The organism is Bacillus sp. 0909A, from assembly GCF_036765115.1.
Taxonomy (GTDB): Bacteria; Bacillota; Bacilli; order Bacillales; family Bacillaceae; genus Bacillus; species Bacillus mojavensis.
This window is the reverse complement of the sequence record NZ_JBAIZU010000007.1, coordinates 115344-158134: the sequence shown is the minus strand read 5'-3', so window position 1 is coordinate 158134 and position 42791 is coordinate 115344. Positions and strand designations below refer to the sequence as shown.

40 protein-coding genes, 1 tRNA gene and 2 riboswitches (1 of these 43 only partly in view) are annotated in these 42791 nt (G+C 43.3%); of the genes, 11 read left to right on the top strand and 30 right to left on the bottom strand.

Annotation, left to right across the window (positions count from 1 at the left end):
• Window positions 1-461: 461 nt before the first annotated feature.
• Window positions 462-563: riboswitch (TPP riboswitch) on the top strand.
• Between the two features lie 100 nt (window positions 564-663).
• Window positions 664-1242, top strand: a complete 579-nt coding sequence (gene thiT, locus V6D42_RS19350; protein ID WP_333514310.1) for an energy-coupled thiamine transporter ThiT — start codon at window positions 664-666, stop codon at window positions 1240-1242.
• 40 nt (window positions 1243-1282) lie between these two features.
• Here thiT and V6D42_RS19345 read toward each other — a convergent pair whose 3' ends face one another.
• Genes V6D42_RS19345 through V6D42_RS19335 form a run of 3 tightly spaced genes read right to left on the bottom strand, consistent with a single transcriptional unit; the run spans window position 1283 to window position 3906 of the window.
• Window positions 1283-1807: a GNAT family N-acetyltransferase gene (locus tag V6D42_RS19345; RefSeq protein ID WP_333514309.1), complete on the bottom strand. Its 525-nt coding sequence runs from the start codon at window positions 1805-1807 to the stop codon at window positions 1283-1285.
• Window positions 1808-1833: 26 nt separating this feature from the next.
• Window positions 1834-3363 (bottom strand): flotillin lipid rafts scaffold protein FloT, encoded by a 1530-nt coding sequence (floT, locus tag V6D42_RS19340; RefSeq protein ID WP_101864225.1) that lies wholly within the window; start codon window positions 3361-3363, stop codon window positions 1834-1836.
• Between the two features lie 18 nt (window positions 3364-3381).
• Window positions 3382-3906: a hypothetical protein gene (locus V6D42_RS19335; RefSeq protein WP_333514308.1), complete on the bottom strand. Its 525-nt coding sequence runs from the start codon at window positions 3904-3906 to the stop codon at window positions 3382-3384.
• 167 nt (window positions 3907-4073) lie between these two features.
• On the opposite strand from V6D42_RS19335, the gene V6D42_RS19330 reads away from it, so the two are divergent.
• The gene (locus tag V6D42_RS19330; protein ID WP_333514307.1) at window positions 4074-4562 is read left to right on the top strand and encodes a DinB family protein; all 489 of its coding nucleotides are present in this window, start codon (window positions 4074-4076) and stop codon (window positions 4560-4562) included.
• A 5-nt stretch (window positions 4563-4567) separates the two neighbouring features.
• Here the strand turns inward: V6D42_RS19330 and V6D42_RS19325 are convergent, their stop codons facing one another.
• The 3 genes from V6D42_RS19325 to betB all read right to left on the bottom strand — a co-directional run bounded on the left by V6D42_RS19325 (window position 4568) and on the right by betB (window position 7934).
• The gene (locus V6D42_RS19325; RefSeq protein WP_010331619.1) at window positions 4568-5146 is read right to left on the bottom strand and encodes an MOSC domain-containing protein; all 579 of its coding nucleotides are present in this window, start codon (window positions 5144-5146) and stop codon (window positions 4568-4570) included.
• Between the two features lie 90 nt (window positions 5147-5236).
• Window positions 5237-6445, bottom strand: a complete 1209-nt coding sequence (gene gbsB, locus V6D42_RS19320; protein ID WP_010331620.1) for a choline dehydrogenase — start codon at window positions 6443-6445, stop codon at window positions 5237-5239.
• 16 nt (window positions 6446-6461) lie between these two features.
• Entirely contained in the window at window positions 6462-7934 is a 1473-nt protein-coding gene (gene betB / locus V6D42_RS19315) for a betaine-aldehyde dehydrogenase (protein ID WP_333514306.1), read from the bottom strand.
• A 199-nt stretch (window positions 7935-8133) separates the two neighbouring features.
• Here betB and cudC point away from each other — a divergent pair, with 199 nt between their 5' ends.
• From cudC to V6D42_RS19295, 4 genes are all read left to right on the top strand, one after another.
• Window positions 8134-8676 carry a choline uptake/conversion transcriptional regulator CudC gene (gene cudC, locus V6D42_RS19310; RefSeq protein WP_010331622.1) on the top strand — a complete coding sequence of 181 codons (543 nt, stop codon included), beginning with the start codon at window positions 8134-8136 and terminating at the stop codon, window positions 8674-8676.
• A 208-nt stretch (window positions 8677-8884) separates the two neighbouring features.
• The gene (gene bslA / locus V6D42_RS19305) at window positions 8885-9430 is read left to right on the top strand and encodes a biofilm surface layer hydrophobin BslA (protein ID WP_268447305.1); all 546 of its coding nucleotides are present in this window, start codon (window positions 8885-8887) and stop codon (window positions 9428-9430) included.
• A gap of 156 nt (window positions 9431-9586) precedes the next feature.
• A riboswitch (cyclic di-AMP (ydaO/yuaA leader) is annotated at window positions 9587-9736 on the top strand.
• A gap of 71 nt (window positions 9737-9807) precedes the next feature.
• On the top strand, window positions 9808-10476 hold the full coding sequence (locus tag V6D42_RS19300; protein WP_010331625.1) for a potassium channel family protein: 669 nt from the start codon (window positions 9808-9810) through the stop codon (window positions 10474-10476).
• Between the two features lie 6 nt (window positions 10477-10482).
• Window positions 10483-11820, top strand: a complete 1338-nt coding sequence (locus V6D42_RS19295) for a TrkH family potassium uptake protein (protein WP_333514305.1) — start codon at window positions 10483-10485, stop codon at window positions 11818-11820.
• 37 nt (window positions 11821-11857) lie between these two features.
• On the opposite strand, the gene V6D42_RS19290 is transcribed toward V6D42_RS19295, so the two are convergent.
• From V6D42_RS19290 to V6D42_RS19280, 3 genes are all read right to left on the bottom strand, one after another.
• Window positions 11858-12121, bottom strand: a complete 264-nt coding sequence (locus V6D42_RS19290) for a YiaA/YiaB family inner membrane protein (protein ID WP_010331626.1) — start codon at window positions 12119-12121, stop codon at window positions 11858-11860.
• Between the two features lie 107 nt (window positions 12122-12228).
• Window positions 12229-13077, bottom strand: coding sequence for a glucosaminidase domain-containing protein (locus V6D42_RS19285; RefSeq protein ID WP_333514304.1), 849 nt, complete (start codon window positions 13075-13077; stop codon window positions 12229-12231).
• Between the two features lie 149 nt (window positions 13078-13226).
• Entirely contained in the window at window positions 13227-14789 is a 1563-nt protein-coding gene (locus V6D42_RS19280; RefSeq protein WP_333514303.1) for an MFS transporter, read from the bottom strand.
• Window positions 14790-15338: 549 nt separating this feature from the next.
• Between V6D42_RS19280 and V6D42_RS19275 the strand changes: the two genes are divergently transcribed.
• Complete coding sequence (locus tag V6D42_RS19275) at window positions 15339-15824, top strand: cysteine dioxygenase (RefSeq protein ID WP_333514302.1); 486 nt, start codon at window positions 15339-15341, stop codon at window positions 15822-15824.
• A 229-nt stretch (window positions 15825-16053) separates the two neighbouring features.
• Here the strand turns inward: V6D42_RS19275 and V6D42_RS19270 are convergent.
• From V6D42_RS19270 to V6D42_RS19260, 3 genes are all read right to left on the bottom strand, one after another.
• Window positions 16054-16126: transfer RNA gene (locus tag V6D42_RS19270), tRNA-Ala, on the bottom strand.
• A 107-nt stretch (window positions 16127-16233) separates the two neighbouring features.
• Complete coding sequence (locus V6D42_RS19265; protein ID WP_010331630.1) at window positions 16234-17064, bottom strand: undecaprenyl-diphosphate phosphatase; 831 nt, start codon at window positions 17062-17064, stop codon at window positions 16234-16236.
• Between the two features lie 91 nt (window positions 17065-17155).
• Window positions 17156-18322, bottom strand: coding sequence for an AI-2E family transporter (locus V6D42_RS19260; protein ID WP_010331631.1), 1167 nt, complete (start codon window positions 18320-18322; stop codon window positions 17156-17158).
• A gap of 181 nt (window positions 18323-18503) precedes the next feature.
• Between V6D42_RS19260 and V6D42_RS19255 the strand changes: the two genes are divergently transcribed.
• On the top strand, window positions 18504-19490 hold the full coding sequence (locus V6D42_RS19255) for a Gfo/Idh/MocA family protein (protein WP_333514301.1): 987 nt from the start codon (window positions 18504-18506) through the stop codon (window positions 19488-19490).
• A 38-nt stretch (window positions 19491-19528) separates the two neighbouring features.
• On the opposite strand, the gene rhaA is transcribed toward V6D42_RS19255, so the two are convergent.
• The 9 genes from rhaA to tlpB (V6D42_RS19210) form a co-directional block, all read right to left on the bottom strand.
• Window positions 19529-20803 carry an L-rhamnose isomerase gene (gene rhaA, locus V6D42_RS19250; RefSeq protein WP_333514300.1) on the bottom strand — a complete coding sequence of 425 codons (1275 nt, stop codon included), beginning with the start codon at window positions 20801-20803 and terminating at the stop codon, window positions 19529-19531.
• 15 nt (window positions 20804-20818) lie between these two features.
• Window positions 20819-21133, bottom strand: coding sequence for an L-rhamnose mutarotase (gene rhaM, locus V6D42_RS19245; protein ID WP_168748615.1), 315 nt, complete (start codon window positions 21131-21133; stop codon window positions 20819-20821).
• Between the two features lie 14 nt (window positions 21134-21147).
• Window positions 21148-22605, bottom strand: a complete 1458-nt coding sequence (gene rhaB / locus V6D42_RS19240) for a rhamnulokinase (protein WP_333514299.1) — start codon at window positions 22603-22605, stop codon at window positions 21148-21150.
• Entirely contained in the window at window positions 22602-23387 is a 786-nt protein-coding gene (locus tag V6D42_RS19235; RefSeq protein WP_333514298.1) for a DeoR/GlpR family DNA-binding transcription regulator, read from the bottom strand. The genes rhaB and V6D42_RS19235 overlap by 4 nt, the downstream gene beginning before the upstream one ends.
• A 57-nt stretch (window positions 23388-23444) precedes the next feature.
• Window positions 23445-25514 (bottom strand): bifunctional aldolase/short-chain dehydrogenase, encoded by a 2070-nt coding sequence (locus V6D42_RS19230; RefSeq protein ID WP_333514297.1) that lies wholly within the window; start codon window positions 25512-25514, stop codon window positions 23445-23447.
• A 142-nt stretch (window positions 25515-25656) separates the two neighbouring features.
• Window positions 25657-27645 (bottom strand): methyl-accepting chemotaxis protein TlpB, encoded by a 1989-nt coding sequence (gene tlpB, locus V6D42_RS19225; RefSeq protein ID WP_333514296.1) that lies wholly within the window; start codon window positions 27643-27645, stop codon window positions 25657-25659.
• A gap of 112 nt (window positions 27646-27757) precedes the next feature.
• Entirely contained in the window at window positions 27758-29743 is a 1986-nt protein-coding gene (gene mcpA / locus V6D42_RS19220; protein WP_333514295.1) for a methyl-accepting chemotaxis protein, read from the bottom strand.
• Between the two features lie 126 nt (window positions 29744-29869).
• Window positions 29870-31849: a methyl-accepting chemotaxis protein TlpB gene (tlpB, locus tag V6D42_RS19215; RefSeq protein ID WP_333514294.1), complete on the bottom strand. Its 1980-nt coding sequence runs from the start codon at window positions 31847-31849 to the stop codon at window positions 29870-29872.
• Window positions 31850-32024: 175 nt separating this feature from the next.
• A complete protein-coding gene (tlpB, locus tag V6D42_RS19210) occupies window positions 32025-34013 on the bottom strand; it encodes a methyl-accepting chemotaxis protein TlpB (protein ID WP_333514293.1) in 1989 nt (662 codons plus the stop codon).
• Window positions 34014-34173: 160 nt separating this feature from the next.
• Between tlpB (V6D42_RS19210) and V6D42_RS19205 the strand changes: the two genes are divergently transcribed.
• Window positions 34174-34911 carry a protein-glutamine gamma-glutamyltransferase gene (locus V6D42_RS19205; protein ID WP_333514292.1) on the top strand — a complete coding sequence of 246 codons (738 nt, stop codon included), beginning with the start codon at window positions 34174-34176 and terminating at the stop codon, window positions 34909-34911.
• Between the two features lie 12 nt (window positions 34912-34923).
• Here V6D42_RS19205 and V6D42_RS19200 read toward each other — a convergent pair whose 3' ends face one another.
• The 7 genes from V6D42_RS19200 to V6D42_RS19170 all read right to left on the bottom strand — a co-directional run bounded on the left by V6D42_RS19200 (window position 34924) and on the right by V6D42_RS19170 (window position 40927).
• Entirely contained in the window at window positions 34924-35178 is a 255-nt protein-coding gene (locus V6D42_RS19200) for a hypothetical protein (protein WP_333514291.1), read from the bottom strand.
• A gap of 24 nt (window positions 35179-35202) precedes the next feature.
• Window positions 35203-36234: a nitronate monooxygenase gene (locus tag V6D42_RS19195; RefSeq protein WP_333514290.1), complete on the bottom strand. Its 1032-nt coding sequence runs from the start codon at window positions 36232-36234 to the stop codon at window positions 35203-35205.
• 14 nt (window positions 36235-36248) lie between these two features.
• Window positions 36249-36647 carry a secondary thiamine-phosphate synthase enzyme YjbQ gene (locus V6D42_RS19190; RefSeq protein WP_229149053.1) on the bottom strand — a complete coding sequence of 133 codons (399 nt, stop codon included), beginning with the start codon at window positions 36645-36647 and terminating at the stop codon, window positions 36249-36251.
• A 117-nt stretch (window positions 36648-36764) separates the two neighbouring features.
• Window positions 36765-38429 (bottom strand): glycoside hydrolase family 13 protein, encoded by a 1665-nt coding sequence (locus V6D42_RS19185; protein WP_333514289.1) that lies wholly within the window; start codon window positions 38427-38429, stop codon window positions 36765-36767.
• Between the two features lie 179 nt (window positions 38430-38608).
• The gene (locus V6D42_RS19180; RefSeq protein ID WP_333514288.1) at window positions 38609-39898 is read right to left on the bottom strand and encodes a hemolysin family protein; all 1290 of its coding nucleotides are present in this window, start codon (window positions 39896-39898) and stop codon (window positions 38609-38611) included.
• 43 nt (window positions 39899-39941) lie between these two features.
• Window positions 39942-40619: a zinc metallopeptidase gene (locus V6D42_RS19175; RefSeq protein WP_333514287.1), complete on the bottom strand. Its 678-nt coding sequence runs from the start codon at window positions 40617-40619 to the stop codon at window positions 39942-39944.
• Window positions 40620-40663: 44 nt separating this feature from the next.
• Complete coding sequence (locus V6D42_RS19170; protein WP_123373899.1) at window positions 40664-40927, bottom strand: hypothetical protein; 264 nt, start codon at window positions 40925-40927, stop codon at window positions 40664-40666.
• A 130-nt stretch (window positions 40928-41057) separates the two neighbouring features.
• Here V6D42_RS19170 and V6D42_RS19165 point away from each other — a divergent pair, with 130 nt between their 5' ends.
• Both V6D42_RS19165 and V6D42_RS19160 read left to right on the top strand, forming a co-directional pair.
• Window positions 41058-41312 (top strand): protein mistic, encoded by a 255-nt coding sequence (locus tag V6D42_RS19165; RefSeq protein WP_024122645.1) that lies wholly within the window; start codon window positions 41058-41060, stop codon window positions 41310-41312.
• On the top strand, window positions 41309-42295 hold the full coding sequence (locus tag V6D42_RS19160; protein ID WP_333514286.1) for a potassium channel family protein: 987 nt from the start codon (window positions 41309-41311) through the stop codon (window positions 42293-42295). The genes V6D42_RS19165 and V6D42_RS19160 overlap by 4 nt, the downstream gene beginning before the upstream one ends.
• On the opposite strand, the gene V6D42_RS19155 is transcribed toward V6D42_RS19160, so the two are convergent.
• Window positions 42292-42696, bottom strand: a complete 405-nt coding sequence (locus V6D42_RS19155) for a YugN-like family protein (protein ID WP_101864151.1) — start codon at window positions 42694-42696, stop codon at window positions 42292-42294. The genes V6D42_RS19160 and V6D42_RS19155 overlap by 4 nt on opposite strands.
• Before the next feature lie 60 nt (window positions 42697-42756).
• Window positions 42757-42791 carry the final stretch of a hypothetical protein gene (locus V6D42_RS19150; protein ID WP_333514318.1) on the bottom strand. Its footprint extends 337 nt past the window's final position, so 35 of the gene's 372 nt are visible here — the last part of the coding sequence; its start codon lies beyond the right edge, outside the window; its stop codon occupies window positions 42757-42759.

Here is a 42791-nt window from a genome sequence, read left to right as displayed (position 1 = left end):
GCAGATTAAGTTCGCCACATCCTGTGGCAACATCTGCGTGACCTGCATCATGCAGGCCTTAGTTTGACTGACTACGCACATCGCTGTGCGATTTTATAATAAAACTTGAATTAACAGGTACGTTTTGTCTTGTTTAGTTTTCAAAGATCATCACTGCTCTCGATGAAGCAGCTTTAATAATATAACATTCAGCTTTCTGATTGTCAACAACTTTTTTTCAAAGTCGTTTGAAGCTTCTTGTTTTGTCTGTTGTTCATCAGCGACGTTTAATAATATAACACCTATAATTATTTATTGCAATACTTTTTTTAAAAAAATCTATAAAACAATAAAACTGTAATCTTTTTTCATTCTATCTAACTTGTAATGCTTTTTATATCTATTAATGACCATTTACCACAGGCAATATCATCTTGTTGTTTTAACCGTTTTCTTGTATAGTAGAAACGAACTAAATATCCGATAACCACAAGGGGAGCATAAAAGCTGAGAGTGAGCGGTATCGTTCTGACCCTTTGAACCTGTTAGTTAACGCTGGCGTAGGGATGTGGCAAAGTCAAATGAATTGCAGATTGTAAAGCAGTGCGTGGAACTTTCCTCATCCTTCCGCGTGCTGCTTTTTTGTTGTCCTTTTGGATTGTCTATCGATGGAAGGGGATTTTTATGGCTCAATCAAGACAACTGGTTCGTCTTATTGAAATTGCAATCATGACTGCTGCTGCTGTCATTTTAGACATCGTTTCCGGAATGTTCCTCCGTATGCCTCAAGGAGGATCGGTATCCATCATGATGATTCCGATTTTTTTGATTTCATTTCGCTGGGGAGTTAAAGCAGGGCTTACCACCGGTCTATTGACAGGTCTTGTTCAAATTGCGATTGGAAATCTATTTCTTCAGCACCCTGTTCAGCTATTGCTTGATTACATTGCAGCGTTCGCCGCTATTGGAATAAGCGGCTTTTTCGCTTCCGCTGTCCGCAAATCAGCTTTATCAAAAGCAAAAGGAAAATTGATTGTATCAGTGATTTGCGCAGTTTTTATCGGCAGTTTTCTGCGTTATGCTGCACATGTGATTTCAGGGGCGGTATTTTTCGGCAGCTTTGCACCAAAAGGAACGCCGGTATGGATTTACTCATTAACTTATAATGCTACTTATATGGTTCCATCATTCATCATCTGTGCGATTGTCCTTTGTTTATTGTTCATGACAGCTCCGCGCTTGCTGAAAACTGAAAAAGCTTAATCTAACAACCCCCAGCGGCCGTTCCGCTGGGGGTTGTTTTCTATCTTCTGTTAAGCAGATTTTTTAATGAAGCAAGATCCGGCCAACCGAATCCTATTTCTTTCAAGCTTTCTCCTGCGATTTCAAACCTATCCTCGGCTGCTCTTTCAGGTGAAAACGACTGATAAAATGTAATCGAAGGATTCTCTTCTACGACCCAAACAAACATGCTCGTAAAGCCATGATCAAGCAAAAAATCTGTTCCCTTTGTCAAAAGTGCTCTGCCTGCACCTTGCCGCTGTTTTTCTTCTAAAAGGTAAATGGCATATAACTCACCGTCATAGTTTTTCTGCTCTGTACGAATAGGACCAAAAGATGCAAAGCCGAATACTGAACCTTTATCATCTTCTGCCACAAAAACCCCCTTTAATGAACGGGTTTTCCATTTGGCTTCAAAATCCTTGTAGTTTAAACCATTTAAATATTCAGCCGAGACAATGCCGCTGTATGTTGTCACCCAGCTGTCAACGTGCACTTTTGCGATGGCCTTTATATCATCTATTCGTGCTTCTCTTATAGTCACCATTCATTCTCTATTCCTTTCCGCAATGGTTATTCAGATTTTTGAACAGGTTTTGTTTCTTTTAATTCATTTGTCAGTTCGTTGATGCTCTGTTTGATGTTGCCTTTTCCTGAAAAGTTCTCAATCATTTCCTTTACGTCGATTCCCGAAGACGCTTTTAAGCTTTCTTGTAAGCTGGACATTAAGTTTGTCGCATAGCTTGTGACTTTGTTGGCGCCGCTTGAATCACCGTTGCCTCCTGTATCCACGACGGTGATCTTATCAATATTTGAAAGCGGTGCTGATACCTGTTTCGCGTATTCCGGAAGCATTTTGACAATCATATCGAAAATCGCAGCCTGACCGTACTGTTCAAAGGCAGCGGCAATTTTTTCTTTCGCTTCCGCTTCAGCCAGACCTTTTAAGCGAATAACCTCGGCCTCTGTCTCACCTTTTGCTTTTTCCGCTTCTGCTTTTGCAAGACCGTCAATTCTGACCCTTTCAGCTTCAGCCTTCGCCATCGCTTCTATGCTGTATTTCTTGGCATCGGCTTGGGCGAGCTGTTTGGCTTTTTCAGCAGCGGCAGATTGCTCAACTGAATAGCGGTCTGCATCGGCTTTTTTCTTCACTTCAGAATCATACTGGCGTTCACGGCGAAGTATTTCTTTTTCTTCTAATTCAATTTGTTTTTGCCGTTCTATAATCTTGACCTGCATTTCCTGCTCTGTGACCTGCTGGCGTGCTTTAGCTGTTTCCAAATCGTATGCCTGGTCAGCGTTGGCTTTTGCTGTATCTTGATCTCGCCGGTATTCAGCCATTTTAAGCTGATTGATTTTTTCAGCTTCCGCAATTTCCGTCGCTCGTTCAAGCTCTGATTTTTTGGCTTCTTTATCGGCTTCCGCCCGCTTAATTCTTGTTTCTTTATCAGCCTCTGCGGTTGCAATGTCAGCATCACGTTTTACCTGCGCAATTCTAGGTTTACCTAGTGATTCAAGATAGCCGTTTTTATCACGGACATCTTTAATAGTAAAGGAGACAATCACAAGACCCATCTTAGCGAGATCCTGTGAAGCGACACGCTGCACTTCTTGGGAGAATTTTTCGCGGTTTTTATAAATTTCTTCTACTGTCATAGACCCGAGAATGGAGCGAAGGTGGCCCTCCAGTACCTCACGCGCCTCCTGCTCTCGGTCTTCTTTTGACTTTCCTAAAAATTGTTCGGCTGCTGTGGCGATTTCTCCGATCGATCCGCCGATTTTAATAATTGCAGTTCCGTCCGCCATTACAGGCACACCTTGCTCTGTATAAACTTCAGGAGTCGATACATCGAGTTTGCTTGATAACAGACTTAACGGCTCAGCCTGCTGAAAAACCGGAAGAACAAAGGTTCCTCCTCCGCGAACAATCTTCAGGCGGTTGCCTCCCTCATCAACATGAACATTTTTATTTCCAAGATAGCTTCCTGTAACAATTAACGCTTCATCAGGCCCTGCCGTACGATATTTTGTAATAAATACCGCTATAAGTGCAATGAGTAAAAAGAATACAACTCCGATGACGATGATAATCGGCATTGTCATATGACATTCCTCCTTGTTTTATAAAGGTTCATGCGGAGTGACTGAAAGAACTCCGTTTTTGACATCCACAACTAAGACGACTGTTCCGTAACTGATCTGTTCATTTTCAAAGCTGATCGCTGATTTTGAGATCGTACCGCCTATCCCTTCAATCAGCACTTCTCCAAATCCATCAACAGGAATAGCGGTTATGACTTTTCCGAGTCTTCCTCTAAGATCATCTTCCCGATAGGTCAATGATTCTTCTGCCGATGATAAAGGGACAAGCACAAATAAATGGAGCAATATCACCAGCAGCACTGAAAGAAGACAGGATAATAGAGCAATAATCAGGCTGGAGAGGGGGAAAACTGTTTCGCCTATATATCCAGATGCGGAGAAAAATGTGAAAAATGAGAGCACCAATGTCGGGTTTAAAAATGGAATACCTTCTAACAGCCCTTCAAACACATCTCCGAAAAATAAAAATAGCAGCGTAAGGCTTCCGGCTATAATAAGGGTGTAAAGGTAAATCGTTTGGACAGGAACACCGTATAACTCCAATTTTCTCATCCTTTCTAAGCTGCTACTTTAACCGACGGCCGTGGTTACCTTTTATACGAGACACATAAGAAAAGGTTTCAAAATGTTTCGATAAATGCTCCCGACACAGTGCTTTATACATGATAAATGTTCTTATATATGGTAATGTTTTTTCAGGAGGAGATATGATGAGTATCTTTAATGAAGCCAGATTAGAAACATGGAATGAAGTCAAAGGACTTTCCGATGAAAAGCTGAATCAAAAGCCTTCTGCTGATGAATGGAGTATACGGGAAGTTCTTGATCATTTGAAGAAAATTGATATGACTGCCCAAAACATGCTGAAAGAACGAGTAAAGGAAGCGCCTATTAAGGAAATTGAGGAAAAACCGCTTACGGCTGCACAGGATAGAAGCAATAAACGGAAAGCGCCAGCCCATCTTGAACCGGATCATGATTTTATTTCAGGCAGCCAAATGAAACGGGAGCTTGATGTTGTAAGGGAGCAGTTAACAGCTGTTATTGCATCTCTTAAAGAAGAAGATTTCGAAAGAGTATTGCCGCATCCCGTGTTTCAAGAGCTGACCGTCAGACAATGGATCGATTTTATCGGCCATCATGAAAAACGCCACCTTAGCCAGATCAAAGAAATTAAAGAGAAAATAGAAAGAGTCTGATTTAATCAGACTCTTTCTGCTTTTTGTTTGATGTTCCGCTGATAGGAATGAACGATTATTTCGTCACCTGCATACACGGCACCGGGTCTCTCGACAATACATACAATACCTCTTATCCCCAACGCATGGCGGACAAAAGCCGGTGCAAGCTTTGGCTTGTCCGGATAATAAGACTGGATGACTTCACCCGGCTGGATACACGGATCATTTTCTCCCTCACACAGTAAAGCGGCGCCGCTCGGAAATATAAGCCGGCTTCCTTCTTTTAATGTTGTGAAGTCAGGTATACCGCTAATTGCAACATTTGCACCGAGCCATTCTGGAAAAATACTCGGGACGCCCATTTTCAAAGCAATTTCGTCACATTCTTCTGTTGAAACAATTGAGATTTGTCTGCGATTAAAAATCTCTGTTCCTCTTGAAAACATCGGCTCTCGGGCCCCAGCTTTTTTTGTCAGGCCGAAATGCAAGTCGCCGGGAATGCCGCCATAATCAAAATCGAGCTTGTCCATTTGTTTTGTTACAAAGCTTTCTGTATCTGCAACATATAAGCCTTCCGTTTTTGCAGTCATTCGTTTCCACATAAGCTTGCACCGTCCTTTGTCTTTAGGATTGTTCACTTATGTTCAATTATCCAAAAAAATCCCGCTCTGTAAAGGAGCGGGATTATCGCATTATACAGTTTTTGGCGTAAGATTAAAGCAGCGTTTGTAGATCCAGTTATATGCTTTCTCATTTAAATCTCTAGGATTTCCGAAAGTTTGCGGATCTTTCATTGCTTCTTTTGACAAGCGCTCGATCATGTCAGGTGATACCCCTTGTTCTTCTAAAGTCGGTACTTCTAACTCTTTCACAAGATCGTACATCCAGTTGACAGATGCTTTTGCAGCTTCTTCTGTTGTCATCTGGCTTGTATCAATACCGAACGCTTTTGCGATGCGGGCAAATTTCTCCGGATAGCCCTTCCAGTTGTATTCCATAACAGGGCCCATCATTGCCGCCACACATTGTCCGTGAGCGACCGGGATAATACCGCCGAGTGTTTGGCTCATGGCGTGAGCTGCACCCGCTGATTCACTGCCGTAAGAAAGACCGGCAAGCATAGCAGCCTGTGCCATTCCGTATCTGGCTTCGAGATCTTCTCCGTCAGCAAATGCTCTCTTAATGTAGTGAGCGGCATATTCAATCGCCATCAAAGCCACTGCGTCTGTAATCGGCTGCGCAAATTTCATTGTGTAGCACTCAATGGCGTGAGCAAGAGCATCAATCCCCGTCATCGCTGTTACGTGCGGCGGCATTGAGACGTGAAGCTCTGGGTCAATCACAGTCAAATGCGCGGCAATCAGCGGACCGCCTGTGTTAAATTTGAATTCTCTTTCTTCATCTGTAATAACCGCCCATTGCGTTACCTCTGAGCCAGTTCCAGCGGTTGTCGGAATTGTCGTAAGCGGAGGAATGCGGTTTTCCAGCGGTTTTTTTCCTTCAGCTGCTTCATAATCAAGTACGCTTCCCTCGTGAGTCGCTTCTACTCCAATGGCCTTCGCTGTGTCCATGGAGCTTCCGCCTCCGACTGCCACCAAGCCGTTGCAGTTCTCTTTTTTGTAAAGCTCGGAACCTTCATTTACAAGCCGTACAGGAGGGTTTGGCTCAACTTTATTAAAGAGCACCACTTCAATGCCTGCCTCTTTTAATGACTCGATCACAGGATCTACAACGCCCGCTTTATAAATTCCCGGGTCTGTAACAAGCAATGCTTTTGAAACACCCAGTCCAGCTACTTCTTTTCCTGCGTGATTGATGGCGCCAATTCCGTGCTTAATCACAGTCGGAATTTCAAATGTGTGAAATTTATGCATGCTTTCTACTTTCATATTTAATGTCATAATCAATCTCCCCCTCTTATGAATTGAACCAATTAACCGCTGCCGGTTTTGTGTTGCGATATACATGTTTGATTTCTGTATACTCTTCAAGCCCTATTTTTCCAAGTTCCCGTCCGAATCCGGATTGCTTATAGCCGCCCCATGGCGCCTGTGCAAAGTACGGATGGAAATCGTTAATCCAAACCGTCCCCATTCTTAAACGGGCTGCTACACGTTCGCACTTTTCAATATCTTTCGACCATACAGCCCCGGCCAATCCGTAAATCGTATCATTCGCCAGTGAGATTACTTCTTCTTCAGAACTGAATGTCTCGACTGTTAATACTGGCCCGAATACTTCTTCCTGAACAATTCTCATGTCAGATGTACAGTTTGAGAAAATGGTAGGTTCATAGAAAAAACCATTTTGAAGTGCTGGATCTTCCGGACGTTTGCCGCCAGTCTCCAGTTTTGCACCTTCTTGCAGTCCGATCTCTACATATTTTTCAACCTTTGCTCTGTGCTCCGCGGAAATGAGCGGACCGCTTTCTGTCTCTTCGTGAAAACCGTTTCCGAGTTTAATGCGTTTCGCCCGTTTGACAAGCTCTGCTAAAAATTGATCATGAATGTCTTCTTCTACAAGCAATCGGGACCCGGCGGAGCATACTTGGCCGGCGTGGAAAAATACGGCATTTAGCGCCTGATCAACCGCGACTTCCAGGTCTGCGTCTTTGAAAACGATATTTGGATTTTTCCCTCCAAGCTCAAGCGCGATTTTTTTGACGTTGCCGCTTGCCGCCCGCATGATTTTTTTGCCTGTTTCAATTCCGCCTGTAAACGAAATTAAGTCAACGTCTTTGTTTACAGCAAGCTCATCACCCACTGTGGCGCCCGGTCCCAACACAAGGTTTGCAACACCTTTTGGAACTCCGGCTTCCTCCATCAGCTTAAAGACTTTCATTGTCGTCAGCGGTGTGATCTCACTCGGCTTCATGACAATTGTATTGCCTGCCGCTAAAGCCGGGGCGATTTTCCAGCTTGCTTGCAGAAGCGGATAATTCCATGGCGTGATTTGTCCGCATACGCCAATTGGCTCCCTGATGATTTTGCTTTCTGAATCAGGGATTGGAGATGAGATGATCTCTCCTCCATCTTTATCTGCCAGACCAGCATAATACTGAAAAACATTAGCGATATCGTCCATATCGGCTTTGCTTTCCTCAAGTGTTTTTCCCGTATCAAGGGATTCGAGCTCGGCCAGCTCGTCTAGATCGCGTCTGATTAATTCCGCAATTTTCAGAACTATTTTTCCGCGTTCAAGCCCTGAAAGAGAAGGCCACTCTCCTGCGTCAAAAGCTTTTCGTGCAGCAGCAATTGCTTTAACAGCATCCTCACGTCCGCCCTCGCTAACTGTTGCAATTTCTTCTTGATTAAATGGATTAATAATACTGCGGACCTGCCCTTTTTCGGCACTGATCCATTCACCGTCAATGTATAATGTTTGACTCATCTAAGTCCTCCTTGACGAAAATAAAGTTTGTTAAATAAAAATTTAATGTTTTTAACAACCTTAATCTAACATATGGTTTTTAAACTGTCAAAGCCCTAATTGTGATTTTCGTTTTGACTTTTCTCTAGGTTTCGTTAAGATAAAGAACATAAAGAAATGACTTAACAAATTTAATTTTCTAAAGGAAAAGAGGGTCAGTATGGATGAAAATCCAGAATTTGCAGCTATAGAACAGGCACGGGATCTTGTTATTGACTCCATTGCTGAAACAATGGATCTTTACGGAATTACCCGAAGTGTCGGGATATTATATGGAACGATGTACATGCGGGACGAGATGACGCTTGACGAAATGCGGGAGGAGCTGCAAATGAGCAAGCCCAGCATGAGCACAGGTGTCAAAAAGCTGCAGGATTTAAATGTCGTGAAAAAGACATTTCACCGAGGCATCCGCAAGCACACTTTTGTAGCCGAAAAAGATTTCTTTAAATTTTTCACAAATTTCTTTCCGCCAAAATGGGAACGGGAAGTTCAGGTGAATGTATCAGCGATTGAAGAAGCTCAGGCTGATTTACAAGAGGTATTGCAAAAGGAAACGCTCAGTGAGGAGATGAAGAATGAAGCGCAGCGTTTATACGAGCAGCTGGAAAGTTCTAAAGCCTACTACGATTGGCTGAAACGTCTTGCTGAATCGGTGCAGAGCGGAGAGATTTTTAAATTTATACCAATTGAAACAAAATAATCAAGAAACGTCTGGAAATCCGGACGTTTTTTTGTTTTTTCACTTTAATTACTACAAATTTTAAAAATACGGGAAAAACACCCCATTTACTTCCATTTTATTTGATGGTAATTTTATGTAGGTAAAATTTGTATTTGGCCTTTTAAGAGGAGGTGGAAAGCAGAGGCAGGCCTTTAATCTTTATCACTTATTAGGGGGAATTTTTGTTATGAAACGCAAGTTATTATCTTCTTTGGCCATCAGTGTATTAAGTCTCGGTTTACTCGTTTCTGCACCTTCAGCTTCATTTGCAGCTGAATCTAAATCATCTTCTGCTCATACTGAGTCTACGATGAGAACTCAATCAACAGCTTCATTGTTTGCAACAATTACAGGAACGAGCAAAACAGAATGGTCTTTCTCTGATATCGAATTGACATACCGTCCAAACACGCTTCTCAGCCTTGGCGTAATGGAATTTACATTGCCAAGCGGATTTACAGCAAATACAAAAGATACGATGAACGGAAATGCATTGCGCGAAACACAGATCCTCAATAACGGTAAAACAGTAAGAGTACCTCTGGCTCTTGATTTATTAGGCGCTGGTGAATTTAAGTTAAAACTGAATAACAAAACACTTCCTGCCGCTGGTACATATACTTTCCGTGCAGAAAACAAATCACTGAGCATCGGAAATAAATTTTACGCGGAAGCCAGCATCGATGTGGCTAAGCGCAGCACACCTCCGACTCAGCCATGCGGCTGTAAGTAATCCCAGAGGGCCGGCTTTATGCCGGTCTTTTTTACGTTTATTGACGTCTTTCTCCCACTTTTCCCTCTATTTCCAGCTATCTTTTCACTTGTTTTAAATTTAAATTGACAAACACTAGAAACAGGAGTAAATTCTTGAGTGTTCAATTTCATAAAGTCTCTTTTACCGCTTAATCAAAAATGAACGGGGAAACCAATGATTGGCTGTTTCACAAAACGGCCTTGGGGTGAATCTTACTTAGTAAGAAGGGGTACTCTGAATCCCTAATCCGACAGCTAACCTCGTAGGCGTATGCAGAGAGGAGGTCTATTGTGACCATTCTTTGTAATGGTCTTTTTTACTTCAAAACGCTAATTTTATTAAGGGAGTCTTGAACATTGGGAAGAATAAAAAACAAGCAATTTGCCGTAATCGGGCTTGGACGGTTCGGGGGAAGCATTTGCAAAGAGCTGCACAGAATGGGACATGAGGTCCTTGCCATTGATATTAATGAAGAAAAGGTCAATGCCTTCGCTTCCTACGCAACCCATGCGGTCATTGCCAATGCCACAGAAGAAAACGAATTGCTTTCACTGGGAATCCGTAATTTCGAATATGTCGTTGTTGCTATTGGGGCGAATATTCAAGCGAGCACACTGACCACTTTGCTATTGAAAGAGCTTCACATTCCAAATATTTGGGTGAAGGCTCAAAATTATTATCACCATAAGGTGTTGGAAAAAATCGGCGCCGACCGCATTATTCATCCGGAAAAGGATATGGGCGTTAAAATCGCACAAAGTCTCTCTGATGAAAATGTCTTGAATTATATTGACTTATCCGATGATTACAGTATTGTTGAGCTGCTGGCAACACGAAAACTGAATTCCAAATCCATTCATGATCTGAATGTTAGAGCTAAATACGGATGTACCATCCTGGCAATTAAACATAATGGAGATGTTCGCCTTTCTCCTGCACCGGAAGAGATGATTTACGAACAAGACTGCCTGGTGATGATGGGTCATAAAAAGGATATTAAGCGCTTCGAAAACGAAGGGATGTAGACAAAGGTGAGACTTCATAAGGAAACTGTAATCAAGTGGGTTCGTTTTTCTCCCCCGCAAGTGCTTGCGATTGGTTTTTTTCTTACTATTATTATCGGCTCTCTTTTGTTAAAGCTCCCGATTTCTACTGCGAAGCCGTTGTCATGGATAGATGCCCTTTTTACAGCGGCTTCTGCCACAACTGTTACCGGGCTTGCAGTTGTTGACACTGGGACAGAATTTACGGTGTTCGGGCAAGCTGTCATCATGGGTCTGATTCAAGTCGGCGGGCTTGGCTTTATGACATTTGCTGTTCTAATCGTCATGATTTTAGGAAAAAAAATCGGATTGAAAGAACGAATGCTGGTCCGGGAGGCCTTAAACCAACCGACAATCGGCGGCGTGATAGGCCTTGTCAAGGTCCTGTTTCTGTTTTCAATCAGTATCGAATTGATCGCCGCACTGATCTTATCCATCCGGCTTGTGCCCCAGTATGGCTGGGCGTCGGGATTGTTTGCCAGTCTGTTTCACGCGATATCCGCTTTTAACAATGCTGGTTTTTCTTTGTGGCCGGATAATTTAATGAGCTACGTTGGTGATCCTACAGTCAACCTTGTCATTACTTTCTTATTTATCACAGGGGGAATCGGGTTTACGGTGCTTTTTGACATCCTGAAAAATCGGCGTTTCAAAGCCTTTTCATTACATACGAAACTGATGCTTGCGGGAACGTTCATTTTAAATATTGCTGCCACGCTGATCATCTTTATTTTAGAGTACAGCAACCCCGGCACGCTTGGTTCCTTGCATTTACCAGATAAACTGTGGGCTTCGTATTTTCAGGCAGTGACGCCGAGAACCGCGGGCTTCAACTCTGTGGACTTTGGCAGCATGAGAGAAGGCACCATTGTATTTGTCCTGTTGTTGATGTTTATAGGAGCAGGAAGCGCCTCAACGGCGAGCGGTATTAAGCTGACTACTTTCATTGTGATTTTAATGTCTGTCATCGCTTATTTAAGAGGGCAGAAAGAAACAGTTATTTTCCGCCGGACCATAAAATATCCGATCATCATTAAGGCCTTAGCAGTCAGTGTTATCAGCTTGTTCATCGTCTTTATAGGCATTTTTATCCTGACCATTACAGAACAAGCGCCGTTTATCCAGATTGTTTTTGAAGCCTTTTCCGCCTTCGGAACGGTCGGACTGACAATGGGGCTGACTCCCGAACTGACAACAGCGGGGAAATGCATCATTATTGCGATTATGTTCATCGGAAGAATCGGTCCGTTGACGTTTGTTTTTTCATTTGCGAAAACAGAAAAATCAAATATTCGTTACCCTGACGGTGAGGTATTTACTGGGTGATATTAAAAAAAATCCGGCATATTACATGCCGGATTTTTTATGATTCAATATGAGATTGATTTTGTCTTTTTTCCTGCTCCGCGATGATATCATTATCTTCCGCGTTATCACGCGTCACTTTTTGTGTAAGGATCGCGCCGACCGCTACAAGGATCATCACTGCAATGTAGTAGCCTTTTTCATTGAGTTCGAGATTATCAGCGTTATAGAGTCCGATACAAAACAAAAATACTCCCGCAAAAAAAGTAAAATAAGCTAATACAGTAAAGGCAACCGTGTTTCTCCGTCTATATTTCTGCACCTTTGTTCCCTCCTGAAGCATAGTTATTAAGTGATAACTTCCGTGGAATATTATACCTCAAATTCCCCTGAATGGAACAAAAAAATAAAAATACCAGGAAAAACGGCTTAGGTTGCTTCCTTAATTTCAACTGCTGAGTCATCAATCCAGCCGACCAGTTTATTATTGACTTGGAATTGGTACCATACGGACTGGCCTTTCTGTTTTTTAGATACAACCTTTATATCCTTGCCAACGTAAGATTGCGCAGAGGTCAGTTTAATGGATTGTTCATCAGTAGAAGGCTTAGACCATACATCTTGAACGGCGCTGTCTTTGATGGACCCTTTTAAATCCACAGCTTTCAGAGATGGATTCACTTCATCGTATTTATCTAAATCATACTTTTCCACAATGGCGCTGATTTTGCCAGCATAGTCCGGGTCTGTGGCATAGCCTGATGTTTGTAGAGCGCCTGCCGCTTCTTTATAATCCTCAGCTTCAAGCACCGGCTTATACTTCTTTTTATTCCACGATGTGCCTTTGACAAATAATTTGGCGTGATCATCCATTGATTCAAAAAACGTGCTGTATTTGCGGAATTTCGCGCGGATCGTTTTTCTTTCCCCTTTTTCAAATTCATCTGTTTCCATGGTGACGTGATGTCCTTTATAATTTCCTTTTACACCAAACAGGTTGTTGGCTTTAGAGGCAAGCTCGCTGTTTCCCCAGTCAGATTCGAGTATGGCCTGAGCAATCGTTATGCTGGGAAGGACATGATATTTTTCATATAAAATTTGAGCATGTCCGGAAAGGCTGTCAATAAATACTTGCTGTTCATCAATTTCTTCAGGTTCTTTGGATGTTTCAATTGGCTTTGAAAGAGTTGTCGCTAAAACAAACAAGGCTAGCGGAATCGATACAACGAAAAATAGAGAGATGAAGAGTCTACGTTTTTTCAGTTTTTTACGGGCCATGAAAACCTTCCTTCGATTTAAAAGATTACGAGTGTAAAGAATCTACCTTTAAGAATTTTACTTGTACTTCTAATATTTTTCAATTCTTTAGGGATAAAGTTTGAGAGAGAATACACAAAAAGCCTTCCCCCTCAAGGGAAAGGCAGTGATCAAGTATCTATTTTTGTAAGACCGTGCTGTTTAAAATGTCTGAGCGCATCACGATATTCTTGATCATGTATGACTTTATGAGATTTTACGTCAGCCTTTGTCAGCCCATGTGCGGAAACGGCCGGTTTTTCCGGAGCGGGTTTTCCTTTATCATGAGGCTTATGAGCCAGCTTGTGTCCCATCCCTGTGGCGTTCATACAAAACGATAAACAAACGAGCAGCACGCTCAGGATAAAAGAAATCAAAAAGAGATCATGATAGGCAGTCATCATGGCATCTTGCATTGATCCGTTTTGTCTGGCAGCATCCTTTTTCGTGAAATATCCGATCAGGATAGGCACGCCCATATAGATAAACAATCTTAAAAACTGAACAGCTGTCATTCTTTTGACCAGATCAGGAAGCGGGCCGCCCATTGCGGCTCCCATTAGTCCTGCTGCAACCGTCAGGCCGGTTCCTGCTGCCAGCATAATGAACAGCCCGGCAAACACATACAGAGACGATTGATACTGCATATGAAGCCACTGAACATTCACAAAAACGAGAATGAGAGAACCTATAATCCCCAGTACCCCTGGTCCGACTTTATCATAAAACAGAGCACTCGCAATAGCTGCGATGGCCACTCCGATTAATAGAGTCATGTTTAAAAGAATGAGATGATCTCGGGGAATATCATACATTTGACGAAGCAAGCCTTGAAAAGCTGCCAGGCTGACAGCTACCGTAATCGTTCCTGCCGCTATGATAAATAAACCGAGCACAGGTTTAGGCAGCAGCATCTGTTTAATAGAGATGAAAGGGTTTTTCACCTTATACTCTACATATAACAGAATGAGGAGCAAACATAAAGCAACCCCAAAACCAGCCCGTACATAACCTGATGAGAAGCCCCATTTTTGCAGAAAAATAAATGTAAACGCTGAGGCTGCTGCCACACATACAGATAAAATGATCCCTGCTCTGTCGAGTGATGACTGCTCCTTTTCTACTCCCCCATGATGCTCATCATAGAGAAAGAAATAACTCACTGCGATGCCGATCAAAGACAGTGTGCCAAAGGTAAAAAACAGCCATCTCCAGTGGCCGTAGCTCAACGCGATCGTTCCTAAAATCGAACCGATAATAACAGAGCCATAGAACCCGCCGATAAGCACCAGTAATGCGTAATTCCGCCGTTCAATCGGAAATGACAGAACAAGCATCGGAATCATAATCATCAGCATGACACCTGTAGCCGCTCCCTGTAAAAAGCGTCCTGCCGCCATCCATGCAATATCGCTTGAAAATGCGAAGAGCAGTGAGCCAATTATAAAAACGGGTAATGAAGCCAGATAGATCGGACGGGCGCCGAATTTTTTCCTTAGCAGCGGTCCTGCCGGAACTAATAAAGCGAAGGCCATATTGCCGATCAATATTGGATTTACTGATGTGAAGTCACTTGTTCCAACCGTCTTCTGAACAAGGCCTTGAACTGACGACAATGCCGTGTTAGACATCAATCCCGGCCCGACCGCTAAAACAGCGAGCAAAGAAATCACCCAATAGTGTTTTGTCTTCATGTTGTCATTCCTTCCTGTATGAATACATAAGAACACTTCTTTTTTTGAAAACAAAAGAAGCTAATAGATTTTGAATGCCATTAGCTTTTACCCTGGTTCTCTCCCCATCACGGGAAATAATATGATTTTATGATAATATGTGAAAAAATGAGCATATACTCAAACATTATTCCAAATCGATTGTGTTTTGTCAATGGCGCATATTTCAAGCACAAAACAAAGTCTGAACACCTTTTGCACGGTATCTTGACTTATGAGTCCCTGCTTGCTCCCTCAAGCAATTCAAAGTAGGCTGTTTTAAAAGTTCAACAGAAAATCCTTCCAGTCTTCATCTTAGGTCATGAAGGCACCTTTCAATTCACTGTTTCCATCAAAATTCCAACTAATAAACTCGAATAAGATGGTAATAAGAGCAACATTTTGACCGCACAATTTTTTTGTGTTCACTAGGCGTTTGCCGCCTCTAAATTGCATATGGGTAAATACCATGAACTAATCTGCGAAATACCAATGCTAGTCAATTCCAAATGATCCGGGAGGTAAAAACGAATGGAACTGTATGAGTGTATCGAAGAAATGTTTAGCGGCTTGAAAAATCCGTCGGTTAAAGATTTGGCAACTTCTTTAAAACAAATTCCAAACGCGTCAGAATTAAGCCAACGATATATCAAGGAACCAGACCAGTACGCTTACGGCCGAAATGCCATTTATAGAAACCATGAATTGGAAATGATCTTGATTCATATTCCCTCAGGCAAGGAGACAGCAGTCCACGATCATGGCCAATCCATTGGTTGTGCAATGGTGTTAGAAGGAAAACTTCTCAATTCTATTTATCGCTCCACCGGCGATCATGCAGAACTCTCCAATTCATATTTTGTCCAAAAAGGAGAATGTCTTTTTTCAACCAAAGGGTTAATTCACAAAATGTCCAATCCTACTTCCGAACGGACGGTGTCTCTTCATGTGTACTCACCCCCTTTGGAAGGCATGACGGTCTTTAAAGAACAAAGTGGTGTATTGGAAAACTCATGATTTACAGGTGAACTGCTTTACTTGATTAGTTGTTATTAGTCATTTTTCAAAACAAACCCAGGAGCCTAACGAAGGCAATACCTGACTTTATCATTAGAGATGTATACGCCCCTTATATATTAAAATGAAATGCTTGTAGGGATATTGAATTTGGATCAACAGAAGAGTTCAGCATGAAACCTTTCCATTAAAAACAAAAAAACCCTTATAGAATAAGGGTTTACAGGTATGGAGCCAAGGGGGCTCGAACCCCTGACCTCTACGCTGCCAGCGTAGCGCTCTCCCAGCTGAGCTATGGCCCCGTATGTAACGTCATGTTTATTATAGATGATTTTTTTTTGAAAAACAAGCTGTTCCTTTCTAATTGACAGAAAAAAATAAGGCCCTTTCCAGAGCCTTATTTTTCAATTCACATCATAAACAAAAGCAAAATGACGCCGAGAATGATTCGGTAGATTGCAAATGGAACAAGTTTGATTTTGTTAATCAGTCTTAGGAAGAAACGGACCACAAACAGCGCGACAACAAAGGCACAGATAAAGCCGACAATAAAAAATGGCATCAAATCTGAGCTTAAGCTGTCCCAATGCTTCACTAGGCTTAAGGTGCTGGCTCCCATCATAATCGGCATTGCCATAATAAATGTGAAATCGGCTGCCGCACGGTGATTCAATCCGAGAATAACGCCGCCGGAAATGGTTGAGCCGGAGCGTGAGAAACCCGGCCAAAGGGCAAGACATTGGAATAAACCGACGCCGATTGCCTGCTTATATGAAATACGGTCTAGGGTGTCTGTCGTTTCTTTCCGTTTATTAATCCAATCGGCTGCAAGCATTAAAACGGCCCCGGCAATTAGGCCGATGGCCACAGTGCGGACTGAAAATAAGTATTCATCAATATAATCCTCAAACAAAAAGCCGAGAACCGCGGCCGGCACAAGCCCTACTGCGATTTGGGCAATGCTTAACTTGTGACCATGCTCTTGGTCACTCGTGATATTTTTTTTCAAGCCAAGCAAATTTAAAATCCTGTCTTTAAACACGATGGCAACCGCTAAAATAGAGCCAAGCTGAATGACAACTTTAAATGAGTTGGCAGCTTCCTCAGACATGAGACTGCCTGATTTAAGCCAGATATCGTCCACTATAATCATATGTCCTGTCGAAGAAACCGGCGCGTACTCTGTTAACCCTTCTACGATTCCTAAAATGGCAGCTACAAACAATTCCCATAGAGTCATGATTTTAATTCTCCCCATTAGACATTTATTTTTTACATAACGGGAGCCTTCCATAAATGGAAAGCCCGTCTTATATAACTATAAATGAAATTTATGCTTTATGACTCTTTGCATTTTCATTTTTTTCTTCATCGTATAGATGCGACTGCATTTTAAACCAGTCAAATAAATGTGTCGTAATGACTTTGGTAACCGCATAACCCGGAATGGCAAGAATAATTCCGATAACACCAAACAGCTTGCCTGCAGTTAACAGCAGAAAAATAATGGTGATTGGGTGGATATGAAGGTTTTTCCCCATAATTTGCGGGGAGATCAGTTTCCCTTCAATAAGCTGAACAATCGTCCAAACGATCACGAGCTTGAGCAGCATCAGAGGCGATGTCACAATAGCGATAATAATCGCAGGCGTAATGGCGATTGTCGGTCCTAAATACGGCACGATGCTTGTACAAGCCGCAATAACGGCAAGTAATGAAGCGTAATCCAGTCCGATGATCAAATAGCCGATAAACAGCAAAAATCCAATGCAGAAGCTGACAATGACCTGTCCTCTGATATAAGAACTCAGCCGATGATTCATTTCGCTTAATACCGTGTATGTTTGTTCTTTTAATTGTGTCGGTACAAACTTCAGTATGTAGATCGGCAATTTCTTTCCGTCCTTTAACAGATAGAAAAGAATAAATGGAACTGTCACGATCGAAATGATAATCTCAGTTAGGGCGCCGATAAAATTCCCAACGCCGGTAAAGGTGCTGTTTACAATCGTCGCTGCCTGATCTGACACCTTTGTCGCGAGATCAGATATATTAATGTTCATCGTTTGCTGCGCCTGATTCACAAAGTTACTTCCGATCAGCTCTTTTGTCTGATTCTCAACAACATCCACATATCTCGGGATGTTGTCAATCAAGCTCATAATTTGTTCTTTTAAAAAGGGGATGATGGATACAATCGTAATCGTGATCAGCCCGATAATCAACAGATATAACAGCACAATGGAATAGACTCTTCTGATTCTTCTTCTCTCAAGGAAATCAACGACAGGGTTTAACAGATAGAAAACAATGCCTGTTAAAATAATCGGAAGCGATATCGTTTTGAGCAGAACAATGATCGGGGTGAAAATAAATGATGTTTTTGTAAATACGAGAATATTTAAACCAATCAGCAGCAGCACAAGCAGAAATAGAACAAACTTGTTGTCCAAGAAAAAACGCTTGAATCTGCCGCTCCATGTTTGCAACGTCTCCACTATCGTTCCTCCGTCATACATAGTTTAAGTAAATTGTACACTATCGTACCTATAATGAAAAATAAAAACCGCTAATTGCTGGAAAAACTTCCTTGTCTAAAAAAATATGATGTAATCTATCATGTGAGTTACTCCATTTTAAGCTATAATTTAGCTATATCATACAAAAGGAGCGATATGCGTGATACGATTTGCAATAGTAGGAACCAACTGGATTACAGACCGCTTTCTAGAAGCAGCTTCAGAAATTGAAGATTTTCAGCTTACCGCCGTTTATTCAAGAACGCCTGAGCGCGCTGCTGAGTTTGCTGCTCGGCATGGGGCTGCACATACCTTCTCAGATCTCCAGAAAATGGCGGCAAGCGATGATTTTGATGCTGTATATCTCGCCAGCCCGAATGCTCTTCACAAGGAGCAGGCGATCCTCTTTATGAATCATGGCAAACATGTGCTATGCGAGAAACCGCTTGCTTCAAATGCCAGAGAAACAGAAGAGATGATTTCAGCCGCTAGAGCGAATGGAGTTGTCCTCATGGAAGCAATGAAGACCACATTCCTGCCTAATTTTAAAGAGCTGAAAAAACACTTCCATAAAATCGGCTCAATCCGCAGATTTACCGCAAGCTACTGTCAGTACTCTTCAAGGTATGATGCGTATAGAAACGGAACTGTTTTGAACGCGTTTCAGCCTGAGCTGTCTAACGGCTCATTGATGGATATCGGCATCTATTGTATTTACCCTGCCGTTGTGCTGTTTGGAGAGCCGAAATCCGTAAAAGCGAACGGCTACACTTTATCTTCCGGCGTTGATGGAGAAGGCACCGTCATCCTCTCATATGACGGATTTGAGGCCGTACTGATGCATTCTAAAATCTCAACTTCCTACGCGCCTGCTGAAATCCAAGGAGAGGATGGGACAATTGTGTTGGATACGATCCATCGTCCTGAACGAGTGGAAATTCGCTATCGCGACGGCCGTCTGGAAAACATTTCGCTCTCTGATCCTAAACCGGCAATGTTTTACGAAGCGGCTGAATTTGTTTCACTCGTGAAAGAGAAGAAGCAGGAATCTGAAGAAAATACATATGAACGCTCCTTGATCACTGCGAAAATCATGGAGGAAGCAAGAAAACAAATGGGGATTGTCTACCCTGCTGATCAAGCCTAAAAAAACCGCCCGCGGCATGTTGCACGCGGGCGGTTTTTTTAAATAATCGGTGAGGATGCCTGCCTTTTGAAAAGCACGTTTTGTTCATATTCTTTGATATCATTGAGCCAAGCCTCTTTTACCGGCACTCCCATTTGCTCACAGTAATAATCCCAGATGGCACCGAAAGGATAGGTTTTAAATTCCTCCATCAGCGCCAGCCTTTCTGTAAAGCGCCCCTCTTCTTGCAATTGTTTTAAATGGTCATTCGGGAGAAGCAAAGCGTACATTAAAGCTTTTATCATATTTCTCGTTCCAATAGTCCAGGCGGCGACACGGTTAATGCTGGCATCGAAAAAGTCCAGACCGATGGCGACTTTCTCTAATGCCTGATTACGGACGATCTCAAGGGCGATTTCTCTCAATTCATCGTCTAACATCACGACATGGTCACTGTCCCAGCGAACGGGGCGGGATACGTGCAGGGCGAGTTTGTCTGTGTAAAGCAGCATCGCCGAGATCTTGTTTGATACCGTTTCTGTCGGGTGGAAATGTCCTGTATCGAGCAAGCATAACTTATGGTTCGTTAAAGCATAGGCCAAATAAAACTCATGAGACCCGACGACATATGATTCTGATCCAAGTCCGAACAGCTTGCTCTCGACCGAATCAACATTGTAGTCTTCACTGATTTCCTCTTGGAATATCCGATCCAATGATTCCTTTAATCTTTTGCGCGGCGTCAGCCTGTCACTCGGAATATCCTTATAGCCGTCCGGAATCCAAATATTCGTCAAGCAAGGCGTGCCTAATTCTTTGCCGAAATACGCTCCGATGCGGCGGCACGCGATGCAGTGATGAATCCAAAACTCCCGGATGGAGGGATCAGGGTGTGCGAGTGTAAGCCCGTCATCCGCTTTCTCATGTGAAAACAGTGTCGGATTGAAATCTAATCCGATACCAAGACCCTTCGCCCACTTCACCCAATTTTCAAAGTGATGCGGCTTCAGCTGATCACGTTCTATAACTTCTCCGTTTGTTTCTGCGTATATTGCGTGCAGATTGACCCGATGATTTCCCGGAATGAGAGATAGCGCTTTCTCCAGATCTCTTCTTAGTTCTTCCGGGGTTTGCGCTTTTCCGGGATAATTGCCTGTCACGTCAATTCCGCCGGAAAGCTCACCCTTATTAACTTCAAACCCTTCAATGTCGTCACCCTGCCAGCAGTGGATTGAGATCGGAACTTGCTGTAATTGCCGGAACACAGCTTCAACATCAATTCCCCATTTTTCATATTCTAGTTTTGCGCTGTCATAATTTGCTTTTATCGTCATATGGCTCTCTCCCTTTTATTCGAAATAAAAGACTTCCTTCAGATCGATCGAAACGGGACTGTCATCGGCGTTTGTTTTCATTAATGGCGCCATTGACTTCCACCATCTGCGGCAAACCTCTGTGTCCGCCATGTTCCTCCACTTTTCCTCATCCTCTATCTCTAAATAAGCAAATAATCGGCCTGTCTCTTCGTCTAAAAAAATAGAATAGTGATGTGCCCCATGGGCTTTAAGCGCGTCTGCCATTTCTGGCCAAATGTCATCATGCCGCTGTTTGTATTCCTTGAATTTATCTTTATGGACGAACATGATACTCGCTTTTCTTTTCAAGCAGATCACCTCTTTTATTTAGATAACGCTTTCAAAACAGTTTGATGATAGGACTGAATGATGGCGCTTCTGTCAGTATCTTTAGGCAAAAACATTTTAATGGGAAAGGAGTTTCTGACGATCTCGCGGGCCTGGTTTACATCCTTTATTTCTTTGGCGGCAATCATTTGCATCAAAAGATTTCCGATGGCTGTCGCCTCAGCAGGTCCGGCGTATACCGCTTTTCCGCTCATATCAGCGGTTAATTGATTTAAGAAGTCGTTTTGGGCGCCTCCTCCGATAAGATGAAGCTGTTGAATGTTTTTCCCTGTAATGGTTTCTAGTTCTGAGATGGCTATCGCATAGATGATGGCTAAATTGCTGTAGATACAGCAGGCAAGTTCGCCTGCTGTGTGAGGAATCTGTTGGAAGGTTTCTCTGCAATAATGTTGTATTTCCTTTATCATGTCATCCGGATTCAGAAAACGATCATCATTTAAGTTGATAAACTGCTGAAACGGTTTTGTTTTTCCGGCTTCTTCTGCCAGTTGCTGAAAATTGTAATCTTCTCGTAATTGTCTTCGGATTTCTTGTATCATCCACATGCCAATGATGTTTTTCAGGAAACGAATGGTGTTGTTTGCACCGCGCTCATTTGTATAATTGTTTTTCAATGCGAGTTCATTTATAATCGGTGTTTCGTTCTCAATTCCGATTAGCGACCATGTTCCGCTGCTGATATACGCCCAATCATTGTTTATAGCTGGTGCGGCGAGGACAGCTGAAGCAGTATCATGCGTTGCGACGGTAATCACCCTGCAGGCCGGCAGATCATAGGCTGGAAACCATTCATTTCTTAGTATGCCGAGCTCCTGTCCTGGTTCAGTCAGCGGCGGAAATTGAGGTGCCTTAACAGACACGGCTTTGAGCAATTCGGGATCAAACTTTCCTGTTGAGGGGTTTAAGAGCTGTGTCGTGGACACATTTGTGATTTCTGCTGCTGCTTTGCCGGTTAAGCAATAGCCTAAATAATCCGGCACCATTAAAATCTGCGCTGTTTTTCTCAGCAGCTCTTGGTCTTCTTCATATAATTGATAGATCGTGTTAAAAGGCAGAAATTGAATGCCTGTTTTTTGAAAGATTGTTTCTTTTGATACCGTTTGCATAAGCTTTTCCATTGTGTTCTCTGTTCTTTTATCCCGGTATGATATGACTTCTCGTAAGCGGCTTCCTTTCTCATCCAGCAAGACGTAATCAACGGCCCATGTATCAATGCCGACAGTGCAGCAGTCATAGCCAAGGGCTTTCACCTTTTGCAGCCCATGCAGGATTTGCTCTAACAAGTGATCAATATCCCAATAGCAATGTCCGTCTCTTTGCATGAAGCCGTTTGCGAATCGGTGAATCTCTTGTACCGCAAGCTTTCCTTCCTGGAGTTCGCCTATGATGACTCTCCCGCTTGATGCCCCTATATCAACAGCAGCATATATCATTCTTTCACCCTTTCTTTAGGAAGGGGGACGGCTGTCACTTTCACATTCTTTTCTTCAAGGGCTTTTACTGATACCGGATCAAGTCCAGAATCTGTAATGATGCAGCTGACATCTTGCAAAGAGGCGATATGTGAAAACTCGCGGTTCCCCCATTTGCTTGAATCGGCCATCAGAATGGTCTGGTCCGACCTTTCAATCATCCGTATTTTGAGCAGTGCCTGCCACTCATTTGAGTCGCTCATTCCATGTTCCATATCAAACCCTTGGCAGGACAGAAAGGTTTTATTTACATGATAGGTTTCAAGTGAACGCTCAGCTAACGGTCCCGCAAATGATAATGATTTTGTCAGCAAGATACCGCCGGTTGAAATAACTGATATCTTTTGTTTTTTGCTCAGTTCAATGGCTGCCTTCATTGAGTTTGTAATGACAGTGAGCTCAATATCAGGGAGTATTTTCGCCATGTACCAAGCGGTGGTGCTTGCATCGAGAATGATTCGGTCACCGCTTTTTACATATTTGGCCGCTTCATGAGCAATGGCTTTTTTCTCTATTACATTTGTAATTTCACGTTCAGAAAAATGAATTTCTGACTCCTGCTGCTGAATGCTGACCGCACCTCCATGGCTGCGGCTCAGCTTATGCTCTTTCTCAAGCTTCTCAAGATCACGCCGAATCGTTTCTTCTGTGACAGAAAATATGTCACTCAATTCGGATACGCGGATGCTTAAACGCTTATTCACTAGTTCGACTATTTTTTTCTGCCGTTCTGCTACTAACATCGGTAACGTCCTTCCTCAATAATATCCGTCTTGTGGTTCCCATATCATAGCATACTTCTAACGCGTAAAAGCTGCCGGGACGCCGCCGTCTACTGTAACCATACATCCTGTCGTCTTTTCGGCTTTAGAAGAAGCAAGGAACGCGATTGATTCGGCAATATCCTGCGGGTAAATATTAACCAAAAGCGTCGTGCGTTTCCGATAATGTTCCTCTAGCTGATCTGGCTCTATTCCATATGCCGCAGCCCGTTCCTCCCGCCAGCTTGATCCCCAAATGGCTGAGCCTTGGAGAACCGCGTCAGGCAAAACTGAGTTTACTCGAATGCCGTATTCTCCTCCTTCTGCCGCAATACATCGTGCCAGATGGGTTTCAAGCGCTTTTACCGAACTGTAGGCTGAAGCGTTTTTTCCCGCATAGACAGCGTTTTTTGATCCTACAAACACCATGCTTCCGCCTATGTTTTGCTGTTTCATTTGCTTAAACGCTTCGCGGGCCACGAGGAAATAGCCTGTTCCCAATACATTGATATTGAGATTCCATTCTTTTAAACTAGTTTCGTCAAAAGGGCTTGATGTTGCCAGCCCGGCATTATTAACGACAATATCAATTCCGCCGTAGGTAAGCGCTGCTTGTTCAAAGGCAGACTGTACCTCTTCTTCGTTTGTCACATCCATTTTGACAACCATTGCGCGTCCTTCTCCGTACGTTTCGTTTATTTCCTCGGCAATTTTTTGTGCGCCTTCTATATTCAAGTCAGCCGCAATTACGTGTCCGCCTTCAGCCGCAAAGCGTCGGCAGGCTGCACTTCCGATTCCGCCGGCTCCACCTGTTACCAATGCTACTTTTCGAGAAAATTCTGCTTCCGGCGGGGCCAGCGTGAGTTTATATAATTCCAGCGGCCAGTATTCAACATGATAGGATTCATTTTCGTTTAGTGAAACAAATTGTCCGAGTGAGGTAGAGCCTTTCATTACAGCAATAGCTCTCTGATATAAAGCACCGCTTACTTTTGACATGGCAAGGCTTTTTCCCGTATTGACCATTCCAATGCCAGGAATCAAGATGACACGCGGCGCTGATTCAAAGATTTGATCGCCTTCCTGCTGATTGCGTGCAAAGTAAGCTTGATACTCTGCTTTGAAGCGCTTGATCCCTGACTTCAGCAGATCCTCCAACTCCTGTGCATCTTGCGTTTCCGGATTCCATTCAATGTACAGCGGGACACGCTTTGTATGAACGAGGTGATCCGGACACGCAGCGCCGATTTGAGAAAGCTCCGGCGCTTGCACGCTGTTTACAAATTCTAATACCTCTTCATGATCGTTATAGGAAAGGATCATTTGCTTTTCATCGCTTACAGCTCCTCGGATAACTGGCATGATACCCGCCAGAATTTGTTTCCGCTTATCTTCTGGCAGTGACTCGTATCGCCTTCCGCCGAATCGCTGTTTTTGGTTGATGCGTTCATGAATGTACTGCTCGGCTTCTTGAATAATGGAGATCGTTTTCTCATAACACTTCTCTGACGTATCTCCCCAAGTGACTAAGCCGTGTTTTTCCATTAAGACAAGCTCGGCATTTGGATTGTTTGCCACGCCGTCTGCGATCATTTTAGATAGAGTAAATCCCGGTCGAACGTATGGCACCCACACAAACCGGCTGCCGTAAATGTCTTCGGCAATTTGTTTTCCATTATCAGCGCAGCAAATGCTGATAATCGCATCCGGATGGGTATGGTCAACATGATTGTATGGCAAAAATGCGTGTAAGAGTGTTTCAATGGAAGGGCGGGGATGTTTGCTATCTATCATACAATGAGACAAGTAATCTACCATTTCTTCATCAGACATCTGATCTCTTTTGATCAGCGGACGGATGTCATCTAATCTCAGACCGGTAAAGTTATGCGCTTTCATTGTTGCCAAGTCTGAGCCGCTTCCTTTTACCCACATCACTTCTATTTCGCGGCCTCTGAAATCCTTCTCCGTTGTTTTCATCGACGTATTGCCGCCGCCCCAGTTGCATACAGTGCGGTCTGCTCCGATTAAATTGGACCGATACACCAATTCTTCAACACCCTTTGACAGCTGGGCGGCATGTTCTGAATCCCATACATGTTTCACCATTTTCATCTACCTCCGTCCCTTTTACTTGTATCCGCTTTCATTATATATCATGTTTGTTTGTTTTTGAATACCTTTTGTTTATTTTTGTTTTTATTAAGAAACAAAAAAGAAAGCAGCAAAGATATGCCGCTTTCTTTTTCTATTAAGATTCAATTTTAAATTTTTTCGTAATGTCTTGAAGTTCTTCCGCCTTGTTCGCCAATGTTTCAGCTGAAGAGCTGATTTCCTCCATAGACGCAAGCTGTTCTTCCGCCGAAGCCGCGATATCTTGAATACCCGCTGAGCTTTCTTTCGCTACTTCGGAAATTTCCTCAACCGCACTTGATACTTCCTGTGATCCGACTGATAGCTGTTCAACCGTCGCATTCAGATTTTGCAATTCACCGGATATTTGCGATGTCATCTCGTAGATTTGCTTAAAGCTTTCAGCTGTTTGGTCTGTAATTTGCAAGCCTTCTTTTACTTCATGATTTACGGATTGGAACATAGAGAGTGACGTGCTGATCTCTCTTACAATCTCTTGAATTAATCCTTCAATTTCCTTCGCAGAATGTGCTGATTGCACAGCAAGTTTTCTGACCTCTTCTGCTACAACAGAGAAGCCTCTGCCGTATTCCCCGGCTCTGGCTGCCTCAATTGCTGCATTTAAAGCCAACAAGTTCGTTTGATCTGCAATGCCGTTAATGACATTTAAGATGCTGGTAATGTCCTGAGATTTTGTTTCCAGGCCTTTGACAACAGCTTCCGCTTTTTGAACGGATTCATCGATTGTCTTCATTTGGCCGACAGTGTGCTCTACCAGTTTTTCTCCGCTTCCGGCTGCCTCAGAGGACTGGATCGAAGACTTCGTAATGGTTGATGAAGCCTGAGCCACTTTTGATATGCCGTGGTTCATTTGAGAAAGATGATCTGAGCTTGTTTCCAATTTCTCGCTTTGCGCCTCGTTGCCATTTGAAAACTGTTCGATTGCCAACGTAATGTGTTCCGTCGCCTTACTCGTTTGAGCTGCACTTGCCGTCAGTTCTTCAGAAGATGAAGCCACATTTTCTACAGACGTTTGAATAACACCGATGACAGAACGCAATGATTCAGACATTTCGTTAAAGCTTTCTCCTAGCTGGCCAAACTCATTTTTCGACTGAATATCAATCACTTCCGTTAAATCTCCGCTGCTGATTTTCGCAGAGGTTGAAACCAGTTTTCTTAACGGTTTGGTGATGGCGCGTATAATAAAGAGAATGAGTATGCCTCCGATAACAATGGACACGCATAGAATGATAACGGCAGTGTTCAGTACCGGACTTGAAGCATCTTGCAATTCACTGACAAAGTACGTACCGGCAATTTTCCATCCCGTCAGTTTATTTGTCGTAAATGCCATTTTCTTTTCTTTGCCTTCGAAGGTATATTCAAATGAGCCGTCTGCTTTAGAATATACCTCTTTTGTCCAGTCGCCGGATCCAGTTGTTCCAGGCTTAATCGTCGGATGGGCGATATATTTTTTATCGCCTGATGTAATAAATGCAAAGCCGTTTGTACCGATTTTTATTCTCTGTGAAGCTGCCAGCACTTCATCCAGATTTAAATCAAGCGCTATGACCCCTGAGCCATCTTTTAATTGTTTGGAAATTGTAACCACGATATCTCCTGTCGCTTCGTCAGTATACGGGTCTGAAAAAACAGCCTGTCCTTTTTTCGCAACGGCTTGTTTGTACCAGTCACGTTCTGTCGGATCGAAACCTTTAGGAACGCCGCTTTCCGGATATTTGTAAAGCTTTTTATTTTCTGAAGCCGCATAGATTGCTCCTACATCGGCATTTAGTGTTGTGTACTGCTTAAATTTTTCATTCAGTAAGGTTTTGTTTTTCCCTTGCAGTATGTCTTTATCAATCGTCTCACTGTAATAATCAATTGCTTTTACTTTATGATTCAATTTGTTTTCAAGTGTGCTGTTGAGTTCTTCAACGTTTCCTATTGCACTATTCGTAAGTTCCCTGTCCAGTGCGTTCCAAGCTGATTGATAACTGAAATATGCTAATACCCCAATCGGCAAAATAAGCACTGTCAGAAACGCAGCGATAAGCGGTTTGCTGATTGATGGCTGTTTGATCCAATGTATGAATTTTCCCATTCTCGATAATTCCTCCTTTAAGCTAAAAATAATATCGTCAAGCTAGGACAAAAGCTTTAATAAAAAAACTAAAAAAAACACCCAGGTGCAGAACCCTGGGTGTTTTGACCAACTATTCGATTTTGAATCGTTTTGTCATATCGCGAAGCTCTTCAGCCATGCTTGAAAGTGTTTCTGCTGATGAGCTGATTTCTTCCATAGAAGCAAGCTGCTCTTCGGCTGATGCCGCGATATCTTGAATGTGGGCTGAGCTCTCTTTTGAAATCGATGCAATATGCTCAGACGCTCCCGATACCTCTTCAGAGCTGGCAGAAAGCTGCTGCACCGTGGCACTCATGTTTTGCAGTTCTCCGGCTATCTGGTTTGTCATTTCAGAGATTCGTTTAAAGCTTGTCTCTGTTTGATCTGTGATGTCAAGGCCTGTTTGCACCTCTTGGTTCACAGACTGGAACATGCCGAGAGATGTGTTGATTTCTTTCACAATTTCAATGATGAGTGCTTCAATTTCTTTAGCTGAATCAGCGGACTGTACAGCCAGTTTTCTGACTTCTTCCGCTACGACGGAGAAGCCGCGCCCGTATTCGCCTGCGCGCGCCGCTTCAATGGCAGCGTTTAATGCAAGCAGGTTCGTCTGGTCAGCAATACCGTTAATCACGCGCAGAATGTTTGTGATGTCTTTTGATTTGGTTTCCAATCCGCGAACAACTTGTTCCGCCTCTTTTACAGACTTGTCTATCACGTTCATTTGGCCAACAGTCTGATGAACAAGCTGTCCGCCCGCACTCGCAATTTCTGTCGATTGAACAGATGAATCTGTAATGACTTCAGAGGCTTGGGCCATATTCGTCAATCCGTCATTCATCTGATAAATATGCTCTGCCGCTGTTTCGATGTTTTCATTTTGTTTTTCATTGCCATTTGAAAATTGTTCAATCGCCAATGTGATATGCTCGGTCGCCTTGCTTGTTTGCGCGGCAGATGCGGTCAATTCCTCAGAGGAAGCGGCAACATTGTCTACCGAATCCTGAATGGCGTGTATGAGAGAGCGAAGTGAAGACGCCATATTGTTAAAGCTTTTGCCCAGTTCGCCCAGTTCATCTTTTGAACGGATATCAATCGTTTCCGTTAAATCTCCCTCACTGATCCGTTTTGAAGATCCAACAAGCTGTTTCAGCGGCGTCGTGATCGATCGAATAACCAATGTCATTACGATGATACCGACGAGAATGGCTGCAATCAGGACAATTGATGCGAGGTGAAGTACAGGCTTAGCCGCATCATGAATCTCGTCCAGATACATAGTCCCGCCTATCTTCCATCCCGTTAGCTTGTTCGTATCAAAGGCCATTTTTTTCTTATCGCCGTTCAAGCTGTATTGAAAATCGCCTTTATCGGCAGACAGCATCTGTTCAAGCCAGTCGCCTTTCAATTCGGTTCCTGAAGTCTCTTCAGGATGCGCAACGACCTTTTTGTCTTTCGTCATAATAAAAGCATAGCCTTCTTTGCCGATGTTCACTTGTTTCGTCGTTTTCAGCAGGTTATCAATCGTCATGTTGATTGCGATAACGCCTGATCCGTCTTTTGTCTGCTGGGCAATTGTCACAACCATTGTGTTCGTAGATGCTGTTTTGTATGGATCTGTTACGACGACTTTGCCATTATTGGCAACCGCTTTTTTGTACCAGTCCCGTTCAACGGGATTATAATCGCTTGGCATCGGCAGATCCGGGTAACGGGTAAAGCGCCCGTCTTTGTCACTCGTATAAATAGATTCTACGTCTTTATTAATTTTAATATATTGTGAGAATTTCTCTTCAATGCTGGCATTGCTCTTTGCTTTATATTTCTTTTGTGTCAGCCATTCGCTGAAGTATTCGGCGCTGTTTTCTTTTTCTCCGATGCTGGTGTTAATGATTTCGTTTAGTTGCTGTACATTTTCTAATGCGCTTCCCATCATCTGTCTGTCGAGCGAGCTGCTGGCAGATCCATAAGCAATCGCCGCTAATATGGCAACTGGTATGATAAGAATCGATAGAAAGGAAACAAGAAGCTTCCGTGTAATTGATCTCTGTTTAATAAGTTGGAGTATTTTTTTCATCAGTTCATTTCTCCTTTTTTATGCTACCCTTCATATCGGCTGAAAATGGGTAAATATATACATTAAAAAAGAAGAAATTCAGGAAAACTAACTAAATTCCTATTAAAAATTAGTAATTTAGACCTATTAATCATCCAATTTAAATCGTTTTGTCAAATCTCGCAGCTCTTCAGACATTTTTTCAAGCGTCTGTGCCGATGAGCTGATTTCTTCCATGGAGGCAAGCTGCTCCTCGGCTGAAGCGGCGATATCTTGAATGCCGTCCGAACTTGCTTTCGAAATGGCGGCGATATCTATAGAAGCAGCGGATATTTCCTGAGAACCCGCCGATAGCTGTTCAACCGTCGCATTCATGTTTTGCAGTTCTGCGGCAATTTGATTCGTCATTTTTGATATATGGTTAAAGCTTTGTTTTGTTTCGTCTGTCATGACCAGGCCTGTTTCTACTTCTTTATTCACAGATTGAAGCACGTTTAATGATGTATGGATCTCTTTTACGATTTCGCTGATCAGCGATTCAATTTCCTCTGCCGACTGTACCGCAAGTTTTCTCACTTCTTCAGCGACCACAGAAAAGCCTCGCCCGTACTCGCCTGCTCTGGCCGCTTCAATAGCGGCATTTAATGCTAAAAGATTGGTTTGATCTGCGATGCCGTTGATAACACGTAAAATATTTGTGATATCCTTTGATTTGATTTCCAGGCCTTTGACCACTTGCTCCGCTTCTTTCACAGAATGATCAATCGTATTCATTTGGCCGGCTGTTCTCTGAACGAGTGTTTCCCCTGCGCTTGACACTTCGGTGGAATCTGCAGAGGTTTCTGTAATGACTGCCGCCGCCCGAGCCAGCTCTGCCAGTCCGTCGTTCATTTCGTTAATTTGTTCTGTTGTTGTCTCGATTCTGTCGCTCTGGTTTTCGCTTCCGTTTGAAAATTGTTCGATTGCCTTTGTAATGTGTTCAGTGGCCTTGCTTGTCTGATCTGCGGAAGCTGTCAGCTCTTCTGACGATGAGGCGACATGTTCTACAGAATCTTTGATGCCGTAGATCAGCGAACGGAGAGAGTGCGCCATATTGTTGAAGCTTTGGCTCAGAACCCCGAGTTCGTCTTTTGATGTAATTTCTATCGTTTCTGTTAAATCGCCTTTACTGATTTTTTCAGCTGACGCAACAATGCGTTTCAAAGGCCTTGTAATCGATCGAATGACAAAATAGGTCGCCGTGATTCCGGCTGCAATGGCAATGGCCAGAACAACTGATGCCATAACAAGAACCTTGCTTGCGGCATCATGGATCTCGTCGGCATACATCGTGCCGCTGATTTTCCAGCCTGTTGTTTCGCTTGTGGCGAACGCCATTTTCTTCTTCTTTCCTTTGTGCGTATATTCAAAGTCACCGCTTTTGTCTTTGTAAAGTTTGTCTATCCACTCCCCTTCTAACTGCGTTCCCGCTTTTTCACCGGAGTAGGCGATGACTTCTTTATTTTGGCTGAGGATAAAGGCATAGCCTTCTTTGCCAATACTGATTTCTTTTGCGGTTGCCACAAGGTCATCGATTTTCATATCCATGGCGACAACGCCTGATCCGTCCTTTGTCTGGCGTGCAATGGTGACAACCATTTTTCCTGATGAAATGGATTCGTAAGGTTCGGTCACAATTGTCTTTCCTTTATTAGCCATGGCTTTCGTGTACCAGTCACGTTCTAAAGCGTTAAAGTCACTCGGCATGTCTGCGTGTGGATAGCGTGTGAATGTCCCGTCTTTACTGCTTGAAAACACCGCAGCGACATTGTCATTCATTTGAATAAATTGTTTAAATTCTTGTTTGAGTTCTGTTTTTTTCTTGTCTTTCAACTTGTCTGCTGTCGCCCAGTCGCTGAAAAACGCGAGGCTTTTTTCAGTCGTTTTGATCTTACCATCAATAATGTTATCTAATATTTGAACGTTTTCCTTTGCGCTTTGCGTCATCTGTATGTCAAGAGATGCAACGGCTGATTGATAAGCGCTTATCGATAGTGCCGCAATGGGGACTATTAAGATTAGCAGGAAAGAAATAATGAGTCTCCTGGCAATTGATGATCTGCGAATGGTGGTGAGTGTTTTTTTCATTCCTCTTGAACCTTCTTTCAATAATTTACAAATTATATCGGATGATATTCCTTTATCTTACATTGAAAATGAAGGAAAAAATGAAAAATAGTTCTAAACTCACCGTTTTAGACAGGTCTTTTTTAGTATTTTCATTACAAAAAAAACAGCGCTTCATACGCGCTGTTTTTTGCTCTTATTCAATTTTAAATTTTTTCGTCAGATCACGAAGCTCTTCTGCCATCTGCGCCAGGGTCGTGGCTGATGAACTGATTTCTTCCATAGAAGCAAGCTGCTCCTCGGCCGATGCGGCAATGTCTTGAATGCTTGCCGAGCTTTCTCTTGAAACATCGGCAATTCCGCTCACCGCTGCCGATACATGCTCTGATCGACCTGACAGCTGTTCTACAGTTGTATTCATCGTCTGCAATTTGTCTGCAATCTCATTTGTCATGGTGAAAATACTTTGGAAGCTTTCCTTTGTATTGTCTGTGACAACTAGTCCCGATTGCACTTCTTGATTAACGGCTTTAAACATGTGAAGAGAAGTTTCGATTTCTGCTACGATCTCCTGGATTAGTTTCTCGATTTCTTTAGATGAGTCTGCAGATTGAACGGCCAGTTTACGCACTTCCTCCGCTACAACAGAGAAGCCTCTCCCTGATTCCCCGGCCCGCGCCGCTTCAATGGCTGCATTTAATGCCAGCAGGTTTGTTTGATCAGCAATCCCGTTGATGACTCGTAAAATACTCGTGATATCTTTTGATTTTCCTTCTAAGCCTTTCACCACTGCTTCAGCCTGCTGAACAGACTCATTAATTGAATTCATCTGCCCGACTGTCTGCTGGACAAACTTCTCGCCTGTACCCGCGATTTCCGTTGATTGAATAGACGCCTTCGTAATGTCTGATGATGTTTGTGAGACTTGCTGGAGCCCTTCATTCATCATGTTCAGCTGATGAGAGCTGGATTCCACTTTTTCGCTTTGCTCTTCGTTTCCGTTTGAGAACTGCTCAATTGCCATTGTGATATGCTCCGTCGCCTTGCTCGTTTGTCCGGCGGATGCAGTCAGCTGTTCGGATGATGCGGCAACATTATTAACCGAGTCTTGAATGGCGCTGATAAGCGAACGCAAGGATTGTCCCATTTCGTTGAAGCTTTCGCCAAGCTCTCCCAGTTCATCTTTCGACCGGATTTCGATGGTTTCTGTCAGATCCCCGCTGCTGATCATTTTTGATGATTGAACCAGACGTTTTAACGGTTTTGTGATCGAACCAACGATAAACAGGATTAATATTCCGCCTATAAGTATTGAAGCAATCAGCACGATCATACCTGTTGTGAGAACAGATTTTGAGGCATCTTTGATTTCACTCATATACATGGTGCCGGCAATTTTCCAGCCAGTCAGTTGATTTGTCGTATATGTCATCTTTTTATCTTCATGATTCAGGGTATACTGCAGCTCGCCGCTGTCCTTGTCATACATTTTGGCAACCCAGTCGCCTGACAGCTTTTCACCAGCCTTATGGTTTTGATGGGCGACATATGTTTTGTTTTTCGTGGCGATGAAAACATAGCCCTCTTTTCCGACTTTAATCTGTTTCATCTGTTCCAACAGCTTATCAATTGTGATATCCATGGCGACGACGCCTGAACCATCCTTCAATTCCTGAGCAATCGTTATGACCATGCTTCCGTCATTGGCCGCCACATAAGGATCGGTCACTATGATGTCACCGCCGGCTTTCATAGCATCCTGGTACCAAGCTCGTTTTCTCGGATCGTAGCCATCCGGCAATTTTTCTTTCGGTGCCTGTACATATGTGCCGTTTTCTGCCCCAGCGTAGATTCTGGCTACGTCTTGGTTAATAGAAACATATTGCGAAAACTTGGCTTTAAGCTCTTCCTGTTTGGATTTTCCTTTAAACGCAGAGCTTTTCAGTGATTCACTGAAAAAGCTGATGCCTTTCGCTTTTGCTCCTAAATCATTTGTAACTGTTGTATCAAATGAATCGACACTATTTTTCGCATTTCCCATGATTTCCTGATCCAGTTTTCCGCTTGCTGAGCGGTAAGAACTGAATTCCAATATAAGAATCGGAATAATTAAAATCACAACAAATGAAATCATTAGTTTTCTAGAAATTGACGGTTTTGTCAGCCAATTGATAAAAGTCTTCATATCCAGTTTCTCCTTCAGGTTTGATACACTATATATCGGCTGCTTTAAAAAGTTTTTAAAATCAGACGCAAGAAATTTCCTTTTCGGCTTTTTCTCTGTTTTTTTAACTTTCATTGCCCGAGCCTTGTGCATAGTTTATAAAAAACAAGGGGGGCTTCAGATGATTATTATATCCGGACAATGGCTCCGTCCCCAAGACATTGAAAACTGGCAAATTGACAAGAACCTGAACCCGCTGCTAAAAGAAATGATTGAAACACCCGTTCAGTTTGATTATCATTCGATCGCTGAACTGATGTTTGAGCTTCATTTGCGCATGAATATCGTTGAATCGGCAAAAGCGCTGCATAAAAGCGGAGCAAAGTTCGCCACCTTTGTAAAAACATACGGGAATACAGCGTATTGGCGGGTTTCACCGGAAGGGGCTCTGGAGCTTAAGTATAAAATGCCGCCTTCAAAGGCGATTCGGGATATTGTAGAAAACGGCCCGTTTTACGCGTTTGAATGCGCGACAGCAATTGTTGTGATCTATTACTTAGCTTTGCTTAAAACCATCGGAGAAGAAAAATTCGACGCAGCCTTTGACAGAATTATTTTGTATGACTGGCATTATGAGAAATTGCCGATATATACAGAAACGGGACATCACTTTTTTCTTGGAGACTGTTTGTATTTTCAAAATCCTGAATTTGATCCGCAGAAAGCGCAGTGGAGAGGCGAAAATGTGATTTTATTAGAAAAGGATAAATATTTCGCTCACGGCTTGGGGATTTTGAACGCTCAGCAAATTATTGATAAGCTGAATTCCTTCAGAAGAAAAGGAGCCGTACAGTCCGCCTATCTCCTTTCACAAGCGACCAGGCTTGATATTCCGTCTCTCTATCCCATCACCCGCTAAAAACCCCACCGTCTATTTTGGGGACGATGGGGTTTCAAATGCTTTTCGTTTTCGATAGAAAGGGGCTGTGCCGAAATACTGGTTCGCAGCCCATTCCATTTTTTCAAGGTCAGTTCTCGTCACGATGGGATCTTGGCTGCTCCACTTGATAAATCGGACAAAATAATACCCTTGGATGGGAGCCATTGTAACTTTTGAATGAGGCCAGTCTTCAAATACAAACTCAATTTTCCCTTTCTTTTTATAAGAATATTGAAGAATGTTCATCGCCTGTCACCTCTCTTGGTTACGTTACGATTGGCAAAGCTCAGCTATCAGCGTTCTCACGTCAGCGGATCTATTGAGCATTCCGACTGATTGCCCCGCCCACAGAGACATGTGACCGGAATCTTTGGCTGCGGCGGCATGTTTTCTCATTGGTTTTGTTAACGTGTTTTGCAATGGATAAGGAAGTGTATTTGCCTCTTCAGCTTGTTGCTCTTTCATCCATTGGTTGGCTATACCCCTTGCAGGCTTTCCCGAAAACAATGCGGTAAGGCGTGTGTCTGTTCCATGTGCTTCTTTTAATTCCTGTCTGTACGTTTCAGAGGCTTCGCTTTCCTCACACATAAGAAATGGAGTTCCGACCTGTACACCTTGGGCTCCGAGACAGTGAGCTGCTTGGACGCCGCGGCGGTCTGCAATTCCGCCTGCCGCAATCACGGGTACTGAAACAGCGTCTGCAGCTTGGGGAACCAGTGACATTAAGCCAATAGAAGACTCTCCGCTGACCGGCAGAAAAGAACCACGGTGGCCGCCTGCTTCACTGCCTTGCAGCACGATGATATCCATTCCGCGCTCTTCCAGCAGGACGGCTTCTTGCGGAGAAGTAGCCGTTCCGATAAGACAGCACCCATTTTTCTTTAATACATGAATGCTTTCATCAGGCGGGATGCCGAACGTAAATGAACAGGCTCTTACATTGTATGTAAGAATCAGATTTATTTTTTGATGAAAATCCTCCCACTCTTCCTCTTCTGAAGGAAAAGCAGCCGCCTGTTCGGCAAACGGAATGTTCTTTTTCCATGTGTGAACCGTTTTATCGTCCGGTGTCTTCCTTTTTTCCGGCACGAACACATTTACCTGAAAAGCGCTGCTGGTCAATTCCTGCATCTCGATGATTTGTTTTTCAAGCGTACCCGCACTGAGATATCCAGAAGCGAGACTTCCGAGTGCGCCTTCATTCGACACAGCGGCTGCCAGCCGGGGTGTGACCAGGCCGCCTGCCATCGGCGCCTGAATGACAGGCTTTGATAATGATAATGCTTTCATCCATTGAGTCATAGAAGCACCTCCTGTTAATCCATAATTTTAATATGGCATGTTCGGTGACGCGGGCCGTCAAATTCGCAGAAATAAATACCTTGCCACGTCCCGAGAATGAGACGCCCATTTTCAATTATGACATGCTGTGAAGCGCCTACCGTACTGGACTTCATATGTGCAGCTGTATTGCCTTCTATATGGCGGTCCAGCTCATGGTCCCATGGATAAATCTCATCAAATCTTCGGAGCATATCTCTTTTCACATCGGGATCGGCATTTTCATTAATTGTAATGCCTGCCGTCGTATGCGGACAGTAAATCAGCGCTGCCCCGTTTGCCACTCCTGTTTCTTGGAGAAACGCTTCCACCTCGTGAGTGATTTCAATCATTTCATCTCTTTTGTTTGTTTTGATTTGCAGTGTTTTCAGCATATCGTTTCTCCTTTCAATTCCCCTTCTCTTTGCATATTCGTTCTGTGTTCCTTTTTTCCTGTAAAATCAGGCTCATAAACCTGAAGAAAACAAAAACTCCGGCTTTTTGCCGGAGTTTTATTGCCATAGGTATACTCTGGCTTCATAAGGTTTTAACAGCAGTGATGTCGTATGCTTGTGCGGTTCTGTTTCCATATTTGACAGCAGGAGGTTATCAGTGGATAACGGCAATGCGGGATATCTGCAGAACGCCGGCGAACCCGTCAGATTTGCCGCAATCAGTGCCGTTTGGCTCTCGTTTTTGCGAAGGTATGCAAAGATTTGCTGATCTTCCGGCAGAATCAGCTCGTATTGGCCATAAATCAATACATCATATGTTTGGCGGAGTTTGATTAAGCTTTTGTAAAAGTGATAAACAGATGTGTTATCGTTTAGTTGCGCCTCGGCGTTCAGCCATGTGTAATTGTCATTTACCCCAAGCCATGGCTTGGCATCAGAAAACCCAGCGTGAGGAGAAGCATTCCATTGCATGGGGGTTCGTGAATTATCTCTTCCCTTTTTCCAGACAATCTTCATTACTTCCTCATGAGAAGCGCCTTTTGCGGTCTCAATGTCATACAGCCGCTTCATCGCGACATCATCATAATCCTCAATGAAAGGAAACGCCACATTGGTCATGCCGATTTCCTGTCCCTGATAAATAAACGGCGTGCCTTTCATCAGAAAATAAACAGCGGCGAGCGCTTTTGCGCTTTCCTTCAAGAAATTCCCATCGTCTCCCCATACAGAAACAGAACGGGGCTGATCATGGTTTTCCATGAACAAAGCGTTCCAGCCGATTCCCTCCAAACTGTCCTGCCACTCTGTTAAAATTCGTTTAAAAGCAGCGATATCGATGGTTTCATTTATCTCTATATCCCACAGACCGAGATGGTCAAATTGAAAAATCATGCTGAAAATGCCGGATTCCTCCCCCACCCACTCAGCCGCCTCCTTTGCCGCGACACCGTTTGCCTCTCCGACCGTCATGATCGGATAGCGGGAAAATGTGTTTTCCTTCAGCTCTGTTAAAAAATCTAAAATACCCTCAGCATTCATATGATAAGGAAAGGATGGAACATAGGACAGCTCTTTCGGATTCGGCAGATCAGGCAGCCCTTCTTTTTTCTTAATATGAGAAATGGCATCCACCCGAAATCCGTCTATGCCTTTATCAAGCCACCAATTGATCATGTCATAAACGGTGTTTCTTACCTCTACATTTTCCCAGTTCAGATCAGGCTGCTTTTTATCAAAAAGATGGAGATAGTACTGGCTTGTCTGTTGATCATACTCCCAAGCCGATCCGCCGAAAATGCTTTCCCAATTGTTCGGCTCTTTTCCGTCTTTCCCGTCCTTCCAAATATACCAGTCGCGTTTTTGGGATTGTAAAGATGCACGTGATTCAATGAACCATGGATGTTCATCACTTGTATGATTCACGACAAGATCCATAATGAGCTTCATGCCAAGCTCATGAGTATCATGAAGCAGCTGATCAAAATCTGCCATTGTGCCGAAATCGCTCAATATGTTTTTGTAATCTCTAATATCATAGCCGTTATCCGCATTGGGTGAGTCGTACAAGGGGCAAATCCAAATCACATTGGCACCTAGTTCTTTTATGTATGGAAGCTTTGACCTGATTCCTTGAATATCCCCAATTCCATCGCTGTTTGAATCTTTGAAGCTACGGGGATAAATTTGGTAGACCACCGCTTCCTTCCACCAAGCCTTTTTCATACAGCCACTCCTTCCTGTGTGTTTTATATCTTATGTAGAAAAAGGCCATTGAAGCATTCATTTTTTCAGAAAAAAACCTCTTGCCGATGACAAAAGACTGATCAATGTTTTAGAAGCCTTTGGTCCGGTTTTTCTTTGAATACTTAAAAAAACAGCCGCGTCTAGCCGGCTGTTTTTGATTAAAACTCTGTTTTTTTGATTTCGACAAATCGAATATGATGGTCTTCAGCATCGAGAATTTTAAACTCACAGCCCTCCGCCTGTATCACATCTCCTGCTTTCAGCTCCATTTTTTGCGTCAGAAGCCAGCCTGCAATCGTATCAATTTCTTCATTCTCAATGGCAATGTCGAGCAGGTCGTTCACTTCATCTATTAGCGCTTTTCCATCCATCACATAATGGTGCTCGCCTTTTTTCAAAATATGCGGCGTTTCATCCTGATCATATTCATCACGGATTTCCCCGACGATTTCTTCGATAATATCCTCGACAGTGACAAGCCCCGCCGTTCCCCCGTATTCATCTACGAGAATGGCCATATGAATCCGTTCCTTCTGCATGCGGATTAAAAGCTCCTGAACAGGAATGCTTTCAATGACCCTGATGACAGGTCTCATAATTTGCTTCAATTTAATCGGCTGGCCTAGAAAATACGCTTTAAACATATCTTTGCTGTTGATAATCCCTAAAATATGATCCTTATCTTCTTTGATGACAGGATACCGGGTATACCGTTCGTTAATGATGAGATGAATCGCCTCTTCAAGCGACTGCTCCAGAGAAATGACAGCAATTTCTGTTCGCGGAATCATAATTTCTCTCGCCACGCGGTTGTCGAATTCAAAAATCTTATTCACATAGCGAAATTCGGACTGGTTGATTTCCCCTTTTTCATAGCTTTCTGACAGGATCAGCCTCAGTTCTTCCTCACTGATGACAACCTCATGCTCCTTTACTGAATGAAACCCAAACAGCTTCACAAGAAAACTCGCAGAGCCGTTCAAAGCTTTGATAAACGGATACATGATTTTATAAAACCAGATCAGCGGCTTAGCGATCCATAAACTGACGGCCTCCGCCTTTTGAATCGAAACCGTCTTCGGCGCAAGCTCTCCCATCACCACATGCAAAAAAGTGACGATAATAAATGCAACAATAAAGGTGACGATGTGATTGATCGGTTCCGGCATACCCGTCATTGTAAATAAGGGATGAAGGATGTGCTCCAATGTTGGTTCACCGAGCCACCCGAGGCCCAGCGCCGTGATCGTAATCCCGAGCTGGCAAGCTGATAAATACTCGTCTAGATTAGAAATGATTTTGTGTACGGCAAGCGCACGGCTGTCACCGCTTTCCATGAGCTGATTGATTTTCGAACCCCGGATCTTAACAATCGCAAATTCCGCTGCAACAAAAACAGCCGTAATGCCAATCAAAACAAAAATGGCTAACAATTGTAGAATAAGCAAAAAAAGCCCTTACCGTAAATGGTAAGGGGCCACCTCCTTAACGTTAATTCTCATTACGACCGTTTAAGAAGATCATCACAAACCGAAGAAGTTCAAACAGGGAAACCAGCGCGGCGGCCACATACGTCAATGCAGCGGCACTCAGCACTTTATTTACACCGTGTTCTTCGTTGTTTCGAATGAATCCTTCAGACACAATAATTTGCTTCGCGCGTGAACTTGCATTGAATTCAACAGGCAGTGTGATCAGCTGGAAAAAGACAGCGGCTGAAAACAGAATGATGCCGAGCCCGATGAGGTTCAGACTGCCAAGAAGCATGCCCCCCAAAAAAAGGAAAGGAGCCACTCCGGATGCAAAATTCACAACGGGGAACATTTTATGTCTCAGCACAAGCGCACCATATGATTCCTGATGCTGCAAGGCATGTCCGACTTCATGGGAAGCAACGGATATGGCGGAAATTGAGCGGCCGTAATAAACCGGCTCAGATAAACGCACCACCCGTCTTGTCGGGTCGTAATGGTCTGTTAAAGCGCCTCTTACCGGTTCGACCGGCACGTCGTAAAGACCGTTTATATCTAAAATCCGTCTTGCGGTTTCTGCCCCTGTTCGACCGCTTGAGGCTTCCACTTTTGAATATTTTTCAAAGTTGCTCTTTACTTTAAATTGTGCCCAAAACGACAATCCCAATGCGGCTATTGTTAAAAATATAAACAGCATGTTTCATCATCCTTTTTTAAAGATCGTATGTTTCTTTATTACGATTATTTTAATGAGTTTTCTTTCTCGTGTACAGAAATGCGCTTTTTCTTCCGTCTCGGTGCACACATTCCGATCAGCAAAAGGAACAAGCCGGCCGAAAACAAATAAAAAGAAAAGCCTCCAATCAGCTTATTCAAAAAATGATGCCATGAGAAGCTATCGGAAAAGTGATTATACGAATTCAAGTCGAAAATAAACAAAATCACTGCGGATGCCGCAAGCTGCGTACCGATCAAAACCACAACGGTTCTCTGAATGATCGTCATCTGTTCCACCTTTTTCGGGATTTGTTTTAGTTTATGGAGAAAACCGGTTTTATATGTTTTAGTTCATTTTTTGAAAAACAACGCCGGAAGTAGGACATACTGTTATAAAAAGAGCACGGGTGTGATGAACATGAAAGTGACGAGTGAGGAAAAGGAACAGCTGAGTACAGCGATTGACCGAATGAATGAAGGACTGGACGTATTTATCCAGTTTTATAATGAATCTGAAATCGATGAACCCCTTATTCAGCTGGAAGACGATACAGCTGATCTCATGAAGCAGGCCCGCGACCTGTACGGCCAGGAAAAGCTAAATGAGAAGCTGAACACAATTATCAAACAGATTTTATCTATTTCATTATCTGAAGAAGGAGAAAAAGAATGAAGTCAAATCGGATTTTTATCTCATGGCTGAGGTGGCCGTTATTTATCCGAATCGGGCTGATCATTCTTTTTCTAGTTCTTTTGTTCGGGCAAATCATTTATTTACTTGAGCCCAAGCAGTTTACTTCTGTCTTCGAAGGTATTTGGTGGGCCGTGGTTACCGTCTCAACAGTAGGCTACGGGGATTATGTGCCGCACACGCCGCTTGGTCAAGTAGCCGGCATGCTGCTGATATTAATCGGGGCAAGCTTTGTCACTGCTTACTTTGCCACCTTATCCGCTGCCGCTTTCAGTAAACAGCACCGCTACATAGAGGGTAAGGTCGCTTACAAAGGACGGGGCCATGTCATTATTATCGGCTGGAATGAAAAATCAAATCGCCTTTTGAGAGAGCTTCAGCTGGCGGCGCCCTCCAAGACAGTCGTTCTGATTGATGAATCGTTAAAAGAAGGGCCGCTCATTGAAAATGTCCATTTCATACGCGGACACGCCGCAGATGATGAAACGTTGAAACGAGCCAATATTACTGAGGCGGACACAGTTATGGTTACCGCCGACCAATATAAAAGTGAAACGGAGGCGGACATGCTGTCAGTGCTGATTCTTTTATCAGTCAAAGGATTGAATCCGCTGGCTTACTGTATTGTCGAAATTCTGACTGATCGCTTTGTCACCAATGCAGAACGGGCAGGCGCTAATAAAATTATCGGGACATCCCAGCTCTTAAGCCGCGTGATGCTGGAACATTATCGGGTCAAATTGCAGCTGTCTAAACCGCAAAGCTTAATCGAGCTGACACTCGATAAAAAAGTGCGACTGATTTCGGTTCCTTCTGAGCTGCAGGGCGCCGCTTATAAAACATGCGTCCTTTATTTTCTAGATCACAACACCACCATTATCGGCATACAAAAAGAGGAAGGGCCTATGATTACCCCTCCTCTTTCATATAAAGTGCTTGAAACAGATCAGTTCCTTGCGCTTTAACCCAACAGAACATCCTCCAGCTCTTTGACAAGGGAGGCGCCAATATCCAAATACGCCGGATCAATCTCCGCGTCCCGTCTTTCGGGTTCAGAAAATTGATTAAACAGCGATTGAAACGGCCCTCCTTCAGCATGATCATCAAGGCCTGTCTGGAACACCTGCCTCAGCATAAACGGAGTTCCGATACGGACAGCTGCCCCGCGTTCATCAAGACTGCCTTGTATGGCATTGACGGGAATTCTTAAAAACAAATATCCATCTTTATCATCAATTTTATAATCAAAATAGCCGTGGTCGTACTCCCAGCCGCCGTTTATCACATAACCGAGCGGCTTCATGACTTGTTCCAGCTCCTGAAGCAAAAAAGGCTGCCCATCTATCGCGGAAGGTATTGTAATCATCAAACTGCCCCTTTTTTCATTTATCCTGTCCTGCCGAACAAGACTTCATTCAGAGGCTGATTACATGGAAATTGTTTTTTCCTTTGCCCGGCCAA

Bases quoted from the DNA above. Each gene is read 5' to 3' on its own strand.
- V6D42_RS19235 (WP_333514298.1), bottom strand. From the start codon at position 23,387: ATGTTAGTAGCAGAACGGCAGAAAAAAATAGTCGAACTAGTGAATAAG.
- V6D42_RS19265 (WP_010331630.1), bottom strand. From the start codon at position 17,064: ATGACTCTATGGGAATTGTTTGTAGCTGCCATTTTAGGAATCGTAGAA.
- V6D42_RS19285 (WP_333514304.1), bottom strand. From the start codon at position 13,077: ATGGCCCGTAAAAAACTGAAAAAACGTAGACTCTTCATCTCTCTATTT.
- V6D42_RS19205 (WP_333514292.1), top strand. From the start codon at position 34,174: ATGATTATTATATCCGGACAATGGCTCCGTCCCCAAGACATTGAAAAC.
- rhaA (WP_333514300.1), bottom strand. From the start codon at position 20,803: ATGACGATAAAAGCAAATTATGACAGCGCAAAACTAGAATATGAAAAA.
- V6D42_RS19280 (WP_333514303.1), bottom strand. From the start codon at position 14,789: ATGAAGACAAAACACTATTGGGTGATTTCTTTGCTCGCTGTTTTAGCG.
- V6D42_RS19200 (WP_333514291.1), bottom strand. From the start codon at position 35,178: ATGAACATTCTTCAATATTCTTATAAAAAGAAAGGGAAAATTGAGTTT.
- tlpB (WP_333514294.1), bottom strand. From the start codon at position 31,849: ATGAAAAAAACACTCACCACCATTCGCAGATCATCAATTGCCAGGAGA.
- V6D42_RS19345 (WP_333514309.1), bottom strand. From the start codon at position 1,807: ATGGTGACTATAAGAGAAGCACGAATAGATGATATAAAGGCCATCGCA.
- betB (WP_333514306.1), bottom strand. From the start codon at position 7,934: ATGAGTCAAACATTATACATTGACGGTGAATGGATCAGTGCCGAAAAA.
- V6D42_RS19275 (WP_333514302.1), top strand. From the start codon at position 15,339: ATGGAACTGTATGAGTGTATCGAAGAAATGTTTAGCGGCTTGAAAAAT.
- V6D42_RS19160 (WP_333514286.1), top strand. From the start codon at position 41,309: ATGAAGTCAAATCGGATTTTTATCTCATGGCTGAGGTGGCCGTTATTT.
- thiT (WP_333514310.1), top strand. From the start codon at position 664: ATGGCTCAATCAAGACAACTGGTTCGTCTTATTGAAATTGCAATCATG.
- bslA (WP_268447305.1), top strand. From the start codon at position 8,885: ATGAAACGCAAGTTATTATCTTCTTTGGCCATCAGTGTATTAAGTCTC.
- V6D42_RS19195 (WP_333514290.1), bottom strand. From the start codon at position 36,234: ATGACTCAATGGATGAAAGCATTATCATTATCAAAGCCTGTCATTCAG.
- mcpA (WP_333514295.1), bottom strand. From the start codon at position 29,743: ATGAAAAAAATACTCCAACTTATTAAACAGAGATCAATTACACGGAAG.
- tlpB (WP_333514296.1), bottom strand. From the start codon at position 27,645: ATGGGAAAATTCATACATTGGATCAAACAGCCATCAATCAGCAAACCG.
- V6D42_RS19155 (WP_101864151.1), bottom strand. From the start codon at position 42,696: ATGATTACAATACCTTCCGCGATAGATGGGCAGCCTTTTTTGCTTCAG.
- V6D42_RS19170 (WP_123373899.1), bottom strand. From the start codon at position 40,927: ATGACGATCATTCAGAGAACCGTTGTGGTTTTGATCGGTACGCAGCTT.
- floT (WP_101864225.1), bottom strand. From the start codon at position 3,363: ATGACAATGCCGATTATCATCGTCATCGGAGTTGTATTCTTTTTACTC.
- V6D42_RS19230 (WP_333514297.1), bottom strand. From the start codon at position 25,514: ATGGTGAAACATGTATGGGATTCAGAACATGCCGCCCAGCTGTCAAAG.
- tlpB (WP_333514293.1), bottom strand. From the start codon at position 34,013: ATGAAGACTTTTATCAATTGGCTGACAAAACCGTCAATTTCTAGAAAA.
- rhaB (WP_333514299.1), bottom strand. From the start codon at position 22,605: ATGATATATGCTGCTGTTGATATAGGGGCATCAAGCGGGAGAGTCATC.
- V6D42_RS19165 (WP_024122645.1), top strand. From the start codon at position 41,058: ATGAAAGTGACGAGTGAGGAAAAGGAACAGCTGAGTACAGCGATTGAC.
- V6D42_RS19175 (WP_333514287.1), bottom strand. From the start codon at position 40,619: ATGCTGTTTATATTTTTAACAATAGCCGCATTGGGATTGTCGTTTTGG.
- cudC (WP_010331622.1), top strand. From the start codon at position 8,134: ATGGATGAAAATCCAGAATTTGCAGCTATAGAACAGGCACGGGATCTT.
- gbsB (WP_010331620.1), bottom strand. From the start codon at position 6,445: ATGACATTAAATATGAAAGTAGAAAGCATGCATAAATTTCACACATTT.
- V6D42_RS19190 (WP_229149053.1), bottom strand. From the start codon at position 36,647: ATGCTGAAAACACTGCAAATCAAAACAAACAAAAGAGATGAAATGATT.
- V6D42_RS19330 (WP_333514307.1), top strand. From the start codon at position 4,074: ATGAGTATCTTTAATGAAGCCAGATTAGAAACATGGAATGAAGTCAAA.
- V6D42_RS19325 (WP_010331619.1), bottom strand. From the start codon at position 5,146: ATGTGGAAACGAATGACTGCAAAAACGGAAGGCTTATATGTTGCAGAT.
- V6D42_RS19185 (WP_333514289.1), bottom strand. From the start codon at position 38,429: ATGAAAAAGGCTTGGTGGAAGGAAGCGGTGGTCTACCAAATTTATCCC.